Source organism: Mycobacterium sp. E1386 (genome assembly GCF_001672745.1).
Taxonomy (GTDB): Bacteria; Actinomycetota; Actinomycetes; order Mycobacteriales; family Mycobacteriaceae; genus Mycobacterium.
Genome location: NZ_LZKH01000027.1, coordinates 1 through 57,671 on the forward strand (window position 1 = coordinate 1; position 57,671 = coordinate 57,671).

A 57,671-nucleotide genomic window follows, 5' to 3' on the forward strand; every position below is an offset into this window, starting at 1 on the left:
GCCCTCCCGCCCACGTTCCGCGTAAGTGCAGTTCGTCCGGGCCCCCGACCAGGGCGACGTGCTCCGGTTGGCGGACTCCGTAGGCGCATCGGTGCGGCCGCTGCCGGAAACCATCGGCGGGGTATCGGTCGACTTGATCGACCCCAGTGGCATGCCGGTCCGCGTCGTCGCCGGATTGCATCAACTCCCGGAACTACCGGGCCAACGACCCCCCGCCTTCAATTTCGGAAACGACATGCGGCGCGTCAACACCGGCCAGCGTCCGCCCCGAGAGCCCGCGCGGGTGCAACGCCTGGGCCACCTGGTGGTGCAGTCGACCAAGTATCTCGAAACGCTGAACTGGTATCTGGACAACCTGGGCATGATCGTGAGCGATTTCCTGTACTTCCCCGGCCAACGCGACCGAGGCCCGACCATGAGTTTCATCCGGTGCGACCGTGGCTCGGCACCGGCCGACCATCACACCCTGGCCATGGCCCTGGGTCCGGCCAACCGCTACGTCCACTCGGCGTATCAGGTAAGCGACCTCGACGCGCTGGCCGCCGGCGGCGAATACCTTGGCGCGCGGGGTTACTCGCGGTCCTGGGGAATCGGCAGGCACATTCAGGGCAGCCAGATCTTCGACTACTGGCGGGATCCCGATGGTTATCTGTTCGAGCACTTCACCGATGGCGACGTGTTCGACAACACGCTGGACCCGGGCTGGGCGCCCTTCACCGCATCCGGGCTGGCCCAGTGGGGCCCACCGGCTACCAAGGACTTCCTCGGAACCGATGCGAAATCTGCTCGGCGAGAATTGGTTTCGTTTATCACAGCGCTCCGCGCGGACAACGAATTCGATGTCAGCCGCCTGGTTGGCCTACTGAAAGTTCCCACCTCATGACCCTTCCCGTCCTGCACACCGCCGACTCCTGGTGGCTTAAGACCGTCAACGGCGCGGTCAAAATCGACACCGCGGCCACCAGCACCGCAGCGCTGCTGGCCGACCGGGCCGCCATCGAAAGAGCGGCCAACCACACCGAGACCGTCGCCGTCGACACCCTCAGCTTGATCTCACCGGTGACCCGGCCGTGCCGAGTCATCGCCCAAATGACCAACTTCGAGTCGCATGTCAGGGACGCGGGCATGGATCCGGCCTCGGTCCCGCTCACGTTCTTCCGCAAGGCATCCGCGTCCATCAACGGGCCGTTCGATGACATCGTCAAACCGCAGCACGTCAGGCTGCTCGACTACGAGGTGGAGGTCGGCCTGGTCATCGGCCGCGCGATTGCGATCGGCACCACCATCACCGACGACAACCTGGGCGATTTCATCGCCGGGCTGGTCGTCACGAACGACGTCTCCGCGCGTGACATCCAACTTCCGCAAACCCAGTTCTACGAGGCCAAGTCGTATCCGACGTTCACACCGGTCGGCCCAGAGCTGGTGCTACTGAACGCCAATGAACTCAAGCGCTTCGGCGATCTGCGCCTGCGCCTGAGTGTCAATGGCCAGGAACGGCAAAACGCCCTCGTCGAGGGCGACATGTTGTATCGGCCACTGGAGGCGTTGCAGTCACTCACCCAGTTCCAGGAACTCGCCCCCGGGGACCTGGTGCTCACCGGTACCCCGGCCGGCACCGCGCTGAGTGCACCACCGAAGCCCGTGCAGCTCATCGGAAACCTGTTGCCGCCCGCCCTGAAATGGAAGATGTTCTTCTCGCGCCAGGCCGCCAACCAGAATTACCTGCATGACGGCGACGTCGTCGAGGCGTCGGTGACCACCGACGACGGGGCCATCGATCTCGGAACACAGCGCACCACAGTCCGATTCGCGTGACCACCCCGTCCACCCGCCGGCTCCCCGTCGTCATCGTCGGCGCCGGACCGACCGGTGTCACCACCGCCACGTTGTTGGCGCGGTACGGCGTGGACTGCCTGGTGCTCGACCGCTGGCCGGGCGTGTACGCTCAGCCGCGCGCCGTGCACCTGGACGATGAGATCTATCGCATCATCGCCCGCCTCGGCATCGCCGAACAATTCGCGGCGATATCGCGGCCGACGCTGGGCCTGCGGCTGGTAGACAACCGGTTTCGCACGCTGGCCGAGTTCAACCGCGATCCCGAACGCAGTGTGCACGGCTACCCACAGGCCAACATGTTCGACCAGCCGGAGTTGGAGGCCCTGCTGCGGGCCAATCTCGAACGCCACCCCAACGCCCAGCTGCGGGGGAACGCCGAAGTCACCGACATCGTGTCGGACGGAACACGCGTGCGGGTCACCTTCACCGACCGCTCCGATGGCCGCGTTCATCAGGTCGACGCCGACTACCTGCTGGGCTGCGACGGCGCCAACAGCATGGTGCGCAGCCGGATCGGCTCGGCCATGAGCGACTTGAACTTTCAACAGCGCTGGCTGGTGGTCGACATCGCCAGCGATGCGGATCTGCGCCAGTGGGATGGGGTCCACCAGGTGTGCGACCCGGGTCGCGCGGGGACCTACATGCGCATCGGGCCGTCCCGCTACCGGTGGGAATTCCAATTGCTGGCCGGCGAAACCGCCAACGACTTCGGCAGCCTGGACCGATTGCGGCCCCTGATCGAGCCATGGACGAGCACCGTACCCGTCGGCGAACTGACGCTGTTGCGGGTCGCCGAGTACACCTTTCGCGCGCAGATCGCCGACCGCTGGCGTCGAGGCAACGTCTTCATCCTCGGCGACGCGGCACACCTAACTCCCCCGTTCATCGGCCAGGGTATGGGAGCGGGACTGCGAGACGCGGCCAACCTCGCGTGGAAGATCGCCGGAGTCCACCACGGCGCCCTGGCGCCGAGTGTTCTGGAAACCTATGAGCGGGAACGCAAACCGCATACCCGATCCATGATTCGCCTGGCGCTGAGCGTCGGCTGGGCCATGACCGGCGGCGGCCGCCCGGGTGACGCGGCGCGCCGGGCGGTGTTGCCACGGCTGCGGCTCATCCCCGGCCTGCGGGAGAAGGTCGTCGATTCGAGAACGCCTGCGCTGCGGCGTTCCGCGTTGATACGCCGACCCCTCCGACGGCACCGGCTCGCCGGCACGCTCTGCCCGAATCCGGCGCTACGCGACGGTCAACGCCTGGACGACGTGCTCGGTGCCGGTTTCGCGTTGATCAGCACCGCCCGCCCCGGTGCGGCCGACGAGGCGGCGCTGCGGCAGCGCGACGTCGCCGTGCTGGTCACCGAAGCCGGCAGCCCGCTGGAGGCATGGCTAGAACGAGGCCGTGCCACCGCCGCACTGGTTCGCCCCGACCGCACGGTGGCGCACGCCGGACGCGACGTTGCCGCCCTCTGTGCCTGGACGGCAACAATCCTTTGCTCCGCCGCAGTTCAGGCGGAAGCCCCCGGGCGCGCGACGATCACCGGCGTCCGCACCGAATGCAGGACCGCGTTGCTGACCGATCCCAACAGCACGCCGGTCAGACCGCCGCGACCGTGACTACCCACGACCAGGAGCTGGGCGGTTTCGGACTTGTCGGCGAGCTGCCGGGCCGGCTCGTCACGTACGACCAATCGCTGCACCGTCACATCGGGGTAGCGTTCCTGCCAACCCGCTAGGTTCTCGGCCAAATTGCGGTGCGCCTCCGCTTCCAGCGACGACCAATCCGCTTCCGGGAGTTCGCTTATCGTGATGTCGCTCCATGCGTGCACGGCCGTCAGCTCGACACCGCGACGGGAGGCTTCGTCGAAGGCGATTTCGATCGCGAGCTCGGAAGCCGGCGAGCCGTCGACTCCCACGACGACGGGAGCGTTGCGCATGTCCGGCATCTCGTCACCATGGATGACCGCGACCGGGCAATGGGCATGCCGCACCACGGTCGCGCTGACCGAACCGAGCACGCTCCGGGCCAGCAATCCTCGTCCCGCCGTGCCCACAACGATCATGTCTGCCTCGCCGGACATGTTGATCAGGGCCAGTGCCGGGCTGGAATACACGAGTTCCCGCTGGATGGTGACCTGTCGGTTCGCCGGCAGCGCCTCTTCGGCGAGCTTGATCGCGTGCATGATGGCCTTCTTGCCCTCGTCTTCCAGCCGCACCGCTAGAGACTCGGGGTATGGGACCGGCGGCCAGGTGGCGGTCGGGGTCGTCACCGCGTGGACGACGGTCAGCGGAATTTTGCGCATCGCCGCTTCGTGGGCGGCCCAAATCGCAGCGGCGTTGGATGCCTGCGAGCCGTCCACCGCGACGACGACGCCGCGCAGTTGATCAGGTCCGGACATTTCGTTCTCCCTCCATCACCAGCGACGCTATAAACCCGAGGGGTCGTCGGTCGTGAGGCTTAAGTCCCTAACCAACGGGACGGAGGGCTTCCGCGGCACTCGTTAAGACCGCCGTAACGCCACGGCCACTCGCCGGCTAGGCGCGATGCCGTTGCAGCCGCGCGACGACCCAGAACGGTAACGCCACGAACAGCGTGCCGCCGATCAAATTACCCACGGTGGTGATGCCGAGGTTGGTGAGCAGGCCGTGTTGGCCGAATGCCCAACCGATCCCGCAGCGGGGCGCGGCCGGGTGAAACAAGTTGAGCAACAGGGGAAGACCGAGGAAGCCGACGTTGGCGATCACGTGCTGCGTGCCGCCGATGACGAATGCGAACGGTCCGTAGAACGCGAACGTCATGCGGGCGACGTCGCTGCGGGCCTTGAAGAACATGCACATCGACGTCTGCAGAAACCAGGTGCACACCACGGCGAGCAGCAGGGCGGTCCAGAACGGCTGGCCGGCCTTCTGCGCGCCGACGGCAGCCGCCCGCTCGGCGAAGGCGCCAAGGTATGGGCCTCCCGCGGCCCCGCACACCGTGACGAACACCAGCGCGCCCAAGACGTTGCCGATCAGGCCGACGGTAACCAGCAGCGCGTAGCCGCCGACGCTCATGGTGCGGTTGAGGACGGCTAGGAATCCCGCGGCCATGTCGGCGGTGATCAGCGACATGCCGGACACCAGGATGAGGACGAACGACATGCCGAATGCCAGGCCCATCAACAGGCTTGCGATGCCTGGGGTCCTGACTCCGGTGCTCACCATCAACGCCAGCAGCGCGCCGAACGCGACCATCACACCGCCGACCAGCGAGCGCATCAGAAACGCCCACGGGTGCGTTGCCTTTTCCACGGCCATGGCGGCCACCCGGTCCACCATGGCACCGACGCTGAGCGGCTCGAACGGGTCGTCGGCGACGGTGTTAGGCGTGACGCCGGCGGGGAAGTCGGCGAATGCGGGCGCCGCCGGCGCCGCGCCTCCCAATTGTGGCGCTTGCGCGTTGATCGTCATCGGTGTTCGCCTTTCCGTAAAGCGTTGATCGCGTTGATGACCCCGGTGACGTGCTCCTCGCTGAGCCTCTCCCCATCGAAGACGTGGTTGAGCAGAATCTTGAGGTCGAGCATCTGTTGCAGGTAGACCAGGCACGGGGGGCACTCGTCGAGGTGCTTGGCGACGATCGGTCCCCACCGCCGTGGATCGGAGTCGACGAGTTCGTCGACGAGGCGGACGAAGTCGACGCAGTCGATGGCGGGGACCGCGTTGTCGTGGATGGTCATCGGCGATACCGCTTTTCCAATTCGTTGCGAAGATTTCCCCGGGCGCGGTAGAGCAGCGCGCGCTGCCCCTCGGCGGTCAGTTCGAGGATTTCGGCCGCCTCTTCGGCCGTCGTACCGACGATGTCGCGCAGGATGACCAGCTGCCGTTGCCGCTCGGGCAGCGCGTCCAACGCCGCACGGACATACCCGATGAGCTCGTTCTCGACGGTGTGGTCCTCCGGCAGGAAGCGCTGCGACGGCGGGATACTCCAGTGCCCCGCATCGGGATGGCCGGCCGGATGCATGCGGCTCACCAGCGGGTCGAAGTCATCCGCGGACAGCACCTCGTGGTCGCGGATGCGGGATTCGCGGCGCCGGTGCCGCGACGCGGTGTTCTTCACGATCCCGAACAGCCAGGTGCCGACCGAGGAACGTCCCTCGAACGAATCCGCTGACTGCAGGACCTGGACCCACGCCTCTTGCACGGCCTCTTCGGCCACCGTCGCCGAATCCACCATGGTGCGGGCGAAATTGACCATCGGCCGATGAAAGTCGCGCACCAGATTCGCCAGCGGAATACCGCCGACCACGCGTTGCGATTCGGTGCCGCCCGGCGGCACCGCCACCGGGGTCACCATCGTCTCGAACTCAAGCGCATGCGGCCAATTCCCAGCGGAGCTGCCCTTCGGACGGCGATTGGACCGGGATGAACGCCGCCTCGCGGTAGCGACGGCTGGCCGATGTCCTGCTCGCGTAACCCTTGCCGCCAGCGGTGCGGATTTCGAGATCCGCACCGGCGCTGGACAGTTCGGCCGCGGCGAGCCGCAGCGACAACAGCTCCCTCTTGGTGGGCGACTCGTCACCGCCCACCGCCGTCGCAAGTTCCGCCAGCGTCGCTTCCGCACTGGCGAGCTTTTCCGCCACGTGCTCGACTTGAGCGCTGAACACCGAGTTCACCCCGCTGAGACCGGTTTTGGCCTGACTCACGGTAGTCGCGGTAAGTCCCAGGCACATCGCCGACTGCAAGACGAGGAACGTCGGGCGGACCGCCTGCAGGAAGTCGTCGAAGTCACGCGACAACACCTGCTCCGCGGAGACGTAGGCGCCCGTCAGGTTCAGGTACGACGAGGCGGTGCTACCCATTGCCAGCAGGTCGAAGTGATCGCCCAGCACAACGCCCGGGGTGTTCAGCGGCAAGGCCACGATCAGCCGCTCCCCCGCGTCGGTACGCACCGCGGTCACCATGGTCGAGTCGGGGTAGAGGTTGCTGGCCCACCTGATCGGTCCGGACACCTGGTAGCCCCCCTCGACCGGTGTGGCCGTCAACTCCAGGCTTCCGCAGCCTGCCGCCTCCTTGAATGCCGAGGCCATGCCGGTCACCCCCAGCGTGGTCCCGGCATAAAGCGACTGGGCCGCCGCCGTACCGTAAGGCGTTGCCGCCGTGAGCAAATACTCCACAGCCATGCGATGGGCCCACAACGAGAACCCGGTGCTCATGCATTCTCCGGAGATCAACCGGATCGCTTCTGCAATCTCGGGGAGCCTGCCGTCGGCGTTGGCGGGTGCACCGAGCCCGAGCAGACCGGCGGCACCCAGTGCGGTGAAACTGCGACGCGATGGATGCTCGCCGCGGTCCAGCGCCCCGGCATGGGCCCGGATGTCTTCCAACAGTTCGATACTCAAACGGCTGGCAGCCGAATTCATCGTCGCCGTCATCGCGATACCTCCTGGGCCGAGTGTGTCCACGCGTAGTCGAGGAACTTGCCGTCGAAAGTGACGACCACCCTGTCGCCTTCGGGGTGCGGCCGCCGTTGCACGCTCATCTGAAAGTTGATCGCGCTCATGATGCCGTCACCGAATTCTTCATGGATGAGTTCCTTGATCGCCGGACCGTAGACAGCCAGCGCCTCATGGAACCGGTAGATCGTCGGATCCGTCGCCGTGGCCGCATCCGAACCCCGGTACGGCACCGTTTGCAGGACCGTTGCCGCCTCGTCGTCGAGGTCGAGAAGCGATGCGACCGTTGCCGCATCGCCGGCCGCGAGGGGATGCTGCCCGAGTAGCGCGGCGACGGTCCACACCGGGTCCTTGCCGATCGATTCGGCGATCTCCGCCCAGCTCAATCCCCGCTTGACGCGGGCCAACCTGATCAGCTCGCCAAGATCGGTCTTGGTCAATGTTGTTGCCACCGAATGCTTCCCGTCCCGATGCCTATTCGGTGGACAGAGTCGAGTCGACGCTCACCGGGTTGCGGAACGTGTTCACCACGGGCGACCAGGCGATCGCGTTGTCGTGGATCTCCCTCAGAGTCGCGTCGTCGGCGTCTCCGGCCAGCGTCACCTTGCACCGGACCGCGCTGAAGCCCAGCCGTTTTCCCTCGGGCGTGTCACCCACTCCCCACACCGCGGAGATGTCGATGTCGCCCTCCATCTCGACCTCGATCTTGGTAAGTGTCACCCCGCGGTGGGTCGCGTTGGCCAGCAAGCCCACCGACACGCACGAACCGAGCGCCGCCAGCGCGGTCTCGGAGGGGTTGGGCGCGGAGTCGTCGCCGAGCAGCGCGGGCGGCTCGCCCACCAGCATCGGCGCCAGATCGCGCACGTAGGTCATGTTGCGGAACCCGGCCTCGCACACCGTCTTGGCTTTCAGAGTCTTCCTGCCGGTTTCCGGGTTGGCCCGGGCGTTACACGACAGCTTGTCGAGGCCTTCGGCGTCGATGACGAGCGCGTCGGTCATATGACTTCCTCCGTTTTCGCTGATTTTGCGGCTTCACGGAGTTAGTGCTCTGCGACGGCCGCTGCGTGACGGCGGGCTTGATTGATTTACGCCGGCGACACGAAACATCACACAGCCGAAACGCGGCACGGTCCAACGCCGGACGGCGCTCGGGGAGATTTGCTTAGCTGAAAAGGCTTTGCCCGATGTAGTGGCCTTCGGCGGGCGCGGGCGGCACCGCGAAGATTGCTGAACCGATGTGGCGGATGTATTCGTTGAGCAGGTCGTGTGCGCCCAACCGATTCTGCAGGCGAATAAAATCTTGCGGATCTTTTTGGTACGAGATGAACAGCAGGCCGGCGTTGAGTTGGCCGTTGGCGTCGAGACCGTCGGTGTAGTTGTAGGAGCGGCGCCGGATCATGATGCCGTCATTGTTCTCCCGGGCGGCCAGGCCGACGTGAGACATCGGGTCGATCAGCGGGTTGCCGTCGGGGCCCTTGGCGGTGAAGTCGGGGGTATCGAATTCGCCCTTGCCGCTCAGCGGTGCACCCTCCTCCTTGGTGCGGCCGAAGATCCGCTGCTGATTCCCGATGCGGTCGACGTCCCATGTCTCGAGCAGCATCCGGACCTTGCGCACGACTTGATAGGTCCCGCCATTCATCCACGGCTGGTCGCTGTCCTCGACCCAGACGAACCGGTCGTACTCCGCATCCGTGGCGATGTTGCGCGTCCCGTCCTTGAAGCCCAGGAGGTTTCGCGGCGTGTGCTGGCCGGGGCCGGCCGATGCGCGTCCGAATCCCAGCACCGCCCAGGACGGCGAGACGATGTTGCGGCCCAGGCGGGCCAGGTTTCGCACGGCGTGGTAGCAGACCTGGGGGTCGTCGGCGCAGGCTTGCACTGACAGATCACCCCCGCGCAGGCGGGGGTCCAGGTTGTCCCCGTTGAGCGGCGGCAGATCGATGAACAGGGCGGGGCGCCGTGGGGCCAGCCCGAAGCGATCGCCGAACAGCGACGGTCCCAACCCTACGGTGACGGTGAGACTAGCCGGGCTCAGTCCATAGGCCTCCCCGGTATCAACGGGCGGCTGCACCTCGACCTGGGGCTGCACGGTGCCGACGGGCTTTCCCTGCTGCAAAATCGCGGCCGCCGCGGACCAACGCGCCAGCAGGGTCTGCAGCTCGGTGCGACCTGCGCCGGCGGCCAGCGAGAAGGACATGAACATGGCGTAACGCTGTGGCGGCGTGGCGATTCCGCCTTGATGCAGCTCGCCGTAGAACGGATAGCTACGCCGCAGGTCGACGTTGTCGTTGTCGTCGTCGCCGTTGCGTTCGGCCGCCAGCGCGTAACCCGCGAAGCCTCCACCGGTGGCGCCGACGGCGGTGCCGGTTAGCCCGGCCAGCATGGCACCGCCAAGCATCCGGCGGCGTGAAACCGCTGCGGCTTCGTCGAGTTCGGTCGTGTCGTCGGTCACCGGGTCAGCCCGCCGAGACGACTTTTTGGGCGACCGTCGACAGGCTCTGGTGCAGCGGCTGGATGACCGCGGTGAGTTTTGACGCGTCGCTGGCCTTCAGCGCAGTGGTGTAAGTCCGGAAGCCGCCGAGAGCGGACGGGTCACGGTATCCGTCCAAAGTGGCCAGCACCGTGTGGAATTGCTGATCGATCTGGTTCACCAGATTTGCGTCGATCTTCTCCAGGCCCGGCCGCAGCGACGCGTACGCCTGCTGAGCGCCTTCCACGTTGCCCGAGAAGTCGACCAGATCGATGTGGCTGAAGGCCTCCTCTTCGCCGGTGATCTTGGTGTTCTGGATCTCTTCGATCAGGTCGCTGGCCCCGTTGGCCAAGTCCTCGGGCTTGTACTGCAGGTTGGCGACGATGCCGGTCAATTTGCCGACGTTGCCGACCAATTCGCTGCTGACAGCCTTGGTCGCGGGGGTGATCCCGCCACCCTGCCACAAGTCGCGCTCGATGGCGTGGAAGCCCTTCCAGCCGACCTTGGCGTCGACCGGCGTGGACTCGCGCATATCGATGAGGTAGTCCAGGTTGCCTGCATTGTCGCCGACCGCGAAGCCCGGCAACACGAAGCCCTCCACGGTGGACTCCGAACGCTCCCAGAACAGACGGGCTTTGGCGTAAGCGCTCTTCGCGGCGTCGACGTTGCCCGACTGCACGGCGGCGTCGAGTGCCTTCACGGCATCGTTGAGTTGACCGATCTGGCTGACGATGTATCCCGCATAGTCCTTGGTGCCCTGGCTGAGGATGCCGGCCACGGTGCCCGTCGGCGCCGCCGGCGCTTTGCCCGTGACCGTGAGGGTTTGGTATTCGGTGCTCGCGCCCGGACAGTAGAGCTGATAAGCGCCGCCGTCCAGGGTGACGGTGAACGAGACCGGGTCCAGGCCGGGCGCGAGGTTTTCCTTCTCGCCGACGATCCGCTGGTCCCTGAGCAATTCGACTTCGCTGATTCCGGGCGCATTCGTGTTGGCCACCGTGAAAGTCACCGGCCCGGCGGGCACGCTGGTGTTGTCCAGGGCGCAGCCGTCTTTGCCCGCGTTGTTGGCCATAGTGACCTTCACCGCGTTCGGGGCGCCGGGCCTTCCCGCTTCGGCGTGGCCCGAGTTGCCATCCGAGTGACCGCATGCGGTCGTGGAGAACACCGCAACCGCAGCCAAAGCCGTTGCGAACGACCATATCTCAAAGGACGCGTACCTTCGGGCGGTTCGATTCGGTGTCAACCGTCTTCCTTTCCTGTTCGGTCGGCGCGCCGCGCCGCGCGGCGGCTACGGCGCCAATAAGGCAGGCCAGAGCAAAACCACCCAGTGTCAGCGGAAGCCATACCTTCCACAGCTGCGCTTCCGCACGGTTGAGATGACTTGCCGCGATTTGCGCGGCGGCCGACCGGTCTTCGGTACCGGACGTGGACCAGTCCGTGGCCAGCCCGCCAAGACTGACGGTCTTGGCCCCGGTCAGACCACCGCCGGTCAGAACCGCCGTGCGGTTGCTCGTTGCCTGCGCATTCAGCACGGAATCGCCTTGCGCGAGGACGGTATACACGGTGGTTGTTGACCATTGGCCCTGGAACGGCCCCGGAGTGCGCCCAACCGCGAGACCGACCGGCAGCCGGCCCCCGGTCATGCGCAGCAACTGATCCAGGGTGACTTCCGAGCCGCCGTCGGCCCCGGCAGCCTCGGAAGCTTGCCATACCTGCACCGGCAGGCCGTCCACGATTTTGTCCTCCGCCGGGACGAGCCGGATGTTGCGGACGGTCGAGGCGCCCTGCGGGCCGACGGCCAGCTCGCGTCCGTGCGGCCCGTTCACCATCGACACCGTGGCGGTATGGCCGGAGCGGTCGGTGACCGTGCGGGTCCGTGCATCGCCGGACGAGCCACCGGCCGGCGCCAGCGCCACCAATCCGGCGGCGCTGAGGAGCAGCAGCATCGAGGCGGCCGCCAACAGGCGCCCCCGGGCGTGCGGGGCGGCGGCAAGGTGAGCGGGCCACAGGAAGATGACCAGCACGGGTACGGCGTAGAGCAGCCAGCCCACCACCTCGATGAGTCGGGGGTCGGCAGGTATTCCGAACATCCCGGCGATCACCGCGCCGAGCACCGAATTGCTGGGCAGCCAGACGGACAGGTCGAGCACCCGCTGCTGGCCGATGCTCACCCAGCCGGCCTCGTGGGCGGTGCGCAGCGCCCCCAGCACCAGCCCGGCCGCGATCAACACCAAGAACACCCCGGTGACCCGGAAGAACCGGGCGATGTTGAGTTTCAATCCGCCGAAGTACAGCGCGACACCCATCGCGATCGCGGCCGCGATCCCCAGCGCCCCACCCAGCACGGCGAACCAGCGGCTACCATGCGACGTCTGGGCGGCCGCCAACAAGAACACCGATGTCTCGAAGCCCTCCTTGAGTACGGCGAGGAAGGCCATCGCGGCCAGGGCGAGCGCACCGCCACGGTTGATCGCCTGTCGGGCATCGCGCTCGAGCTCGCCCTTGACCTGCGCGGCGTTGCCGTTCATCCAGATGATCATCGAGGTCACGAACACCACGGCGATGACATTGATGACGGTTTCCATCATCTCCTGCTGCGTCTGCGGCAGGCTCGTCGCGAACAGATTCAGGCCCACCCCGACCGCGACGCTGATCAGCACCGCCGAGGCGACGCCGGCAAACATCGCCCGAATCGGCTGGCCGTTTCGTTTCAGGAAGGCGCCGACGATGCTCACGATGAGCGCCGCCTCGAGGCCTTCGCGGAGGCCGATGAGGAAGGTGCCGATTAGTACGCCGAATACGCCCTGCATACGCCCGATTTCTGTCCCGCGGGTCGGGATCCGCGCTTAGCCTAGCCTAAGGCCGCTGCGTCACGAGGCCGGCTGCGTCACGAAGTCGATGAGTTCTTCGACCCGGCTGATCAGCGCCGGTTCGAGGTCATTCCAGTCGCGCACCCGGGACCGAATGTGCCGCCAGGCCCTGGCGATGTCCGCCTGGCCGGCGTGGGGCAGGCCGAGCGCCCGGCATGCGCCGTGCTTCCATTCGATGTGCCGGGGCACATCCGGCCACGCCGCCAGGCCGAGGCGCTGGGGTTTCACGGCCTGCCAGATGTCGACATAGGGATGGCCGACCACCAGCGTGTCGCTGCCGCCCGGCCCTCGCCGCACCGCGTCGGCGATCCTGGCCTCCTTCGAACCTGTGACCAGGTGATCGACGAGCACACCAAGCCGGCGCCCCGGACCGGGTGCGAACTCCGCCACGATCTCCACCAGGTCGTCCACGCCGCCGAGGTGCTCGACGACGACGCCCTCGATCCGCAGGTCCTCGCCCCACACCTGCGCGATGAGTTCGGCGTCGTGTCGCCCCTCGACGTAGATCCGGCTGGCGCGGGCGACCCGGGCCCGGGCCCCCGGCACGGCAACCGAACCGGACGCCGTCCTGGTGGCGGCTGCGGGCGCCGAACGACGCGGCGCGGTGAGGATCACCGGACGGCCGTCGAGCAAATAGCCAGGGCCCAAGGGGAAGCCGCGCACGTGCCCGCGCCGGTCTTCCAGGTCGACCCGCCCGTACTCGACCCTTACCACCGCACCGACGTAGCCGGTCTGCACGTCCTCGACCACGAGGCCCAGTTCGGCTGGATGCTCGGTCGAGCGGGGCTTGCGCCGGCCCGCGGCAAGGACGTCGGTTCCATAGCGATCAACCACGCGGCAATCCTAGAAAGCCTTGCGGCCAAACGTCGTTACGGCGCGCCCGCGCGGGAAGGATCGTGGCCAAGATCGCTCCGCCCGGGCGCACAACACCACCGGGTAAAAAATGCGTTTTAACTGTGTGGCGTTACACAGCTGATGGCGTTGCCGATGGTACGTTGCTAGTCGTAAGAACTGCCGTTCTTTTGCACCGCGGCGGTGAGCGAGGTGGGAATATGGACCTGGCCCTTTGGGTGTCGAGCATCGTGGCTTTCGTGCGGGCCGGCTACCCCGCCGGCATGCCGACGACCGGATATGCGCCGCTGGCGGCCCTGGCCCGCCGGCGGCTTTGCGACGACGAGATAACCGCCATTGCAAGCAAACTCATGAGGCGCCAATTCTGGCCGATCAGCCCCGTTGATATCGGTGTGGAAATCACCCGTGTCACCAACCAGTTGCCGTTGCCGGCTGACGTCGAGCGGGTGGGACATCGCCTCGATGAGATCCGCTGCGCACGCGGATAAGCCTCGAAGCGGGATCTGACTCTTACTCAGCTTCTTTCGCGGGTCCGCCGCACGCCGCCAGGTAGTCCGGGTAATTCCAGGTGCGCAGGAACTGTTGGCCTGCCTGCAATCCTCGTTGATACAGGCCGTCGCGTTGCTCGGGGGTGATGTTGAAGTCGATCGGACTGACCCCTTCGGCCGGGACGAAGATGGTGCGCCGGACGGTGCACGGATCGTCGATGTAGGCGTTGTCCTGATTGCTCACCAGCGTCTCTATCGCCGCGATTCCCAACGAAACTGGTCCGTGCACCGGATGGGTGGGCGGGATGCCGGGACGCGCGGAAAGCCGGATTCCGAATGTCGGCCATCGCGGCTCAGCATCGGGCCGGTCGAACAGCTCCACCGGAAAATCGGAGAGCAAGCCGCCGTCGACCCAGGTGGCGCCGTTGACCCGGACCGGTTCGAATACATACGGAATCGCCGACGAGGCGTGCACGGCGCGGGCGACCGAGAAGTCGTCGGGGTCGATGCCATAGGAAGCGAGGTCCCACGGGATGCGCACAAGCCGGCGCCGGGACAGGTCACTGGCCGTCACCACGAGCGACCACGCGAACTGGTCCGGCTCCTCGCCCGTGCGCAGGTCACCGAACGTCCGCACACCCAAGTCGCCGAGCAGACCGGCGAGCAGTCGTTCCAGGTAGGCCCCGCGATACACACCGTCCGACACCAACAGCGACAGCGCCCCACCGATCAGCGGCACACGCCCGATCAGGTTGCGATCCAGGAACTTCCGGTAGTCGATGGATCGCATGACTTCCGCGAGCCGGCTCAGCGGTTCGCCCGCGACCTGCAGCGCCGCGACCAGCGACGCAACGACCGCGCCCGCGCTGCTACCCGCGACGCGGGGAAACCGGTAACCGGCGCCGGACAGCGCGTCGACCGCACCGACCAGCCCGATCCCCCGCACGCCTCCGCCCTCACACACCAGATCGGCGCGGAAGGTGGTCACTGCCACCGCCATTGACCTACCCCCTCAACAGATTCGTTGGCCGTCGACACCGAAGAAGTGCAGGTGCCCCGGTTCCGGGTGCAGGCGCACCCGGCTGCCTTTTTCCGGGGGCCGGCGCCCATCGGCGCGCGCGACGACAGGCTGGTCAATGACCTTGCCGGAGCCGGTGATTCGGCCGTAGACGTAGGCGTCCGCCCCGAGCTCCTCGACCACGTCGACCTCCATCTCGACACCGAGGCTGCCCAGTTCGAAGTGTTCCGGCCGGACACCCACGACGACCTCGCTTGCGGCATCGGTCAGCTCTGGGGGTAGCGGGATATGCCAATCCCCCAGCGACACAGCGGAATCGATGATCGGCAGGGTGAACAGGTTCATGGCCGGCGACCCGATGAAACCCGCGACGAAGACGTTGACCGGGTTGCGGTACAGCTCGCGCGGCGCGGCGAACTGCTGCAGCACTCCGTCGCGCAGGACGGCGACGCGGTCACCCATGGTCATCGCCTCGACCTGGTCGTGGGTGACGTAGACGGTGGTGGTGCCGAGCCGCCGTTGCAGTGCCGCGATCTGGTTGCGGGTTTGCACGCGCAGTTTGGCATCAAGATTCGACAGCGGCTCGTCCATCAGGAAGACCTGCGGCCGGCGGACGATCGCGCGTCCCATCGCCACCCGCTGGCGTTGCCCGCCGGAGAGGTCCTTGGGCTTGCGGTCCAGATAGGGTTGCAGGTCAAGCAGTTTCGCCGCGTCCAGGACGCGGTCCCGAATTTCGGACTTCGGCGTCTTAGCGATCTTCAGGGCGAAGCCCATGTTCTGCGCGACCGTCATGTGCGGATAGAGCGCATAGTTCTGGAAGACCATCGCGACGTCGCGGTCCTTGGGATCGACGGTGGTGACGTCACGGTCGCCGATCCGGATGCGTCCGGAGTCCAGCGTTTCCAGCCCCGCCACCATCCGCAGCGAGGTGGTCTTGCCGCATCCTGAGGGACCGACCAGGACGACGAACTCGCCGTCGCCCACGTCCAGGTCCAGGCTGTCCAGGGCCGGGCGGTCGGCCCCGGCGTAGCACCGCGTCGCTTGCTCGAAAGTCACTGAGGCCATGGCTTATCCGTTCAGCCCCGAGACGGCGATTCCCCTGACGAAGGACCGTTGCGCAATCGCGTAGATGATGACCAACGGCAGCATGATCAGCATCGAAGCCGCCATGATGATCGGCCAGCGCGCGACATATTCGCCCCGCAGCCGCACCAGGCCGAGCGTCAGCGTGGCCAGGCTGTTGCGCTGAAGCATCAGCAGCGGCCACAGGAAGTCGTTCCACACGTTGACCCAGGTGAGCACGGCTAACACCATCACCGCGGGGCGGGCGTGGGGCAACAGAATTCGCCAGTAGATCTGCCACGGCGAACAACCGTCGAGTATCGCCGCCTCCTCGAGGTCGGTCGGAAGCGTCCGGAAGAACTGCCGCATCAAATAGGTGCCGAATGCGCTGCCGAACAAGCCCGGCACGATCATCGACCAGGGTGTGTCGACCCAGCCGACGGTCCGCATCAAGATGAACTGCGGGATCACGGTCACCGTCAGCGGCACCATCAACGTGCCGAGGTATAACACGAACAACGTGTCACGACCGCGAAATTGCAGCCGGGCGAACGCGTATCCGGCCAGCGAGCAGAAGAACACCTGTCCGGCGGTCACGCACCCGGCATACAGCACGGTGTTGAAGAACATCCGCGCGAACGGCATCAACGAGAAGATTTCGGTGTAATTGGACCACCGCGGGTGCGCCGGTAGCAGCCTCGGCTCGCTGATCTCGCCGCCGCGCTTCAATGAGCCGGACACGGCCCAGGCGATCGGAAACAGCCAGCACCATGCGATGGCGAGCAGCGCGGTGTAGACCACCAGGGTCCGAATGACATTGCGGGTGAACAACCGCTCAGCTGAGGCCACGAGAAGTCTCCCAAGAGCGTTGCCGAGTGATCCGCAGCTGCACCACGGTCAGCACCAGCAGGATGGCGAACATCACCCACGCCAGCGCGGACGCGTACCCGAATTCCAGGAAGGAGAACGCGTGCTGGAAGAGCATGATGCCCAGGACATACGTAGCGGTTTCGGGGCCGCCGTTCGCGCCGTTGAGGACGTAAACCAGGTCAAAAGCCTGGAACGCGTGGATGATCGATATGACGCCCACAAACGATATCGAGCCACGGATCAGCGGCACCGTGATGGACACGAACTGCCGTACCTCGCCGGCCCCGTCGATTCGGGCCGCCTCGTAGACGGTCTCGGGAACGCCTTGCATCGCCGCGAGCAGGATGACGGTGGCGAACGGCACGCTGCGCCACACGCTGACGACGCACAGCGAAGCCATCGCCCAGCGGGGTTCGACCAGCCACGGGACCGGGCCGATCCCGACCCAGCCCAGCATGATGTTGAGCAACCCGTTGTCGGTGTTGAAGACGAACTGCCAGACGACCGCCATGACGACCGACGAGATGGCAAGCGGCATAAAGACGATGGTGCGGAAAACGCCGATGCCCCTGACCTTTCGGTTCAGCACGCCGGCCACGACCAGGCTGACGACGATAGTCGGCACGACCGTTCCGAGGGTGAAGACAACGGTGTTGCGAATGGCGATGAGGAAGAGCGGGTCCGAGGTGAACAGCTCTTGGAAGTTCTTCAGGCCCACGAACTTAGGCGGCCGGAAGACGTCCCACCGCTGAAAGCTCATGTAGAGCGAGAATCCCAGCGGAAAGAGCATGAACACCGCGACCGCGGCCAGATTCGGCGCCACGAAAAGGCGGCCGGCGCGCGCCCGCCGTCGCCACGGACCGGCGCCCTTCGCGAGTGTGCGTGTGGTGGCATCGACCGATGTCATGGGGTGCGTAACACCTCGTCGATGGCGGGCGACAGACTGGCCAGCGATGTCGCGGGCCGTGATCCACGCAGCACGGGCCCGAAGCTACGGTCCATCAAGGCGACGATCTTCTCCCAGGACGGGGTGACGGGCAGCCCCTCTGAGTACGCGGGTCCTTGCGTGAGGACGGCGAGGTTGCCGACGTGCTGGTGAGCCTTGGCGAAGCCGGCCGAGTCGAGCGCGGATTGCAGCACCGGCACAAAGAGACTGGATTCACCGATCAACGCCTGCCCGACGGGCCCGGTCGCGAATTTCACGAATTCCCATGCCTGCTCCTTGCGTTGACTGCTCGCGGAGATGGCCAATCCGGTGGAACCGATGTCGGAGTGGGCGGGCTGACCCTGCCGGCGTGGCCCCACCGGCAACGAGGTGACATCGAAGTCCAGGCCCTCCGCCCGGATGAAGGTCTGGTAGCGCCAGTGGCCGCCCATCGCCATGGCCGCCCTGCCCGCCGCGAACAGGTCGGGCGTGGACATCGATTGCACCTCGGACGCATTGGGCGCGACCTTGTGCTTGTTGGCCAGGTCGGCATAGAACTGCACCGCCTCGATGAAGGCGTCGTTGTCGAAGTTGAAGTGGGTCGGGTTTTTCAGCGGGGTGGACCACGGCACCCCATTGTTCATGGCGAACAGCCCGGCCGAATAGTAGGAGAACCACATGTTCACGAAGCCCCACTGGGTCACCCGCCCGGAGCGATCCCGCTTGGTGAGTGCGGTGGCGGTGTTCAAGAAGTCGGTGAAACTCCACGGGTTCTGCCACGTCTTGGGCGGGGACGGCACCCCGGCCTCGGCGAAGAGCCGCTTGTTGTAGAACAGGTAGTTTCCGGACCATTGCTCCGGGAGTGCGTACTGGCCTCCGTTGAACGTGAAGGCGTCGTAGAGCGCCCCGATGCCGTCCGACTTCAGCTCAGCGGCGAAGGCCTGGTCCCGGGACAGCATGGTGTTGAGGTCGAGCAGCACGCCACGGGCGGCCAACTCGGCGTAGGTAAGGTCCCACGCCATCAACACGTCCGGGCATCTACCGCCGGCGCAGAACGTCGACAGCTGCTGCATCACACCCGGAGCCGAAAGCACCGGGCGGACCTTGATATCGGGATGGCGGCGCGCAAACTCGTCGACGATGCGGATCCTGGCATCGCGTTCGTCGGGGTTGGCCGCAAAGAAGAACGTCAACGCGTCTTCTTCGGGAGCGCAGCCGGCGGCCCACGGCGCCAGGGACGCCGCGGTGAGCGCGCCGGCCCCGCGCAGCAGCCCGCGCCGCCCGAACGGCTTATCGAGCATGTTGCTCCCGTTCTCGCCCCGTTGCCGGCCGGCCGACCGGCGGTTTCTCCTGTCCTTGGTACCCGAAGCGGCTGTGGTGTTGCTGGCGCGGCCAACTCGGAAGGGCCAGCACGGCTCGGCGAACGCGGCCGGCGTCCCCGATGATGTCGATCGCGCGGATGCGGTCGTCGGTGCCGACGGTGATCATCAGCAGTGCCTCAGCGCGCCCGCGTGGCGCGATCGCGATCCCCGGAGCCCCGTCGATGAGCACGACCACACCGGCGCGTGCCCGGAGAGCGAATCGACGGGTTTCCTCCGCGACCTGCCTGGCGCCGCGCAGCTCGGTCGGCACGTCGTCGGGGACCAGTGCCCGATCGACCCTGCGCACCACATCCGGGGCCAGCAGCGCGAGCAGGCCGGCGATATCACCGCCGCGGGAAGCCGCGAGGAACGCCTCGACGACCTCGAGGTGCTTCGCGATGCGCTCGGGCTCGGCGCCCGGGTGGGCCACCCGCGCACGCGCGCGGCTTGCCAGCTTCTTCGCGGCTTCCGGCGACCGGTCCAGCAGACCGGCGATTCTCTCGAACGGCACGGCGAACACGTCATGCAGGACGAACGCGACCCGCTGCGCCGGTGAGAGCCGGTCGAGGACCACGAGCAGCGCGTTGCTCACCGACTCCGTCAGGAGCGCTTCCTCGTCGGCTGACGCCGACGCGGTCGCGGCGATCCGGTCCAGTTCGTCGGGGGTGGCTAGCGGCTGTTCCGCACGTCGCTTGCGCGCCCGGAGCTGGTCGACGGCCTCGCGGGCGGTGATCGTGGTGAACCAGCCGGTGAGGTTGTCGACCGCGGCGAAATCCGCACGGCTGGCCTTCAGCCACGCCGACTGAACCGCGTCGTCGGCATCGGCCGCCGATCCCAGCAGCTGCAACGCCACCGACCTCAGGTGTCGCCGGTCCGCGTCGAAACGCTGGGCAAGATCCGACAGATTTTTCGGGGCGCTCATGGGTCACCTTTTCCGCACAGGAGTCGTCAAGAAGATGACCGCGTCCATCGAGCTCTCTGTTGCAAAGGAGGCCAGCACCATGACCTTATCGATTGTGCGCCGTAGTGCGTGCGGTGACCATCCGGCTCGCCGCCGCAAAAACGGCTGTCCGGCAAGGGTTTGCCGCAGATGAACACCGCATACGTTGCGGTCACGCTGGTTACCGCCGCCAGCACCGCCGGGATCGCCGTGGCCGATCTCATCCCGGCGGGTTTCGTCCTGGCGAATTCCGCCGAAGTCGGGGTGCCGCGTTCGTGGTTGCCCGCGCTGGGGGCGGTCAAGCTGGCCGGCGCGGCCGGGCTCATTGTGGGCCTGGTGGGCCTCCCCGTGTTGGGGATCGCCGCCGCCACCGGCCTGGTGCTGTTCTTCGTCGGCGCAGTCGTGACCCACCTGCGGGCCCGCGTCCTGTACAACATCGCGTTTCCCGGCGCGTACCTGTGCATGTCGGTGGCATCGCTGGCGTTGATGGTGCTGCGTTGACCCGGGTCGCGCTCAGCCGGGAAAATACCGGACCCGGTTGATGGCGTCGCCCCGCCAGGCCATGTCGGCGAACAGTATTCCCCGTCCACGACTGGAGTGGACCGACATCGTCACCGTTGGGCCCGCGCCGATCATCTTGGTGGCGCCGGCGCCGTCCAACTGCTCGACGAGTTCGGCGAGGTCGAGGGCGTCGTGGTCACCGAGAGTGATTGTGGCGACCGGTGATAACGCCCGCGCGGCCGCGACCCGATCTTGACGCGCGACAGCACCGAGGAATGCCTCGGCGAGCTTCTTGTGCCGCGCACCAACCCGCCGGAATCCCGTCACGAAGCCGGTCATGCCGCGTATCCGCTGATTGCTCAACAGACTGCGCGACAGTTGCAGGGCGGGTCCGACCGCACGTGATCCGGTTCGCAGGAATTGCAGCATCATCGCGGGAAGTTCCCAATAGGCCCGCAGTTCGCCAATGCGCCACTCGCCGTTGGTGTCTCGCAGGTCGTAGCGCAGGAACGCGGGAATGTACATCGTGATCGCCGAGCCCATCGCGACCTCGAGCTCGACGTCGCGCAGCACCACGGTGTCGACGACGACGTCGAGGTCGCGGTGGAACTTGATGTCGCGCGGACCGATGAAAGTGTCATAGAACCGGCCGATCTGCTCCTGCCCGACGTGCGGCCGCGACCCGACCGGGTCCTCCACGCGGCCGTCGTCGGTGAACAACGCCACCCACCCGGCGCGGTCGTGCGCGGCGGCCGCCTGCGGCGAGCGCTCGACGGCGGCCAGGAGATGCGCCCGATCCGGCGCCACCCCCATCACGGACCCCCGACCACTTCGACGCCCGCGGTCCGCATCGCCTGGAGCGCCTCGGCGGCCGAGTCCGGCGAGACGGCCGCGGTCAGGTTCACCAGCACCCTGGTGGACAGGCCCGCCCGCGCGGCATCCTCGGCTGTGCGCCGGACGCACTGGTCGGTGGCGATGCCGACCACATCGACCTCGTCGACCCCACGCTCCCGCAACCAGTCCAACAGCGGGGTCCCGTTCTGGTCGACGCCTTCGAAACCGCTGTACGCCGCGGCATCGGCGCCCTTGCGGAAGACTGCCTCGATCCGGCTGGTGTCGAGGTCGGGCCGCAGCTCCGCGCCGGCACTTCCGGCGATGCAGTGCGGTGGCCACGACGATGAATAGTCGGGTCGGTCGGAGAAATGGTCGCCCGGCTGGACGTGGAAATCCTGGGTTGCTACGACGTGTCCGTAGCCCGGCTCGCCGGCGAGATAGTCGTTGATGGCGGGCGCCACGGCGGCACCGCCGGTCACCGGCAGCGAGCCACCCTCGCAGAAATCGTTTTGCACGTCGACCACGATCAACGCCCTCACGCGTTTCACCCTATCGGTGTCGCCCACCATGGCGCTTCAGCTGGGCGTATGGGTGGGACGGTTTGTTCGCCAACCAGTCGGGTAATCCACCGGCCATGTTGATCCGGAGAATCGCGCGCCCGTTGCTTTCAGTGGCTTTCATCGGCCAAGGAGTCAATTCCCTGCTGAACCCCAAATCGGCGGCGGCGGCCGCCGCGCCCGCGGTGGATGGTTTGCAGGCGCTGCCGAATTCGGTGAGCGGCAACATTCCGAGTGACCCCGAGACGGTCGCCCAAATCACTGCGGCCGTTCAGATCGGCGGCGGTCTGCTGCTGGCCACCGGCAAACTGCCGCGCGTCGCCTCGGCTGCTCTCGCGTTCACGGTGCTACCGGCCAACCTCGGGGCGCACTCGTTCTGGAACGAGAGCGACCCGGAGGCCAAAGCTCAAAAACGCCAGCAGTTCCTCACCGACCTCAGCCTGGTTGGTGGTTTGCTGATCGCTTCCGCCGACACGGCGGGCAAGCCGTCACTCGGGTGGCGCGGCCGCCGGGCGGCCGAGCGGCTCTCCGAGCGAGTGTCGTCGGCGCTCCCCGGCTCCGACGACGCCCACTTCGATACCGACTTTTCGGAGTTGAGCGAGAAGATCGTGCACGGCCTGCAGATCGGCGCCGAACGCGGCCGTGAACTGGCCAGCACGGCGGCCGAACGAGGCGCGCCGTACGCGGAGGCCGCGCTGGAACGCGGTCGCGAATTCGCCAGCACGGCCGCCGAACGGAGCAAGCCGCTGGCCCAAAAGGCCCGCAAACGCGGCGAGGAGCTGGCGGACGAGGCGGCCGAGCGAGCCGCGCCGCTGGCGAAGAAGGCGCGCAAGCGCGGTGAAGAACTCGCCGACGAAGCCGCCGACTGGGCAGCGCCGCTGGCGAAGAAGGCCCGCAAGCGCAGCGAGAAATTGGCCAAGAAGGCGCGCAAGCGCGGTGAGGACCTGGCGAGCACGGCACTGGACCGCGGCGAGGACCTCGCCGACACCGCCCGCGCGCGCGGCATCTACCTCGCGGACACGGCCCGCGCTCGCGGTGGCTACCTGGCCGACACCGCGCGCGAACGACTCGGTGAGCAGGTCAAGACGGGTCGCCGCAAGCTTTCCTGAGGGCTCACGCGTCGCCGCGCAGATAGGTGTCGACGATCGCATCGACGCCCTGGCCGACATCAACCGTCGCGCCGGCCTCGCCGGGGCCGAGCGGCTCCAGCGCGTCGAATTGGGAGCGCAGCAGCGCGGCCGGCATGAAATGAGCCGTCCTGGCGGCCAGTCGGGCGCTGATGAGTGCCGGTGAACCGGCGAGATGCAGGAATTCGACCTGCGGGCAGTGTGCGCGCAACTGGTCGCGGTATTTGCGCTTGAGCGCCGAACAACTCACCACGCCTCCGTCGCGGTGGCCGGCCAACCACTGCCCGACCGTTTCCAGCCAGGGGTAGCGGTCGTCGTCGTCCAGCGGTTCACCGGACGCCATCTTGGCGATGTTGGCCGGCGGGTGCAGGGTGTCGGCATCGACGAAGGGGACCCGCAAGCGTCGCGCGAGCGCCATCCCCACGGTCGATTTCCCCGATCCCGAAACACCCATCACCACGACGGGAGTCCGTCCGCTCACTCGGACCGTTCGGCGAGGTTGCGGTTCCATTCCAGCCAGCCGACGCCGTTGCGTCCGTCGGCCGTCCGGACGGTCGCCCAGACCCTCGGGAACTGGCTGACCCGCCCCTCCGCGGCGGTCAGACGTACCGGCGCCTGGCCGCGCACCTCGACGTCCGCGGTGACCTCGCCGGGTTCGAGCGCCAAGGTGGCGCCCAGGGGTAACCCGTTGGCGCCGAAGGACTCTCGGGAATCCACCGTTTCCAGCTCGGTGACGGATCCCTGCGCGTCCTGGGAGTAGCCGATGCTGAAGGCCGGGGCGCCGGGAATGCGGATGTTGACGCCGTGCAGATGGGTCCCGTCGTCCAGATGCAGCGCGCTCCAAATCCAGTCCATGCTCCACCAGTCGCGCACCCCCCACGAGTGATCGCGCTGTCCGGGGACCGACTCGACGCGGTAGCCGGCGTCATCGATGGTGACCGTGCCCGAGACCCGGCACGGGATCTCGTAACGCGTCGTCAACCGGTACTTGTACGGGACCCCGTCGGTGGTCCACACCAAGCTCATCGTCATCTCGACGGGGGCGCCGGGCTCCCCGCGCAACAACGCCGACGGATCACGGTAAGCCTGAGCGCGCGCGTGCAGGTCGACGCGGTACGTCTGCAACGGTGTGGTCGCACAGTGGCCGAGCTCGAAGGAATCGCTGCGCACTTCCCACGGATCCGCCGGCAGCGGTACTTGCGCGTCGACGGCCACGGTGGGCATGTCGGGGCCGCACAGCAGCGCGTGCACCCACGCCTTCTGCTCGTTGGCGATCAGGCCGAGGCGGAACCAGCCGCCCAATCCCTGTGCCACATCGGCGAAGTCGGCGTACCAGCTCTCACTCCACAGCGGTTCGGCGGTCGGCGCGTGCGCGCCTTCGTCCTCCTCCGTGGGCCGCAGGGGTTCGGGCGTCTGCGCGGCGGGCAGCGTCGCCAGCGCGTCGGTGTCGAGCACGTGATCACCGTGCCGTTGCAGCATCGTCATGAACATCCGGTCGCCGCGCTCGGTGCGTTCCACCAGCATCGAGGAGACGATCGCCATCATCACACCGAAAAAGCTTTGCCTGCGAACACCTTCGGCGACGTCGGTGAGCGTGAGGGGCGCCGTAGGCCCCAGCGCCTCGTGGTAGGCCCGCAACAACGCGTCGTACTGCTCCCGGCGATCTGGGGTCGGCAGCGCGCAGCCGAGGAAGTACGACAGGTCGGTCATGGCCGGCCCCCAGGAAACCGTCTGCCAATCGACGACCGTCAGCGGGCGGTCGGCCCCGGCGGTGCCGAACAACAGGTTGTCCAGGCGGTAGTCGCCGTGCATCAGCCCACGGATCCGGTCCGGCGCCGACTCGGCGGCCAGGTAGCCGTCAAAGGACGCGACCAGGCGTTCGCACACCATGCGGTGTTCCGGCGCAATCTGGTCACCGTAGCGGTCGATGAACCCGGCATACAGCGGGGCGATCATCGCCTGGTTGAGCGGTGATTCGCGGTTCAGCCACGGGGCTTCGGCCAACGCGGCGTCGCCGAGCAGCGGCCCGTGCAGCCGCCCCAGCTCGACGACACAGAGGCGCGCCTGTTCGGCTGTCGCACCGGCGATTTCGTCCCCGACGACGGCCGGCCCGGCATCACCCAGCAACAGGTCGAACGCGCCCGTCGAGGTATCGACGGCGGCGTGGTAGCAGGGCGCTATGGGCCCGCCCAGGCGTGGCGCGATGTCGCCGTAGAAGCGCACCTCCCGCTCGTAGAGACCAAGGGCAAGCCCGGTTTGCCGGCTCACGGGGTCGGTGGCCGCCACCTTGAGCACCACCGACTCGGGCCTGCCGGGAGACGCCGCGGCCTCGGCGTAGCTGAGCCGGATGCGGTAGCACTCGCTCATCTGCCCGGTGCCGATGCGCTCGACGGAGAAATCGGCGATGGGTCCACGGCCGATCGCCGATTCCAGCCATGCGGCGGTGAGGTTGCCGGGTCGTTCGATGACTTCTGCGGTGTCGGCATGCATGAGGGTCAGCGTGCCAGGTCACTGCGCCAGGGAGAAGCCATCCCAGGCAATCCGGCGGTGCGGATGTGGATCGAACTCGACGCGGCTCTTGCGGTCGAAGACCATGACGGCGCGGTCGGCGGTCGTATAGGTGGGCCAGTCGTCGCCCGGGGCGCCGTGGCGGCTGAAGGATCGCCACCGACGCTGCACCTGATTACTGACCCGCAGCGCAGCGCGCCGATCGGCCGCGGCGGTCAACAGCGCGCCGAATCGGGTGCGATAGACGTCGAAGACGGCCAGCAACTCGGTGGCATGGGTGGCACCCAAGCCCGACCAGCGCAGCGTGCGGGGGGCGTAGTCGTACCGGTAGAGATAGGTGGGCGCGTGCGCGCTGTGGGCCTCCGCGATCTGCCAGGCCGCCGAACCGAACGCGAAGTCGCCGCCGAGCTGGATGCATGCCGACGGCGCGGGGTAATCCGGGTATGCGGACGTAATACGTTCGCGCGCAGCCGGTTCCGTGTCGGCCAGCAGTTCTTCGATCATCGTTTGATTGGTCGGCAGCATTTTGAGGAACCGGGTGAACAGGCGCCCTTCTTCGGCGTTGGTGCCCACGATGAGCGGCACCCGGTGCGCGTGCCCTCCGCGCATCGCCTCGACCGGATCGATGGGCACGACGTCGTCGCCGGCGACCGGGCCGATCGGAAAGGCGCCCAGCCTATCCTCCATGCCGTGGTCGATCAGCCGGTGCTGGGCGTCCACCAGTTGCGCCGCTGACGCCTGCATCAGCACTTCGGCGGCGTCCTGCGGGCGCGCGCCCAGCAGCGCGGCGAAGCGCGTCGCGAATTCCGCGGCGGTCTCTCGCGAGCGGACCATGCCGGCGGCCGGACTTTCCGAAATGGCCCGCGCGAACAGCCCTTCGGCGGCCGGCACCGCCAACAAGGTGGCGGTGATGTGCGCGCCCGCGCTCTCCCCGAAGATCGTGACGTTGTCGGGGTCGCCGCCGAACGCGGAGATGTTGTCTTTCACCCAGCGCAAAGCCATCACCAGGTCGCGCAGGAACAAGTTGCTGTCGATGGCGATGTCCGGCGTCGAAAGCGACGACAGGTCCAGGCATCCCAGCGCACCCAGTCGGTAGTTCACCGAGACGTATACGCAACCGCGGCGTGCCAGCGCCGCGCCGTCGTAGAGCGGCGTGGCCGAGCTGCCCAGGATGTAACCGCCGCCGTGAATGAAGACCATGACGGGCAACGGCTCTTCGGCGGCCGCCTCGGGGGCGACGACGTTGAGGGTGAGGCAGTCCTCCCCCATCGGCTGGTAGCGGCCGACCCCGAGCATTGTGTAGCGGCGCTGCTGCGGCGCGCAGTTGGCGAAGCCGTGGCAGTGTCGCACCCCCGACCAGGGTTGCGCCGGCCGGGGCGCCCGCAATCGCAGCGGCCCGACCGGCGGCCGGGCGTACGGGATGGATCGCCAGCGGTGGACGCCGTCGCGGGTGAAACCTTCCACGGTGCCGATGGTCGTGCGTGCGCGGACGGTGCGCTGATGCATAACCCGACGTTAGCCGACATGGCGGGCGTAACGCGCGCGCAGCGCCTTATTAAGACCGCACGGCGGTTAGCCTGACTGGATGCGGATCGCCGCGCTGTTGGCAGCGTCGTTACTGGTCGCCGGGTGCTCTCATACCGTCGGCGGCCAGTCCCAGCAAACTCATGCCTCCACGACCGCTGCCACCACACCATCGGGAGGCAAACCACCGGCCCCGAACGCCGCGCCCGCTCCCGGCGCCCCGATCTCCGACGTCATCGCCTGGATCGAGGCGGGCCGCCCCGCGGATCCGGGTCGCTATCACGACGCGATTCGCGACGGTGCGACCACGCCACTCGGCGACGACATCGCCTTCACCGCGGCGGTCGGCAAAGTTCCGTGCATGACCGACTCCAAGCACACCGGCGGCGCAATGGTCTGCCTGGTCAGCCTGACCAACCCACCACCCGCTCCCCCGACGTCGTACGGCAACTGGCAGGGCGGATGGGTGACCTTCGACGGGACGAGCCTGCAGGTGGGCGCGTCGCGCGCCGATCCCGGTCCGTTCATCAACGGCAACGGTTCCGAGCTGGCGAACGGTGACTCGCTGTCATTCGGTGACTATCGTTGCCGCGCCGATCAAACCGGGCTGTATTGCGTGAACTACGCCCGTCAGTCGGCCGCCCGATTGAGCCCCGCCGGCATCGAGGCGTACGGCTGCCTGAAGCCGGCGCCGGCACCAGACGGCGTCGGCGCGGCGTTCAGCTGTTCATGATGGTTGCAAAGAGCTCGGTCATCTCGTCGGCGGGCCCACGGGGAACCGTGTAGCCGGCTTCGTCGCGGATCTCATCGAGATGGTCGCGCACATCCTCGATCGACAGCCCGGGATCATAGAAACCTTTAGTCCGGCCGATGAAGAAGCGGGCGACATGTCCGGCGCCGACCGTGTAGATCTCGCCGGAGACCGGGCATTCCCGGTGCGTCAGGAAGGCCGCCACCGGCGCGACCTGCGCCGGGTCCAGCCGCTGAAGGTATTGGGCCACAAGGTCATCCAATACCGCCCGCGCCGCCGGGTCATCCTGCGGGCCGGCGCCGTCCAGCGAGTGCGTCAGCATCCGGGTGTAGGCGATCGGCGCAATGGCGTTGACCTTGATGCCGTGCGCGGCACCCTCGGCGGCCAGCACCCGGGTGAGGCCGACCAGCCCGGCTTTCGCCGCGCCGTAGTTGCTCATGCGCTCGGCGCCAAGGATTCCGGCGGCCGAGCAGGTGTTGAGGATGCGGCCGTAGCGCCGCTCCCGCATGGCCCGCCACGCAGGCCGGGTTACGTAAAAGGCACCGTTCAGGTGCACATCGACCAGGGGCGCGAGGCGATCGGCGGTCATGTCCTCGAACGGCGCGTCGCCGACGATGCCCGCGTTGTTGATCAGGATGTCCACGCGGCTCCAGGCGCGCAGGGCCGTGTCGATGATCGCCTCCGCACCTTCGTGACTCGTAACGCTGTGGTCGTCGGCGACGGCCTCGCCGCCCTGCCGGCGGATCTCGTCGACGACCACGTTCGCCACTGCGGCGTCGGAGCCGTTCCCGGTCACCGAGCCGCCGACGTCGTTGACCACGATGCGCGCGCCACGAGAGGCCAGCAGCAGCGCGTACTGTCTGCCCAATCCGCCGCCGGCACCGGTGATTACGGCTACCTGATCGTCGAATCGCATGGCGGCCCTCACCAGGTGACCGGAAGCTCTTTCATGCCGTAGATGTGAGCCTCTTTGAATCTCAGTTTCTCCGGCGGCACCGCCAGCTTCAGCCCGGGCAGTCGGCGCGCCAGCGTGGCGAACGCGACCTGCATCTCGACGCGCGCCAGGTTCGCTCCGATGCATTGATGCACGCCGTACCCGAAGCCCAAGTGTCCGCGGGTGTTTCGGTCGGCGTCGAAGGATTCGGGATTGTCGACGAATTCGGCGTCCCAGTTCCCCGCGAGCAGGCTCATCATGACGAACTCCCCCTCGCGAATCAGCTCACCGCCGATCATCAGATCTTCAGTCGCCACGCGATCGACCTGGCTGTGCACGATGGTGAGGTAGCGCATCAGTTCTTCGACGATATTCGCGATGACGGCAGGGTCGCCGGTTTGTCCGAGTCGCTCGAATACGTCCGGATGTTCCAGCAGCGCAACCGTTCCCAAGGAGATCATATTGGCGGTGGTTTCGTGGCCCGCCTGCATCATGATCACAGCGTTCATGGCCGTAGTGGCACGGTCGAGTTGGCCCGTCGCCACGTATTCGGTGACCAGGCGGCTGATCAGGTCGTCGCCGGGTTCGCGCTCTTTGCGTTCCACCAGCTCCTCGATATAGGCGTACATGGCCCCGAACGCCTGGCCCTTGTCCGCGTCGGAGGACTTCTGGTCGAGGCCGGTCGTGGTGTTGTGCTGGAAGAGTTCGAGGTCTTCGGGTGGCACTCCCAGCAACAGTGCGATCACCATTGACGGCACCGGCAAGGCGAATTCGTGCACCAGATCGGCCGGCGCACCGTTGGCGATCATCTGGCCGAGATAGTGGTCGACCATTTCCTGGATGTGCGGTCGCATCGATTCGCACCGCCGGAAAGTGAAGTTGCTGGTCATCATTCGCCGGATCCGATGGTGCTCGGGATCGTCGGTCCGAGCGAACATCACCGGGACGTTGTTGTCGGCGTCCGTCGGCATGATGGAGTCCGGGATGGTCTTCGCGGACAAGCGCGGATCGACCAGCGCCGCCCTGATATCCCGGTAGCGGCTGACCACCCAGACCGGATTGCCCTGGAACATCGCGCGTCGCAGCCCGGGTTGTTCGCGCCAGTCCGCGAACTCGGGTGGCGGCGCGAGCGGGCAGTGTCCAGGCCGGGGCACCGGTAGCACCGGGAGTTCGGCGTCAGGGCAGGCGCCTGCGGATCCGGAGGATCTGGAAGCTGTTGACATAACCCGCGTTTCCCGTTAAGTGTCAGTTGTCTGCCAGTTGTAGAGCGTAAAGCTCCGCTTGTTGGCAGTCAACTGTCAGTTAGGCTGTCACCATGACCGCGATTGAAGACCGGCCGTTGCGGGCGGACGCGGCACGCAACGTCGAGCGCATCCTGCGCGCGGCGCGCGAGGTCTATGGCGAATTGGGGCCCGATGCCCCGGTGGAAGCGGTCGCGCGCCGGGCGGGAGTGGGTGAGCGAACCCTGTACCGCAGGTTCCCGGCGAAGGCCGACCTGGTCCGGGCCGCCCTGGATCAAAGCATCGCCGAGGACCTCACCCCGGTGATCGACGCCGCCCGCCACGCGAAGGATCCACTGCGTGGTCTCACTCAGCTGATCGACGCGGCTATTTCATTGGGGGCCCGCGAACACAACCTGCTGACTGCCGCGCGCCGGGCCGGGGCGCTCACTTCAGACATCTCGGTTTCGCTTAACGAGGCGCTCGGCGAGCTTGCCCGAGAAGGTCAGCGGGTCGGCACCATCCGCGCCGACCTGGTCGCCGACGACCTACCCCGCCTGATCGCGATGCTCTTCAGCGTGCTGTCAACGATGGATGCGGGCAGTGACGGCTGGCGACGCTATGTCGCACTAGTCGTCGATGCGATTGCGGTCAACCAACGACAGCACTTGCCGCCGGCCGCTGCGCTGCGTTACGAGATTGGGCCGAGCAGCTGGCCGCTGTAAGCCCTATCGCTCGTTCCACATCAGGCCACGCATCGTCGCGGACAGCGGGATGTCCTCCACACCGATGAGCCCCTGCGGCGCGCGGCACACCCAGTCGATCGCATTCACGGCCCGGCCCGCCGTCGAGATACAGCCGGCATCAGTGGAATCCAAGAGAGGGTGCGAAACGTGGGTGTTGATCTCCACCCGCGGTTCGCCCTCCACGACCACACGGTGGACGCCGGTATGCCCGTCGGGCGGAAACTCCCAGTCGGGCGCTGCGGCCGAGGTAAGTCTGGTCACGTGTTCGAGGGTGATCACCGGCTTGCCGTCACGCACCCCCTCGGTGGCGAAGCGCACCGCGGCCATCTGTCCTGGCTCGACCGTCATCATTGTGCAGTCGATTCGTTCTGGCGTGTACCAAGGTTCGACGCGCTGACGCACGTCGTCGAGTTTGATGTCCAGGTTGTCGGCCAGGCTGCGGACCTGACCGCCCCACATCGACACGATCACCCCGGGCAGAAACATCATCGGCGAATCGTCGTCCGCCGTTGTTCCGAAACCCATTGCTGCTCCGGTGAACTCGGCGTCATCGTAGTTCCCATAGTCGAAGATCTCCTGCACGGTGATCGAATCGACCCGGGTGGTCAGGCTGGCCGCTGAGTGCACCAGCGTATCGCCGGAGAAGCCGGGGTCGATGCCGTTCACGTACAGCGAGGTGTTACCGGCAGCACAGGCACGCACCAAGGGCTCCCGCAGCCAGTCGTCGGCATGGCGGGGTGTGACCAGCCAGACCATCGACGTGCCGACCACGTTGGTGCCCGCAGCAAGGAACTTGGCCATCTGTTCGATGGCTTCCATCGGTCGGGTTTCGCCTTGGGATGTGTAAACCACGCAGTCGGCGCCGAGGGCCACCAGCGCGTCGATGTCGTCGGTGGCGATGATGCCGGTCGGTTGGTCCAGTCCGCACAGCCGCGCCGCGTCCTGGCCGATCTTTTCGGCGCCGGCGGCGTGCACACCGACCAGTTCGAGATCTGGTCTGCCGATGATGGCCCGCAACGAATGGCGGCCCACATTGCCGGTGGAGAATTGAATGACTCTGCGCACGGTTACCTTCGCCCTTCCAGCGGCCGGTGATGCACCATGATGACGCGTTTGATCGCCGCGCAGGGTCAGTAGTCGGGTATTGGCAGCGGCGAATTGTTGGAGTCGATGCCGCCGTCGACGTGAAAGGTCGCGTTGGTCGCGTAACAGTCCCTGGTGCACAGATACACTGCGAGCCGGCCGAGATCCTCGACGTCGCCCAGCCGATGCAGCGGCGTGGCTTCTTGCATCTTCTCCAGCGACCCGGGCATCAGATCCAGGCTGCCCTTCAGGCCATCGGTGGCGAATGATCCCAGGGCGATGGCGTTGACGCGAATCTTCGGGGCGAGTTCCTGTGCCATGGCACGTGTGAGCGCTTCGAGTCCGCCCTTCGCGACGCAATAGGCGGTCAGTGCCCGGATACCGAACCGCGCCGAGCCCGACGAGATGTTGATGATGGAACCGTGCCCGGCGGTGAGCATGTGCGGGGCCGCCAGCTGACTCATGATGAAGGCCGATGTCACACACCAGTCGAAGGTGTGCCGGAAGTCTTCGTCGGTGATGTCCAGAAACCGGGCGTACGTCGACCCGCCGACGTTGTTGACCAGGATATCGATGCGGCCGAAGCGCTCCATGGCCGTATTCACGACCCGTTCTCCGTCGGGACGGCTCATCGCATCGGCGACGAGCGCCAGCCCCTTGCCGCCCGCCGCTTCGATACCCTCAATTGTGCCAACGATATCCGCCTCGGTACGCGCGGTTCCCACAACCGTGGCGCCCGCCTCCGCCAACACCCGGGCGATGCCCGCCCCGACGCCCTTCCCGGCGCCCGTGACGATCGCAACCTGTCCATCCAGCCGGAACTGCTCCAGCGCCATGCCGGTCCCCTTCGATCGCGCGTGGTGTGCGCCGTTCAATTTAGGAATCCTGCTGACTAAAGTCAATCAATTTGCGGAGCCAGAATCTGTAGCGACCAGCGCCATCGAACAATGCGCAAGTTATACAAGCATTTTTGACGGGAACACGGCATAATGACGCAGTTACCCTCGAACGTCTTGCATGAGTCAGGTCAACCGTGAGGAACAAATGGCTGTGACGGACCGGCTGTCGACACGCGAGGCGAAGCGCCTGCAGACGAGGGAGCGATTGATGGGCGCCGCGATCGCCGAATTTGCCCGCGCCGGTATGGCCGAGGCCGACGTCAGTGCCATCGTGGCCGCGGCGGGAGTGGCCCACGGCACCTTCTTCTTCCACTTCCCCACCAAGGAGCACGTGCTGCTGGAGCTGGAACGCCGCGAAGAGGACCGGATAGCCAAGCAGTTCGCCCAATTCTTGAAGTCCAAGCACGACCTTGTTTCCGCATTGAACGAGGCGGTCCGCTTGGTGGTCGGTTTGGAGCGCCGGCTAGGCGACCGGCTCTTCAATGACTTTCTCGCACTGCACTTCTCCCAAACCCGTCCACAGACCGAGGATGGCACGGATCACCCATTGATCGTCTTGGTCGCCCAGGAGATCGCGCGGGCGCAAGAACGCGGTGAGACCGATCCGGACGTCAATCCCATGAACAGTGCGGTGTTCTTCCTACTCGGCCTTTACGCCCTGTTGATCACCACTAACCATTGGCCCACCGGCCACACCTTGCTCGAAGACTACGTCGCCAGGATGTTGCGAAGCTTGCAGCCCTAACGGAGCGTGCCGAGCAACGGCAACACTTCTCCGGACGGCACTGAGCACACCGCCGACCTCGAAAGAGCGGTTGTGCGTGAAATGACGGGGCGTGCGAACGATGCCTCAACGCATCTCAGCCTGACTGCTGTCAGCACCAACCTCTAAAAGCCCAGGCGTGGGGAGCGGTGCCGTTCGCTGACGCTCCGGTTATATCCCTACCCAGTTCATGAGAATTGGCCATCGGCATCGGATCGACGGCAGCACGCTGGGCGGCGCCAACACGCATTTTGCTGACTGAAGTCAGCCTGTTATAGTGCACACGCCGATCCAATCAGCGTTGATGACGGGAGGGTTCGTGAATCTGCCGAAGCTTCATCAGCGTGATACCGCCGTCGCCACAGCCGCCCGCTCAACCGGCCCGGCCTACGGTCTGACAATCGACGAGCACATGGAACGGTCGCAACTCGCACAGCGTCAGGCCGACAAATGGCTTATCTCCGGCAGTCTCCTGATCGGTACCGCGGCCCTGGGCGTCTTCGGGTTACCGTTGTTCCTCTGGGGAGTCCGGTTGCTGCGCCGGGCCCTACGCGATGGCCTCTCCGTTCGGCCGATGTTGGTCACGTTGCTCGGCTATCTCGTTATCATCGACGCCGCCATCAACACCGTCGGGTGGGCGCTTGACCTGGTGGCAAATCACACTCTGCTGGCCCGCGTGCTGCTCAACGGTTGGGGCAACATGTTCGATGCCGGTTATTTCTGGCATTACAACGAGCTGTGGGTCGGCGGCGCGGCGGGCCCGGGTGAAAAAGCCTGGGAAGTCGGACTCATCCTGACGGTGTTCACGATGCGCATCGCCGCTGCCATCGGCTTCCTACAGATGAAGCGCTGGGGCCATCAGTGGATGGTCGTCACCTGCTGGATGGGCGTGGTGATCTGGATCGGCTACGTCTTCAACATGACCATGTTCGCCGACGTGCGCTTCGCCGGCGTCGTGTTGCCGGTCGTCGGCTGGTGGCTCTACGACATCTTCTACATCACTCCATTCCTCGCCATCCCCTACCTGCACACCGTCAATCGCGAACTCTTCTCCGACTGAGATGCCGCACGTCTTGCTCGACGACCGGATTTGCCTGGCGAATCCAGGCGAATCCGGCGATCGCCGCGTAATTTCGGTGCGTCAGAAATTATGTTGCCGAACTATCGGGCGGCACAGACGGCAGATCCGATCCACGCATCACGTTGCTGAATCCCCGTCGTCAAGGAGGTCAAATCGTGGCTTATCTATGGGAGATCCTTCGGTATGTCGCCGCATGGGGCGGCACCGGACTGATCATCTGGTTCTGGTATTGGCTGTTCTCCAACATCGGCACGTTCTGAGCGGTGAACCGGGCGGCGGAAGCGCGGGGAATGCGGTCAATGGCTGAAGATTCTCCCGCAATCGCGCTGGAGCGGAGTTGCTCCGTGACGGCGGTCGCGCTCAGTGATCAACGTCGCGAGGGCGTCCGGCTTATCACCGGTGAACGGCGTGGCTTCGGCCTGAATGCAGCGCTCACGTTCGTGCATGTCCCCTACCCCGCGACCTCCGATTGGACACGCAGAACCCTGACATGCGGTGTGGCCCTGCAATGTTCGCCATCGAAGGAACGCGTCATCGAATATCGGCTGAACGAGTTGTCCGCTCGGGAGCTGCGTGCGCTCACCCTTGTCGAGGCCGGTGTCGCGCTCGGCTGGATAGCGTCGCGGTGGCCGGGCCTGCTATCCGAGCTGCACCGGGTACTTCCCGAAGTCCCTTCCGAGCCCGGCGATACGAGCGCGGAGCAGATGCTCAACCATGCAATTGCGCTGGCCGCCACGGAGCGGGCTTTGCCGATTCATCCGCTGCTAGGCGAGCTACCGTTGGCCTACACGATGCCGCAGGGCTTGACCGACAGATTGCGCCGCAGCTTCGGCCGGATGCCATGGACCACAACGCAAAAGCGCCGTCCGCGGCCGTACTCGGTTCCCGTCGGCGGCGACGGCGGCGTCCGCAATCCCAATTTGCCGCCACCGAGCCGGCCGCAGGACAACGATCTCGACGTCACGCCAGAACACCGGCCCGGGATCCCCTATCCCGAATGGAACATGTGGACAAAGCGTTTCATGCGCGACCACGTCGCCGTGATCGAGCATGCCGACGGCGGGCGCATCCGCCGTCCGGTGCCGGTTGCCGTCGACGTCCGCAAGTGGTTCGAAGAACACACCCACCGTGCGATGACGAACGGCCTCGAAGACGGCTCCGACCTCGACGTCGACCAGTATGTCAACCACTACATCGACATGACCACCGGCGAAGCCAAGGAGCCGAAGCTTTTCCGCGAGCTGCTGCCGAGCAGCCGCGACGTCACCACGGCTTTGCTGCTCGACGGCAGTTCGTCGTTGGGGGTACACGGCGGGCGAATCTTCCAACTGGAATTAGCTTGTGCCGATGCGCTTTCGCGGGCCATGACGCTGGCCCGCGAGCGTCATGGTGTCTTCGTGTTCACCGGCAATACCCGCCACCGAGTCGAAGTGCAGTGTCTGAAGGACTTCGAAGACCGCCAGCTGGTGGCTCCCAGCGGGCTGGGCCTGTCCACCCGTGGATACACGCGACTCGGCGCGCCACTGCGCCACTTGACGAGCCGACTCCTGGCGCAGCCCTCCGAGCGGCGCCTGCTGATCGTCATCGGCGACGGCCTCATCTCCGACGAAGGCTATGAAGGCCGCTACGCCTGGGCGGATGCCGCGCACGCCGTCGAGGAGGCCAACGATGCGGGGGTATCGATGTATTACGTCGGGGTGGGCCCGACCCGTGTCGATCCCCTTCCCGAGGTGTTCGGGCCCCGACGGTCGCAACGGATCCGACGGGTAGAGGAGCTCCCAAGGGTGTTGGCTCACGTCCACCGTGAACTGGTCGCCGCATGAACGCCGCCGCCACCGAACTTTATTTCGCAAACGGCAACGAAGTCCAGCTGTTCGAGCAGGCCTTTCGCCAGCACATGCCCGTGATGCTCACCGGCCCTACCGGATGTGGCAAGACCCGTTTCGTAGAACACATGGGCCAGCTGTTGCAACGACCGGTCGTCACCATCAGTTGCCACGACGACCTCACCAGCTCCGATCTCGTCGGCCGCTTCATGGTGACGGGCGGCGACGTGGTCTGGACCGATGGCCCGCTGACCCGCGCCGTCAAAGCCGGCGCGATCTGCTACCTCGACGAAGTCGTCGAAGCTCGCCACGACTCGCTGGCCATCCTGCATTCGCTCACCGATCACCGCCGGTCGCTCTATCTCGATCGAGCCGGCGAAGTCGTAACCGCGCCGGACACCTTCATGCTGGTGTGTTCCTACAACCCGGCGTACCGCAGCTCGCTCAAGGAGCTCAAACCATCCTTCCGCCAACGGTTCGTCACTCTCACGATGAGGTATCTGCCACCCGAGCGGGAGAGCGAAGTGATTGCCGCCGAAGCCGCGATTCCCATCGCGACGGCGCGGCGGTTGGTCGAATGCGCGGTTGCCATCCGCACCGCCGACGAAGCCTTCCACTTCGAGCCGCCGTCGACCAGGGTCTTGGTCACGGCCGCGCACCTGATCGCTGCCGGCGCAACCGAATTCGATGCCGCCGACGCGTGCATCCTCGCGCCACTGAGCACCGACGGCGCGGTCACCGACGGTCTACGCGAAGTCGCGGCAGCCAGCCTGGCCGCCACCGACGCCCCAAACGCAACCCCCTAAGAAAGGAGTCCGGCATGGACCAACAGGAACAAAAGCGCAAGAGGGCGCTCATCGTCTTCCAGATTTTCATTTACGGCTACCTGCTGGTGATGTTCGGCATCCAGCTGTACATGTCGTTCGCCCGCGGGTGGTGGGATCTGTGAATCCCGTTGCCGCACGGCCGGCGAGGGCGGTCGGCTTCGAGGATCACCACGACGAATCGCGCCAAGCGCAGCGTCGCGCCGACAAGTGGATGATCGTCGGCGCCGCCCTAATGGGCATGTGGGCGCCGGGCCTCATCGGGTTTCCGATCTTCATGCGTGGGGTGTGGCTGCAGCGCCAAGCGCTGCGCGCCGGCCTCTCGGTCCGGCCCATGATCGTGACGCTGATCGGCTATCTGGTCCTGATCGACGGAATGCTCAACAGTCTGGGCTGGGCCCTGGACTTGGTCGCCAACCACACGCTGATCAACCGGGTGCTGATGGTGGGCTGGGGCAACATGTTTGATGCGGGCTACTTCTGGCATTACAACGAGCTCTGGATCGGCGGTGCGGCGGGGCCGGGCGAAAAAGCCTACGTGGCAGGACTGATCCTCACGGTGTTCTCCATGCGGGTGGCCGCGGCGATCGGATTCCTGCAGATGAAGCGGTGGGGGCATCAGTGGATGGTCGTCACCTGCTGGATGGGCGTGGTGATCTGGTCGGCCTACGTGTTCAACATGACCATGTTCGCCGACGTGCGCTACGCCGGTGTCGTCTTCCCGGTCATCGGCTGGTGGCTCTACGACATCTTCTACATCACCCCCTTCCTCGCCATTCCCTATCTCCACACCGTCAACCGAGAAATCTTCACCGACTAGGTCGCAAGGAGCGATGCCATGACCGCACCGACCCCCACCGAAGAGCAAGAACCCACCGCTGGTCTCGAGCCGGGGACCACTCCGTACTACGCGCGAATGCACAAATGGATCAAACGGGCGGTGCTGGTATGTCTGGTCGCCTTGGTCATCGAAGGCGCGTTCACGCTGCCGTTCATGGCGGTCTATTACGGCTATCCCACGCTGAGCCTCACCCAAATCTGCAGCGAGCTGCTCAAGATTCGCTACTCCAACGACACCCTGGAGTGCAAGTACCCGTACCCGCCCTTCGGACCGCCCGAGGGCGCTGAGGGCAAGGCCACCGCGCAGGACGTGTGGGGCATCCAACCGATACCGAAGTACCACAGGCTCGGGTTCCGCGAACTCGTCAAGATCCACAACGATAGGCTCGCTCGTCAAGCCGCCCAACAGCATTCGGCAGCACACCCGTGACCTATCGCGTTGTCTAGTGCCTGTCGGCCTTGGAGCGCAGCGCTGGTCGCTTTCTGCTCGGCTCACTTCGGCGTCGAGATGCCGCACATCAGCGTGTCTATCAGCGCGTAGTAGCGTTCGGTCGTTTCCTCCGCCGAGGTCGTCACACTGAGCATGCGGTAGAGCGGGGCTCCGATCAATGCATCGGTGGCAGCTTCGACGTCGGCATCCCCCCGAATCTGGCCCTTCGAGATTCCGACGCGTAACCGGTCTGCAACTGCCTGGTGGAAACGGCCGGTGAGTTGCTGGTAGAGGGTGTCGCGGTCGCTCAGGTCTTCGGCAGCGGCGGCGGCGAGAGCGCGGATGAGGGCGACATTGGCAGCGGCCGAACCGATTTCGGCGTACGCGCGCATCCAGCTTCTCAAGTCCTCGACCGTGTCTCCCGTGTCGGGAAGCGTGAAGTCGGTTTGGTCGTAGGCCTGCATGACCGCCTCGGCGACCAGGGGACCTTTCGACGGCCACCGTCGGTACACCGTTTGGGTAGCCACGCCGGCGATCGCGGCGACCTTGTCCATCGAGACTCCGCTATAGCCGGCTTCCACGAGGAGCGACCGGGTGGCTTCCAGGATCGCCTCGTGCACTGCCGCGCTCCGCGGTCGTCCCCGGCGGGATTGGCTCACATACAGAACCTAGAGCAATGGCTCGACGTCGCGTCTAGGCAACGGCGCCGAAGTGTGTCACGATTAACGAGAAAATATTTCTCGTAATTGGCCCTGTGGACCGGCGCGCGACGCGCGAACGCGGAGCACGGCGTCTGGTGGTGAAGGTGGATACATGCGTGAGCTGTGCGTCATCACCGGAGGCGCGGGTGGAATGGGAATGGCCACGGCCAAGATCGTCGGGCAAGACCGGCTGGTCCTCGTCAGCGACGTCAGCCCGAGCCGGCTGGAGGTGGCGTCAGCCGAATTACAGCGCCTCGGCATCGACTGCGTGGCGGTCGAGTGCGACGTAACCAACCGCGCCTCGGTCGCAGAGCTGATCGCCACCTCGACGTCGTTGGGCTCGGTGACCTCGGTGATCCACACGGCGGGTGTCAGTCCCAGCATGGGCGACGCCGAGCGCATCCTGCGCATCAACGCGTTGGGCACGGTCCATGTCAACGAGGCGTTCCTCCCGCTGGCGCGTGAGGGGTTCGCGATCGTCAATGTCGCGTCCATGGCCGCGCACGTGTTCCCCCGGTTGTTCATCCCCAAGCGACGGTTCAAGGACGCGCTGCGCAACGAGGACCGCTTCATGGCGAAGGTGACCTCGGCCTGCAACATCGTGCCGACCGGAGTACGCCCCGGTTTGGCGTACTCCATCAGCAAGAACTTCGTGACGTGGTACTGCGCATCTCAAGCGGCCCGATTCGGCAGCCGCGGTGCCCGCATCGTCTCGGTGTCTCCAGGCAGCATCGACACCGAGATGGGCAGGTTGGAGGAGCAAGCCGGATCGGGCGCGATGGTGAAACTGGCCGCGTTGAAGCGCTTTGGAAAGCCCGAGGAAGTCGCCGAAGTGCTGGCTTTTTGCGCTTCGACCAAAGCCGGCTACCTCACCGGTGTGGACATCGCCTGCGACGGCGGCGTTCTGGCGGCGTTCACGCTCAAAAACATGCTGCCGCTGGCAGCACGCAACGCCTAGCCCCGCGTTCCCCGAAGGAGGACGACATCGCGATGACGGACAACGACACTCGCGGCGAACCCGCACGTCGAGCGCTCGGTCTACTGACCAGCTCAATCGGCGTGGCGCACTTCCTCGTTCCGCGGATCTTCGATCCCTTCAATCGCCTCGGTTTCCCCAACCACGCACGCACTTTCACCTACGTCAACGGCGCGATCGAAACGGCGCTTGGAGTCGTCCTGCTGCGCACCCACACGCGTCGACCAACGGCCGTCCTGTCCGCTTGCTACATCGCCCACCTGACGATCAGCATCCTTTACACCCAACTCCGCACGCGACGCGGCGACGGTCGCGCAGTTCAGAGGTCAGGGTAGGAACAACGGTGTCGCTCAGCCAGACCGCCCAGAAGGCGACCGAAACCCTAAGGCCAGTCGCCGACGTCGTGCGGATGAATGTCGCCGCCGCCGTCCGGACCCGCCGACGCGGCTACAACGGTTGGACCGGCGCGATCAACACCGATTACGACCCGCAGGACCCTGCCACCGCCGCGGACCCGTACGACGCGTACCGCGCCCTGCACCGAAGCGGCCGCGTGCACTACAACCCCAGGCGGGCCACCTTCGTCCTCAACTGCCTTGACGACGTGCGGGCGGCGTTGCGCGACACCGACAAGGTCACCAGCACCCAAGGGGTCACGCGCCTGCGGATGTCCGGCTCATTGGCGGTGCTCACCGACGGCGAGGAACACACCCGACTGCGTAAGCAAGTCCAGCCCGGATTCAGCACAGGCGCCATGAAGTCCTGGCAGGAGATGACCGAGAAGCTGGCCACCGAACTGGTCACCGACGTGCTGAACGACCCCGGATGCGATGTCGTGCAGCGCTTGGCCATACCGATGCCGATACGCTTGATCGCCCAGATCCTGGGCGTACCCGAGACCGACGTCGCCGACTTTCGTCGTTGGTCCGAACGCGCCGTGGGAGTCATGGAGCTCAAGCCCACGCTCTCCGGTGTCGTCGACGCGGCCAAGTCGATGTCAGCCATGGTGGCTTTACAGCGTTACTTCACAAGCCAATTCGCCGCCGGTGGACTCAAAGGGTCCAACACCGTGCTCGGCCGGCTCATCGAGCACAACACCGACGGCAGCCTCACCGATAATCAGCTTCTGCTCATCGCCATCCACCTGCTGATCGCAGGCAACGAGACCACCACCAACCTGCTGGGTGGCATGTTCGACACCCTGGCCCGCCGGCCCGAGCAGTACGACCTGATTCGCGCCAAACCCGACCTCATCCCCCTCGCCGTCGAAGAGCAGCTCCGCTTCACCACACCCATCCAGAACCTTTACCGCTACACCCGGGCCGACTACCGAATCGGCGACGTCACCATCCCCACCGGATCGCGTGTGCTGCTGTCCTTCGGCGCGGCCAATCGTGACCCGGCCGCGTTCGACGATCCCGATGAGTACCGCGCCGACCGCAATCCGCGGATGCACGTCGCCTTCGGGTACGGCCCGCACATGTGCCTCGGGGCACCGCTGGCCCGCATGGAAGCCCAAGCAATCCTGCGGCAACTCGTCACCCGCGTCGCCCGAATCACTCCCGCGGGTCCGACGCGGTGGTCGAGCCACAGCTCGCTACGCGGACCCACCCGCTTGCCGATCCGCCTCACCCCCGCCTGACGTAGACCATTGCTGGTGCGCCAGCAAGACCCAGCCTTCTAGGTGGTCACTTCGAGCACTTGTATTTCACCGGTCGTGCCGTCGACCTCGACAAGCGCGCCCGGCGGCAAAGTCTTGGTGGCGCCCGCAACGTCCACCACACACGGGAATCCGAACTCGCGGGCCACCACCGCCGCGTGCGACATTGGACCACCCAACTCGGTCACCACGGCCGCGGCATAACAGAATGCGGCGGTGTAGCCGACGTCGGTCACCTCGGCGACGAGGATCTCGCCGGGCTGTAGGTCGTCGATCGTTTCGGGCCGCACGATCCGAACACGGCCGCGCACCCTGCCGCCGCAGACACCAACCCCGTGCAGGGTCTCCCCGCTGGTGAGCGCCGCCGACGTTGTCGTAATCGGTTGCCAGCTACCGCTGAACACCGTCGGCGGAACCACGGCGGCCAGTCGGCGCTGTTCGGCACGGCGCCGGGCCACCAGCGCACCGACATCGGCCGGCAGCGCATCGAGCTCGTCGACGAGCAGATAGAAGACATCGTCGGCGGTATCGAAGGTTCCCGCCTCGACCAACCTGCGCCCGTACTCGCGCATGAGAGTGCGCAAAACCCAGTTGGCCCGCACAACTTTGTCGCGGCGGACCTCGCGGTCACGGAGCTGGCGCGCTGCCAGCTGCGCAATCGGTTTGGCGTGCAGGGGAATCCGGGGCGGCCGCGGCTGGGGCGGTGCAGCGACACTCATCGCTCTGGTCACCATTCGGACGAGCAGCTCGGGATCATCGGCATAGCTGATCGACAGCATCTCGAGTTCGGCCGGACCACGATGACCGATCAGCGCCAGCTCCGCCAATACGGCGGCGTGAAACTCCGGCGCCTCGACGGCCAACTTGCCGAGCCGCTCCCCCGGTTCGGCCAGCAGCGCCGTCACTTTCGGGTCGCGTTGCGCGGCAACCACCAACCGCTGCATTGCCTCGACCGAACGCGCACTGACTAATTCCGGTCCCGCTGGCGCGGCGGTGTCCCGCCCACACAGGCCGCGCAGCAGGACATTGAAAGCGGCGCACAGCATGAACGACGCCGAGGCCAGCACCCAGCCGTGCACCACATCATCGCGCGCCAACGAGATCAGGCTCAGCAGTCGACGGTCATCCAACCGGGCGACGTCGTCGGCCAACCGCTCCAGGCGATCGACATCGGCGACGAACTCGTAAGTGTCCCTGGACGAGCCGGCGGACAGGCCGACGAGGTTGACCCCGAACACCCCGATGTTGCGCAGGGTCCGCAACTGCTTTCGAACGCGGCCGGTCTCGTTGCGTGGACGTTCCGCACCGAAGATCGGCAGCGACGCCATGCTGGGTCCGAAGAACCCGCTGTTGCTCACGATCATCGCGGGCTTGGCAAACGGGACGGTCTCGGCCATGAAATGCGCGGAGGTGATGGCCCCGTAAAGCCGGTGGGCGAACACGGCGACGGTCCGCGTGGCGATTTCACGCTGGACGATGCCGCCGGGCCGCAGCCGCTCGGCGATGGCCACCCCGCCCGCGCGCAGCCCGCGCACGGTCGCCGACGCCGACGCCGGCGAGAACGGGCCGGGTAGCGCCTCGGACAGATTGGTGGCCAGAAAAGTCGGAAAGCGCGGGTCGATCGGGGTATCGAATTCCCCGTTATCGCCCGCTGGGCCAGCCCAATTGGGTTTCACCCCGTCATCGGTCGGCGTGTCAACGGAAGGAAGGTCAACGATGTTGGCCATCCGCCAGGGCAGCGACACCACCCGGCTGCCCAGCGTGACCCGGCCGCGCACCGCGACCGCCAAATCCTCGACACATTCACCGGAGTTCCACGCCGGGCGGAATCCCCACTGCTCGCGCAGCCGCGCGGTGTCCATGAACGCGGCGCTGTGCACCAGCTGCAGCTCGGCCAGTTCAGCTCCCAACCGCAGGACCGGGCGTCCAAGCACCGCGGCGAGGCGCCGGAAGGTCAGCTCGCCCGGGGCCGCGAGATTGACGGGACCACTTCCGATTTCGGTATCCACGATCGCCCGGTTGAACAGCCTAAGGGCATCCTCGAGGTGGACCACCTGCATGAGCCGGTCGGCCGACCCGTCGGGGAATACCGGCAATGCCAGCAGCCGGCGTACCCAGTTATCGACGTTTCGGCCGACGATCAGCGCCGAGCGGACCGCGACCCATTCCAGCCCCGACCCCTCGACCATCTGCTCGGCCCGCGCCTTGTATCGGCCTTCGGCGCTGTCCGGCCTTCTCGCATCGTGCTCGGTCCTCGGTGCATCTCCGCCGCCGTAAACATGCGGCGACGACGCGAAAACGATCCTCCTGGACCCGGTTTCGGCCATCGCCTGCAGAACGTTACCGGTTCCCCCGACGTTGACCTGGTGGGCGATCCGGGCGTCGGGACCCGGGCTGTTCGCCCACGCGCAGTGCGCAACGACGTCTGCGCCGGCGACCGCGCGGTTGACCGCATCGGCGTCCCGGATGTCGCCCGCGATGAATTCGGCCGCACTGGGCCAGCTTTCGGGCCGATGGCGGGCGATGCCGATGACGTCGTGGCCCTGGCTGAGTAAGCGGGAGGTCAAGCCGCGGCCCAGCGCACCGCTGGCCCCGGTGACGGCGATTCTCACTGACTGGCCCTGCGCAAGTTCATAGCTACTCGTCGTCGTCCATCAACGCCGCGTTGACCAGATCCTCGAGATCCATGTCCGCGATGTCCTTCTCCGAGGTCACCGGGACCGCCGGCGACTGTCCGTCGCCTCGACCGCCGTCGGCCTCATTCGCCAACGCCAGCAACAGCTCCAGCACGCCGGCCTGCCGCAGGCGCTTGACCGGGATCGATCCCACGGCGCGCTGGATTTCGGCTTCCCCGGGAGCGGCGGCAGGACTCTGTTGATCGGCCGCACCGACGAGTTCTCGATGCATGTAACCGGCCAGCGCGGCGGAGTTGGGATAGTCGAAGATCAGCGTGGGCGACAGGGCGAGCCCGGTAGCCGACTTGAGCCGGTTGCGCATCTCCACCGCGGTCAGCGAGTCGAAGCCCAGCTCCTGGAATGCGCGGTCCGGATCGATGGACTCGGGGCTGGAATTGCCGAGCACGGTGGCGATGTTGGCACGCACCAAGTCCAGCAGAACCGCTTGTTGCTCGTCCTCGGGCAGCCCTTCGAGGCGTTGCAGCAGAGCCGATTTCGACTTCGCCGCGGCCAGCGAATCGTCGACCTGCCGCCGGGTCGGCGCGTTGATCAGATCGACGAACATCGGCGGTAGCGTCCCGCCGTCGAACTTGACCCGCAGCGCGGCGAGATCGATGTGGGCGGGCAACAGGAACGGCTCGTCGACGATGAGCGCGGTGTCCATCAACTCCAGCGCCTCGTCCGAGGACATCGCGACGATTCCGTCGCGGCCGAAGCGGGCACGGTCGGCCGCACCGAGCGCGCCGGTCATGGCGCTGGCCTGATCCCACAGGCCCCACGCCAGCGACATGGCCGGCAAGCCGTGCATGCGCCGGTGCACGGCCAACCCATCCAGGAACGAGTTGGCCGCCGCGTAGTTGGCCTGACCCGACGCACCCGCCAAGCCCGCCATCGACGAGAACATCACGAACGCGGACACATCCAGATCGCGGGTCAGCTCGTGCAGGTTCCACGCGGCATCGACCTTGGCCCGCAACACCGCCTCCACCCGCTCGGGAGTGAGCGAAGAGATCACCGCGTCGTCGAGTACGCCGGCCGCGTGGATCACACCCGATAGCGGCCGTTGCACCGGTATATCGGCGATGACCTTGGCCAGCGCCTCACGGTCGGCGGCGTCACAGGCCACCACCTGCACCTGCGCACCGGCTGCGCTGAGTTCCGTGACCAGTTCGGCTGCCCCCGGCGCGTCCAGGCCACGACGGCTCACCAGCACCAGGTTCCGCGCGTCATGGCGCGTGACCACGTGACGGGCCAATGCCGAGCCGGCCATGCCCGTGGCCCCGGTGATCAACACGGTGCCCGCCGCCCAGGCGTCCGGCATGGTCATGACGACCTTGCCCACGTGGCGGGCCTGGCTCAAATACCGCAGCGCGGCCGGCGCACGCCGGACGTCGAACCTGGTCACCGGCAACGGCCGCAGCACGTCGTCGCCGAACAATGCGACAAGCTCGTCGAGTATTCGAGCGATGCGGTCCGGTCCCGCCTCGAACAGATCGAAGGCGCGGTAGCGCACACCGGGATGCTCCCGGGCCACCGCTTCGGGCTCGCGCATGTCGGTCTTGCCCATCTCCAGGAACACGCCACCGGGGGCGACGAGTCGCAGGGAGGCATCCACGAAGTCGCCGGACAGCGAGTCCAGCACCAGGTCCATGCCACGTCCGCCGGTGACCGTCCGGAACTTGTCCTCGAATTCCAGGCTGCGGGAATCCGAGATGTGGTCGTCGTCAAAACCCATGGCCCGCAGGGTGTCCCACTTGCCCCGGCTGGCGGTGGCGAAGACTTCCAGACCCAGGTGGCGGGCCAGCTGCACCGCGGCCATTCCCACCCCACCGGCGGCGGCGTGCACCAGCACCCGCTGACCCCGCTTGGCGCCGGCGAGGTCCACCAGCGCGTAGAACGCGGTGGCGAACACCACCGTGGTGGTCGCGGCCGCGGTGTGCGACCAACCGGCCGGCATCTTGGCGAGCAGGCGCTCGTCGGTCCTGCCGATCGTGCCGGTGCCATCGGGGAAGAGGCCCATCACCCGGTCGCCGACGGCGAAACGTCCAGTATCCGAGCCTGTTTCGATGACGACGCCGGATGCCTCGATGCCCATGACGGCGTCCGGATCCGGGTAGAGCCCCAGCGCGATCATCACGTCGCGGAAGTTGGCGGCCAGGGCGGACAGCGCAACCCGAACCTGCCCCGGTTCCAGCGGGGCGTCGGCGTCCGGGATGCGTTCCAACCGCAGATTCTCGAACGTGCCGTAACTGCTCATCCCGAGTCGCCACGGCCCGTCGGCCGGGGGCACCAGCAGACCGCCGACGGCGCGACTGCCATGCACCCGTGCGGTGTACACCGCCCCGTCGCGCAGTAACACCTGCGGCTCGCCCACCGACAACGCCGCTCCGACGGACTCCTCATTCAACCGGCCATCGGTGTCGACGAGCACGATGCGACCGGGGTGTTCGGTCTGCGCCGAGCGCACCAGTCCCCACACCGCCGCACCCGCAAGATCGGTGACGTCCTCCCCGGGCAACGCCATCGCGCCGCGGGTCGCCACGACCAGGGGGCCCGCGCCGTCGCGGGCCAGCCAGGACTGCAGCACCGGCAGCACCGCGCGCGTGGCCGCGTAGACGTCGGCCACGACGTCGTCGACCACCGGCGCCGACTCGAAGACCACCGCCGACGGCTGCGTCGTGCCGTCGTCTGATTCCGTTGCGCCCCAAACCGATACCGCGACAGGCTGCACCGACGTCGACCGCTGCGCCGACCAGATGACCTCGAAGAGCCGGTCGGGTCCCGAACTCGAGACCGCAGCCAGCAGCTGCTGGTCGGTCACCGGCCGGGCCACCATCGACGCCACCGAGAGCACCGGCAGCCCCAATCCGTCCGCAAGTTCTATCGAGACTGCCGAATCACTCACCGGGACGATCCGTGCCCGCACCGCCGTCGCGCCCGCGGCGTGCAGCGAGACCCGCTGCCAGGAGAACGGCACCAGCATCGAACCGTCGGGCAGTTCGTCGCCATCGGACGCCAAGATCACCGCGTGCAGTGCCGCATCGAGCATCACCGGGTGGACGCCGAACCCGGTCGGCGAAACCCCCGAGTCCGCGGGCAAAGTCACTTCCGCGAACACTTCGTCACCGCGACGCCACATCGAGGTCAGACCGCGGAACGCGGGCCCGTAGCCGTATCCACGCTCGGCCAGGCGCTCATAGCCGTCGCCGACGTCGACCGCGGTGGCACCCGTCGGTGGCCACACCGACAGGTCCGCGCTCGGCTGCACCTCGCCCGCACGCAGGACACCCTCGGCGTGCAACGACCATCCCGAACCGGCGTCGGCGCGCGAAAAGACCGACACGGCACGGGCACCCGATTCATCCGCGCCGCCGACGACGACCTGCACCGCGACCGACCCCGAGCCCGGCAACACCAGCGGCGCCGCCAGATTCAGCTCATCGACAACGCCGCAGCCCACTTCGTCGCCGGCGCGGATCGCCAGCTCCACGAATCCGGCGCCGGGGAACAGCACCACCCCGCCCACCGCGTGATCGGCCAACCAGCCCTGCGTACCGGGCGACAACCTGCCCGTCAGCACCACCCCGCCGGACGCCGGCAGGTCCACCACCGCACCGAGCAGGGCGTGCTCGCCGGGCGCGAGGCCCAGACCCGCGGCGTCGACCGTGGCACCGTCGCCGGAGAGCCAGAACCGCCGGCGCTCGAACGCATAGGTGGGCAGTTCCACGAAATTGGCCTTGCCGATGGCGCGGCGCCAGTCCACGTCCATCCCGGCAACGAATCCCTGCGCAACCGCGGTGGTCAGGGCCACCGGTTCCGGGCGGTCCTTGCGCAGCGCCGACATGGTGATCACCGGAGCGTCGGGAAGCGATTCCTCGATCGATGCCGTCAGCCCGCTGCTGGGACCGACCTCGAGGAAGCGGTTTGCGCCGGCCGAATGCACGAAGCGCACGCTGTCGGCGAACCGCACCGCTTCGCGAATGTGCCGTTTCCAATAGGCCGCCGAAGCGAAGTCATCGGCCGCGAGCTGTCCGGTCAGGTTCGACACGATCGGGATCGTCGGACTGCCGACGGCGAGTCCGGCTGCGACGGTGCCGAATTCGTCGACCATCGGATCCATCAGCGGCGAGTGGAACGCGTGGGACACCGCCAACTGGTGGACGCGGCGCCCGTCGGCGCGGAGTCGGTCGGCGATCGCCGACACCTGGTCCTCGACCCCCGAAATGACCACCGACATCGGCCCGTTGACCGCGGCGATGCCGACCCCGGGCACCAGCAGCGGGCGCACCTCGTCCTCGGTGGCCTGCACGGCGAACATCGCCCCACCCTCCGGGAGGGCCTGCATGAAGCGGCCGCGAGCGGCCACCAGTACCGCCGCGTTCTCCAGCGACAGGACGCCGGCGACCTGCGCGGCCGACAGCTCACCGATCGAGTGGCCCAGCACGAAGTCGGGATGGACGCCCCAGGATTCGAGCAACCGGAACAGGGCGACTTCCACGGCGAACAACGCCGGCTGGGCGAATTCGGTTGTGTTCAGGAGCTTTTCGTCGTGGCCCCAGATGACTTCGCGCAACGGCCGCAGCAGATGGCGGTCCAATTCGGCCACGACGGTATTGAACGCCTCGGCGAACACCGGGTAGGCGGTGTGCAAACCCATGCCCATGCCGAGCATTTGGGCGCCCTGGCCGGGGAAGACGAAGACGGTCTTGCCGCCGGGCGTGGCCGTGCCCTGGACGACGGATCCGAGTTCACCGGCGGCCAACTCGTCGAGGCCGGCCAGCAACCGCTCGCGATCTCCACCGACAACCACGGCACGATGCTCGAAGTTCGACCGGCCGGCCAACGACCACGCCACATCAACGGCGTCGAGGTCACCGCGCTGGCGTACGTGCTCGGCCAGCCGCTCAGCCTGGGAACCCAACGACGCCAACGACTTTGCGGACACCACGCACGGCACGACCGGCGGCGTGGCGCGTTCCACGACCGGCGCGGAGCCGACGGGTGCGGACTCGATGATCACGTGCGCGTTGGTGCCGCTGATGCCGAATGACGACACACCGGCGCGGCGCGGACCGTTCGCCTTCCAGGGCTGCGGCTCGGTCAGCAACGCCACCGATCCCATCGACCAGTCGACGTGCGGGCTGGGTTCGTCGACGTGCATCGTCGCCGGGACCAGGTCGTGGCGCATCGCCAGCACCATCTTGATCACACCGGCCACGCCGGCAGCCGCCTGCGTGTGTCCCATGTTCGACTTGATCGACCCCAACAGCAGGGGTTCGGCGCGGTCCTGCCCGTAGGTGGCCAAGAGCGCCTGGGCCTCAATGGGATCGCCTAATGTGGTTCCCGTGCCGTGGCCTTCGACCACGTCGACCTCGGCCGCGGCCAATCCGGCGTTGGCCAGCGCGGCGCGCACCACCCGCTGCTGGGACGGACCGTTGGGCGCGGTCAAGCCGTTGGAGGCGCCGTCCTGATTGATCGCCGAACCGCGCACCATCGCCAGCACGGGGTGACCCAGGCGCTCCGCGTCGGACAAGCGCTCCAGAACGAGCATGCCGCCGCCTTCGGAGAACCCGGTGCCGTCGGCGGCCCCCGCGTAGGCCTTGCACCGGCCATCGGCGGACAGCCCGCGCATGCGGCTGAACTCCACGAAGATGTCGGGTGTGGCGTTGACGGTGACGCCGCCGGCCAGCGCCAGGTCGCACTCGCCCGAGCGCAGCGACTGCGCCGCCATGTGCAAGGCCACCAACGAAGACGAACACGCCGTATCCACCGAAACCGCCGGCCCCTCCAAGCCCAGCACGTACGACACTCGGCCCGACGCGACACTCGACGACTGCCCGGTCAGCCGGAAGCCCTCCGCGGCCGGGGCGGCCCCCATGCCGTAGCCCTGCGTGTAGACCCCGGCGAACATGCCGGTCGCGCTGCCCCGCAACGCACCGGGCTCAATCCCCGCTCGCTCCAAGGCTTCCCACGACAATTCGAGGAACATCCGCTGCTGCGGATCCATGGCCAGCGCCTCGCTCGGCGCGATGCCGAAGAAGGCGGGGTCGAAATCCGCGACGCCGTCGACGAAGCCGCCGGTGCGGGTGTAGCAGGTGCCCGGAACGTCGGGGTCCGGGCTGTAGATGCCGGCCAGATCCCAGCCGCGGTCGGCGGGGAACTCCGAGAGCACGTCGCGGCGCTCGATGAGCATCTGCCAAAGATCGTCGGGCGAATTCACCCCGCCCGGATAGCGGCATGACATGCCGACGATCACGATCGGGTCGTCGCCGACTGAGCGGACGACCGGGCCGGGCGTGATTTCTTGTGGCACTCCGGCAAGTTCGCCGCGGATGTAGCCCGCCAGCCCGTTCGGGGTCGGGTAGTCGAAGATGAGGGTGGGTGAAAGCGCCAGCCCGGTGGCGGTTTTCAGCCGGTTACGCATTTCGACCGCGGTCAGCGAGTCGAAGCCCAAATCCTGGAACGCCTTGTCCGGGTCGATCGCCTCCGGCGTGGTGTTACCCAACACGGTGGCGATGTGCGAGCGGACCAGGTCCAGCAGCACGGCATGCTGTTCCGGTTCGGGCAGGCCGTGCAGACGGTGCGCCAGAGCGGATTTCGACTTCGCGGCCGCCAGCGAATCGTCGACCTGGCGGCGCGCCGGCGCGTTGACCAGGTCGGCGAACATCGGGGGCACCGCGGTTGCGTGGGCACGCAGCGCGTTCAGGTCGATGCGGGCGGGCGCGAGGAACGCCTCGTCGACAACCAGTGCGGTGTCGAACAATTCCATCGCTTCGTCCGAAGACAGGGCCAGGATCCCATCGCGACCGAGGCGGGCGAGGTCGGCGGCACCCAGCCCACCGGTCATGGCGCTCGCCTGATCCCACAGCCCCCAGCCCAGCGAGATCGCGGGCAACCCAAGGGCGCGCCGATGCGCGGCCAACCCGTCCAGGAAGGAGTTGGCCGCCGCATAGTTACCCTGCCCCGACGACCCGACCAGGCCGGCCATCGACGAAAACATGACGAACACCGACAGGTCGAGATCGCGGGTGAGCTCGTGCAGGTTCCATGCCGCATCCACCTTGGCGCGCAGCACCGCATCGACGCGTTCGGGCGTCAGCGACGTGACGACCGCGTCGTCGAGCACACCACCGGCGTGGATCACCCCGGTCAGTGGATGGCTCGCCGGAATGTCGGCGATCACCGCGGCCAGCGCCTCCCGGTCGGCGGCATCGCAGGCGACCGCGCGCACCCGCGCCCCGGCTTCCTCCAATTCTGCGATCAATTCGGCGGAGCCCGGCGCGTCCGGACCGCTGCGGCTCAGCAACACCACGTTCCGCACGCCGTGTTCCGTGACCAGGTGGCGGGCCAGCGTCGAACCCGCCATTCCGGTTCCACCGGTGATCAGCACGGTGCCGGACGCCCAGGCGTCCGGCATGGTCATGACGACTTTGCCGACGTGGCGGGCCTGGCTCAGGTACCGCAACGCCGCACGGGCGCGCCGGATGTCGAAGGTGGTCACCGGCAACGGCCGCAGCACACCGGCGTCGAACATGCCGGCCAACTCGATCATCCACTGGTGCATCCGCGGACGGCCGGGCTCGAAGAGATCGAAGGCGCGGTAGCGCACGCCCGGATATTCCTGGGCGATCACGCCGGGATCGCGAATGTCGGTCTTGCCCATCTCCAGGAACACGCCGCCGGGTGCGACCAGCCGCAGCGAGGCGTCGACGAAGTCGCCGGCCAGCGAATCCAGCACCACGTCGAAGCCGCGACCACCGGTCACCGCCCGGAACTTGTCCTCGAATTCCAGGCTGCGGGAATCCGAGATGTGGTCGTCGTCGAAGCCCATGGCCCGCAACGTGTCCCACTTACCCCGGCTGGCGGTCGCGAATATCTCGAGACCGAGATACCGGCCCAACTGGACCGCGGCCATGCCGACACCGCCGGCGGCCGCATGCACCAACACCCGCTGGCCGGGCTTGACGTCGGCGAGGTGGACGAAGGCCATGTAGGCGGTGGTGAAGACGGCGGAGATGGCGGCGGCTTCGGCGTAGGACCAGTCCGCCGGCATGGGTTGCAGCAGGCGGACGTCGCCGGGGACCAGCGTGCCGCTTCCGTCGGGGAAGAACCCGTAAACCGAGTCGCCGACGGCGAATTCGGTGACGCCGGGGCCGACTTCGACCACCACGCCGGCGCCCTCGCCGCCGAGCAGCGCGTCGTGGGTGAACATACCCAGCGTGATCATGATGTCGCGGAAGTTGGCGGCGATGGCGCGCAGCGCCACCCGAACCTGACCGGGCTCCAGCGGCGCGCCGGCGTTGGGAACGGGCTCGAGCCGCAGGTTTTCGAAGGTGCCTGCGCTGCTGATACCCAGGCGCCAGGGTCCGTCACCCGGGGGAACCAGGAGATCGTCGACTGCGCGGCTGGGCCGCACGCGGGCCGTATGGACCTGGCCGTTGCGCAGCAACACTTGCGGCTCCCCGGCCGCCAGCGCCGACGCGATCGCCTGATCATCCAGCGGCACATCGGAATCCACCAGGACAATCCGACCGGGATGCTCGGTTTGCGCCGAGCGCACCAGCCCCCATACCGCCGCGCCGGGCAGGTCGGTGACGTCCTCCCCCGCCAATCCCACGGCGCCGCGAGTCGACACGACCAGCACACCGGTGTCGCGCTCGGTCAACCACGACTGCACGGCGGTCAGCGCCTGGTGGGTGCGCTGGTAGGTGGCGCTGACCGGATCCTGTTCCGCGGGAACCGATTCCAGAATCTCGTAGGACGGGGCCGGGTCGACCGTGGCCGGCGCGGTCGCCGGCGACCACGCCAGTTCGAAGAGTCGCTCGGGGCCCGAGCTCGACACCGCCGCGCGCAGTTGCCGCTCGCTCACCGGGCGGGCCACCATCGCGCCCACGGACAACACCGGCAGGCCCAGCCCGTCGGCGAGCTCGATCGAGATGGAGGTGCCCCCGCCGCTCTGTGCGCCCCGGTTGGTCGGGGCAATGCGGGCGCGGACCGCGGTCGCGCCCGCGGCGTGCAGCGAGACATCCTGCCATGAGAACGGCAACATGACGTCGACGGGCCGGCCCGCCGCCTGCTGGGCCATGATGACGGCGTGCATCGCCGCGTCGAGCAGGGCCGGGTGCACGCCGAACCCGCCGACGCCTCCGGCCGCGTCCGGCAGTCGCACCTCGGCGAACACCTCGTCGCCGCGGATCCACGTCGCGGTCAATCCCCGGAACGCCGGGCCGTAGCCGTACCCGTGCGCGGCCAGCCGGTCGTAGCCGTCGGCCACGTCCACCGCGACCGCGCCCTCGGGCGGCCACACCGACAGGTCGGCGCCAGGCTCGATCGACCGGGAGCTCAAGACTCCGTCCGCATGACATATCCATCCCGAACCGGCGTCGGCGCGGGAAAACACCGAGACCGCCCGCCGTCCCGAATCGTCGGGACCGACAACCACCTGCAGGGCAACCGAACTGGAGGCAGGCAGCATCAAGGGCGCCTGCAGCGTCAACTCGTCGACCACCGAACAGCCGACTTCGTCACCGGCCCGGATCGCCAACTCGACAAACCCCGCCCCCGGGAAGACGGCCGCACCCGAGACCGCGTGATCGGCCAGCCACCCCTGCAGGCTGGGCGACAGGCGACCGGTCAGCAGCACCCCGTCGGAAGCGGGCAGCTCGACGACCGCGCTGAGCAACGCGTGCTCGCTCGTCCCGAGCCCCAAGCCCGCGGCGTCCGCTCCGACGCCCTCACCGGACAACCAAAACCTGCGCCGGTCAAAGGCGTACGTCGGCAACTCCACGAAGCCGGAACCCGACAACACACCACGCCACTTCACGTTCACACCGGCCACGAACGCGGCGGCGGCCGACGTGAGGAACCGCGCGAGGCCGCCGTCATCGCGGCCCAGGGTGGGAACCACTATGGCCTCGGGGTCGCCGCAGTCGTCGCAGGTGCCTTCGATGCCGGCGATGAGCGCGGGATGCGGGCTGGATTCGATGAATGTGCGGTACCCGTGTTCGCATGCGGCGCGCACCGCCTGGTCGAACTGCACGGTCTGCCGGATGTTGCGATACCAGTAGGCGGCGTCCAAACCGGCGGTGTCCAAACGGCTTCCGGTCACCGTGGAGAAGAAGGCAATGCGGGAGGAAGTGGGTTCGATGCCGGCCAGCGCCTCGGCCAGCTCATCCCGGATCGCCTCGACCTCGACCGAATGCGACGCGTAGTCCACGTCGATTCGGCGGGTGCGCAGCTCCAGGTCGGCGCAGAACCCGACGAGTTCGTCGAGCGCGGCCACTTCGCCCGATACCACCACCGCAGAGGGTCCGTTGACGGCCGCGATGCTGACGCGATTGCCGTAGGGCGCCAACAGTTCCCGTGCGCGTTCGGTGCTGCAAGCGATGGAGAGCATGCCGCCGGAGTGGGCCAGCGACCGCAGCAACTTGCTGCGCAGCGTGACCACTCGAGCGGCATCGCGCAGCGACAGCGCGCCCGCGACGTACGCCGCGGCGATCTCCCCCTGCGAATGGCCGATCACCGCGTCCGGGTTGACTCCGACCGATTTCCACAGCTCTGCCAGCGACACCATCACCGCGAACAGCACCGGCTGCACCACGTCCACGCGATCCATGCCCGGGGCGCCGGGGACGCCACGCAGGACATCGATGAGCGACCAGTCGACGAACTCCGCGAACGCCTCGGCGCACGCGTCGAGCTGCTGAGCGAATACCGGTGCGGTTTCCAGCAATTCGACGCCCATGCCCAGCCATTGGGACCCTTGGCCGGGAAACACGAAGACGTTCTTGCCGGTCGGCAGCGCGCTGCCCTGAATAACCGTGCCGGTCGGGTCGTCACCGGCCAACTCGTCGAGCCCGGCGAGCAACCGATCCCGGTCGCCACCGACCACGACGGCCCGATGCTCGAAGGTCGCGCGGCCGGCCAGCGTCCAGGCCACGTCGGCGAGGTCCAACTCGCCGTGGCCGCGCAGATGTCCGGCCAGCCGGGCCGCCTGAGACCTCAACGCCGGCAATGATTTTGCCGACACCACCCACGGCACCGCCGCGGGCCGCGGACGCTCCGCCGGCGGCTCGGGCGCCGGGACCGCCTCGATGACCACATGCGCGTTGGTGCCGCTGATCCCGAACGACGAGACACCTGCCCGTTGCACGTGTCGATTCGCCGGCCAGGGCTGCGCCTCGGTCAGCAACGAGACCGCTCCCGCCGACCAATCGACATGCGGGCTGGGCACGTCCACATGCAGTGTCGCCGGCAACATTTCGTGCCGCATGGCCTGCACCATCTTGATCACACCGGCCACGCCCGCGGCGGCCTGGGTGTGACCCATGTTCGACTTGATCGACCCCAGCCACAGGGGCTCCGACCTCTCTTGGCCGTACGTCGCCAGCAACGCCTGGGCCTCGATGGGGTCGCCCAACGTGGTGCCGGTTCCGTGGCCTTCCACCACGTCGACGTCGGCCGCCGACAAGCCGGCATTGGCCAGCGCCGCGCGCACCACCCGCTGCTGCGACGGACCATTCGGCGCGGTCAGCCCGTTCGATGCACCGTCCTGGTTGACCGCCGAGCCACGCACCAGCGCCAGCACCGGATGGCCCAACCGCCGGGCGTCCGAGAGCCGCTCGACGACGAGCATCGCGCCGCCCTCCGACCAGCCGACGCCGTCGGCCGCCCCGGCGTAAGCCTTGGACCGACCGTCGGGAGCCAGCCCCCGGTGGCGACTGAATTCGACGAAGACGGTCGGGGTGGCGTTGACGGTCGCGCCCCCGGCCAGCGCCAGGTCGCACTCCCCCGAGCGCAACGACTGCACCGCCATGTGCAACGCGACCAATGACGACGAACACGCCGTGTCCACCGACACCGCCGGGCCCTCGAGCCCCAGCACGTACGACACCCGGCCCGAGGCGACGCTGGAGGTCATGCCGGTCAGCCGGTAGCCCTCGATCTCCTCGGCGAGCATGCCGTAGCCCTGGACGATGAGGCCGGCGAACACACCGGTCGCGCTGCCCCGCAGCCCGCTGGGGTCGATGCCGCCGCGTTCCAACGCCTCCCACGACAGTTCCAGCAGCATTCGATGCTGCGGGTCCATCGCGAGCGCCTCGCTCGGAGCGATGCCGAAGAAGGCCGCATCGAAGTCGGCGACACCGTCAACGAAACCGCCGGTCCGCGCGTAGGTCTTGTGGCGGGCGTCGGGGTCCGGGTCGTACAGGGAAGCCAGGTCCCAGCCACGATCGTTCGGAAACTCGGTGATCACATCGCGGCCGTCGGCCACCATCTGCCAGAGGTCTTCCGGTGTCTCGACTCCGCCGGGGAAGCGGCAGGACATACCGACGATCGCGATCGGCTCGCTCGACCGCTCCAGCAGCGCACGGTTGGTGCGTTTCAGGCGCTCGACCTGGACCAGCGCTTTGCGCAGCGCTTCGGTCGCATGCTGGAGTTGATCCACCATCACTACCTCTCGCCTAACTTGGCCGTCAGCTGCCCCGATGCGACTCTCGCCGAGTCACGGAATTTGCTGCACGATGCGATGCCGTGCGGCTCTCCGGCCCAAGAATGTCGCTGGTGAGTATGGCCAACTCTGACGGTATTTCAAAACGTCCGATGCTCCCGGCTGCTACAGGAGAACCGGCTTCGGCGTGAGGCACGCCTTGTCCAAGGAGATCCGGAACGCGCCGTTGCGCCCGCGGGTGACGGGGCGTCCCGCGACCCCGGTACGCCGGGATACCACTGACGCGCCGTCCATGGCGCGACTGTACCCGGCTACGCATCGGCAGTGGTCAGGACGGCTCAGACGCCCACCCGGCGCCAGCCGTCGGCCGCCCGGGCGGCCCTGATCAGCTGGTCGCACAGTTCGCGCAGTTCGGTCGCCTGGGCTCCCTCGTCGAGCGCGGTGGCAACATCCTCCGCCGCGCACCGCACCTGGTAGACCCGGTCGGACAGGTCGGCGGCGTCGTCGGCCGACAGGACCACCGCGTCGGGAGGCAAGGCCAGCGAGACCCCGGCGCCGCCCCTGGTCAACGAGGCGCGTTGTTCGTATGCCCGCTGCCGGCACGACTGGCGACAGTACTGGCGGCGGCGTCCCATCCCGGCGTCGG

Annotated in this window: 47 protein-coding genes and 1 pseudogene (1 of these 48 running past the window's edge); 18 read left to right on the plus strand and 30 right to left on the minus strand. The window is 67.1% G+C overall.

The genetic code is table 11. The features are described from left to right. Positions 1-40 precede the first annotated feature (40 nt). From A5709_RS02935 to A5709_RS02945, 3 genes and pseudogenes are all read left to right on the plus strand, one after another. Positions 41-883, plus strand: a pseudogene (locus A5709_RS02935) (VOC family protein); the annotation flags it as partial. Then, positions 880-1,818, plus strand: coding sequence for a fumarylacetoacetate hydrolase family protein (locus tag A5709_RS02940; RefSeq protein ID WP_068117857.1), 939 nt, complete (start codon positions 880-882; stop codon positions 1,816-1,818). The pseudogene A5709_RS02935 and the gene A5709_RS02940, both read left to right, overlap by 4 nt. Next, a complete protein-coding gene (locus tag A5709_RS02945) occupies positions 1,815-3,452 on the plus strand; it encodes a bifunctional 3-(3-hydroxy-phenyl)propionate/3-hydroxycinnamic acid hydroxylase (RefSeq protein WP_068117860.1) in 1,638 nt (545 codons plus the stop codon). The genes A5709_RS02940 and A5709_RS02945 overlap by 4 nt, the downstream gene beginning before the upstream one ends. On the opposite strand, the gene A5709_RS27160 is transcribed toward A5709_RS02945, so the two are convergent. The 11 genes from A5709_RS27160 to A5709_RS03000 all read right to left on the minus strand — a co-directional run bounded on the left by A5709_RS27160 (position 3,344) and on the right by A5709_RS03000 (position 13,435). Next, a complete protein-coding gene (locus A5709_RS27160; RefSeq protein ID WP_082973756.1) occupies positions 3,344-4,234 on the minus strand; it encodes a universal stress protein in 891 nt (296 codons plus the stop codon). The two genes, A5709_RS02945 and A5709_RS27160, sit on opposite strands and share 109 nt — an antisense overlap. A 136-nt stretch (positions 4,235-4,370) precedes the next feature. Next, entirely contained in the window at positions 4,371-5,285 is a 915-nt protein-coding gene (locus tag A5709_RS02955; protein ID WP_068117867.1) for a formate/nitrite transporter family protein, read from the minus strand. Then, on the minus strand, positions 5,282-5,551 hold the full coding sequence (locus tag A5709_RS02960) for a hypothetical protein (protein ID WP_068117871.1): 270 nt from the start codon (positions 5,549-5,551) through the stop codon (positions 5,282-5,284). The genes A5709_RS02955 and A5709_RS02960 overlap by 4 nt, the downstream gene beginning before the upstream one ends. After that, complete coding sequence (locus A5709_RS02965) at positions 5,548-6,168, minus strand: RNA polymerase sigma factor (protein WP_068117874.1); 621 nt, start codon at positions 6,166-6,168, stop codon at positions 5,548-5,550. Before A5709_RS02965 ends, A5709_RS02960 begins: the two co-directional genes overlap by 4 nt. Before the next feature lie 10 nt (positions 6,169-6,178). Then, positions 6,179-7,246 carry an acyl-CoA dehydrogenase family protein gene (locus A5709_RS02970; RefSeq protein WP_068117877.1) on the minus strand — a complete coding sequence of 356 codons (1,068 nt, stop codon included), beginning with the start codon at positions 7,244-7,246 and terminating at the stop codon, positions 6,179-6,181. Further along, the gene (gene cynS, locus A5709_RS02975; protein ID WP_067948900.1) at positions 7,243-7,719 is read right to left on the minus strand and encodes a cyanase; all 477 of its coding nucleotides are present in this window, start codon (positions 7,717-7,719) and stop codon (positions 7,243-7,245) included. The genes A5709_RS02970 and cynS overlap by 4 nt, the downstream gene beginning before the upstream one ends. A gap of 22 nt (positions 7,720-7,741) precedes the next feature. Next, positions 7,742-8,266: an OsmC family protein gene (locus tag A5709_RS02980; RefSeq protein WP_068011990.1), complete on the minus strand. Its 525-nt coding sequence runs from the start codon at positions 8,264-8,266 to the stop codon at positions 7,742-7,744. Between the two features lie 163 nt (positions 8,267-8,429). Beyond that, on the minus strand, positions 8,430-9,716 hold the full coding sequence (efeB, locus tag A5709_RS02985) for an iron uptake transporter deferrochelatase/peroxidase subunit (RefSeq protein ID WP_068117879.1): 1,287 nt from the start codon (positions 9,714-9,716) through the stop codon (positions 8,430-8,432). A gap of 4 nt (positions 9,717-9,720) precedes the next feature. Beyond that, positions 9,721-10,896: an iron uptake system protein EfeO gene (efeO, locus tag A5709_RS02990; RefSeq protein ID WP_197520063.1), complete on the minus strand. Its 1,176-nt coding sequence runs from the start codon at positions 10,894-10,896 to the stop codon at positions 9,721-9,723. A 37-nt stretch (positions 10,897-10,933) separates the two neighbouring features. Continuing rightward, a complete protein-coding gene (gene efeU, locus A5709_RS02995) occupies positions 10,934-12,541 on the minus strand; it encodes an iron uptake transporter permease EfeU (protein ID WP_068117882.1) in 1,608 nt (535 codons plus the stop codon). A 60-nt stretch (positions 12,542-12,601) separates the two neighbouring features. Next, complete coding sequence (locus A5709_RS03000; RefSeq protein WP_068011988.1) at positions 12,602-13,435, minus strand: DUF3097 domain-containing protein; 834 nt, start codon at positions 13,433-13,435, stop codon at positions 12,602-12,604. A gap of 218 nt (positions 13,436-13,653) precedes the next feature. Between A5709_RS03000 and A5709_RS03005 the strand changes: the two genes are divergently transcribed. Further along, on the plus strand, positions 13,654-13,941 hold the full coding sequence (locus tag A5709_RS03005) for a DUF3349 domain-containing protein (RefSeq protein WP_067948890.1): 288 nt from the start codon (positions 13,654-13,656) through the stop codon (positions 13,939-13,941). Between the two features lie 22 nt (positions 13,942-13,963). Here the strand turns inward: A5709_RS03005 and A5709_RS03010 are convergent, their stop codons facing one another. The 6 genes from A5709_RS03010 to A5709_RS03035 are packed head-to-tail and all read right to left on the minus strand — an operon-like array spanning position 13,964 to position 20,099. After that, on the minus strand, positions 13,964-14,941 hold the full coding sequence (locus tag A5709_RS03010) for a patatin-like phospholipase family protein (RefSeq protein WP_068117885.1): 978 nt from the start codon (positions 14,939-14,941) through the stop codon (positions 13,964-13,966). 12 nt (positions 14,942-14,953) lie between these two features. Continuing rightward, the gene (locus A5709_RS03015; protein WP_068011985.1) at positions 14,954-16,024 is read right to left on the minus strand and encodes an ABC transporter ATP-binding protein; all 1,071 of its coding nucleotides are present in this window, start codon (positions 16,022-16,024) and stop codon (positions 14,954-14,956) included. Positions 16,025-16,027: 3 nt separating this feature from the next. Beyond that, positions 16,028-16,870, minus strand: a complete 843-nt coding sequence (locus A5709_RS03020) for a carbohydrate ABC transporter permease (RefSeq protein ID WP_067948884.1) — start codon at positions 16,868-16,870, stop codon at positions 16,028-16,030. Next, positions 16,857-17,798, minus strand: a complete 942-nt coding sequence (locus A5709_RS03025; RefSeq protein WP_067948882.1) for a carbohydrate ABC transporter permease — start codon at positions 17,796-17,798, stop codon at positions 16,857-16,859. Before A5709_RS03025 ends, A5709_RS03020 begins: the two co-directional genes overlap by 14 nt. Beyond that, positions 17,795-19,117, minus strand: a complete 1,323-nt coding sequence (locus A5709_RS03030) for a sugar ABC transporter substrate-binding protein (RefSeq protein WP_067948880.1) — start codon at positions 19,115-19,117, stop codon at positions 17,795-17,797. Before A5709_RS03030 ends, A5709_RS03025 begins: the two co-directional genes overlap by 4 nt. Then, entirely contained in the window at positions 19,107-20,099 is a 993-nt protein-coding gene (locus tag A5709_RS03035) for a sigma-70 family RNA polymerase sigma factor (RefSeq protein ID WP_068117888.1), read from the minus strand. The genes A5709_RS03030 and A5709_RS03035 overlap by 11 nt, the downstream gene beginning before the upstream one ends. A 168-nt stretch (positions 20,100-20,267) precedes the next feature. Here A5709_RS03035 and A5709_RS03040 point away from each other — a divergent pair, with 168 nt between their 5' ends. Beyond that, on the plus strand, positions 20,268-20,618 hold the full coding sequence (locus tag A5709_RS03040; RefSeq protein ID WP_068011982.1) for a DoxX family protein: 351 nt from the start codon (positions 20,268-20,270) through the stop codon (positions 20,616-20,618). A 12-nt stretch (positions 20,619-20,630) separates the two neighbouring features. Here the strand turns inward: A5709_RS03040 and A5709_RS03045 are convergent, their stop codons facing one another. Both A5709_RS03045 and pncA read right to left on the minus strand, forming a co-directional pair. Continuing rightward, positions 20,631-21,431 (minus strand): ketosteroid isomerase family protein, encoded by an 801-nt coding sequence (locus A5709_RS03045; RefSeq protein ID WP_068117891.1) that lies wholly within the window; start codon positions 21,429-21,431, stop codon positions 20,631-20,633. Next, a complete protein-coding gene (pncA, locus tag A5709_RS03050) occupies positions 21,431-21,991 on the minus strand; it encodes a pyrazinamidase PncA (RefSeq protein ID WP_156673397.1) in 561 nt (186 codons plus the stop codon). The genes A5709_RS03045 and pncA overlap by 1 nt, the downstream gene beginning before the upstream one ends. Before the next feature lie 95 nt (positions 21,992-22,086). Here pncA and A5709_RS03055 point away from each other — a divergent pair, with 95 nt between their 5' ends. Beyond that, positions 22,087-23,118: a DoxX family protein gene (locus tag A5709_RS03055; protein ID WP_067948870.1), complete on the plus strand. Its 1,032-nt coding sequence runs from the start codon at positions 22,087-22,089 to the stop codon at positions 23,116-23,118. A gap of 4 nt (positions 23,119-23,122) precedes the next feature. On the opposite strand, the gene A5709_RS03060 is transcribed toward A5709_RS03055, so the two are convergent. From A5709_RS03060 to A5709_RS03070, 3 genes are read right to left on the minus strand one after another with little or no spacing between them, the layout of a single operon-like run. After that, positions 23,123-23,617, minus strand: a complete 495-nt coding sequence (locus A5709_RS03060; RefSeq protein WP_082973757.1) for a gluconokinase — start codon at positions 23,615-23,617, stop codon at positions 23,123-23,125. Continuing rightward, the gene (locus A5709_RS03065; RefSeq protein WP_068117898.1) at positions 23,614-25,626 is read right to left on the minus strand and encodes a phosphotransferase; all 2,013 of its coding nucleotides are present in this window, start codon (positions 25,624-25,626) and stop codon (positions 23,614-23,616) included. The genes A5709_RS03060 and A5709_RS03065 overlap by 4 nt, the downstream gene beginning before the upstream one ends. 18 nt (positions 25,627-25,644) lie before the next feature. Further along, positions 25,645-27,150: a carboxylesterase/lipase family protein gene (locus A5709_RS03070; RefSeq protein WP_067948864.1), complete on the minus strand. Its 1,506-nt coding sequence runs from the start codon at positions 27,148-27,150 to the stop codon at positions 25,645-25,647. 79 nt (positions 27,151-27,229) lie between these two features. Between A5709_RS03070 and A5709_RS03075 the strand changes: the two genes are divergently transcribed. Next, the gene (locus A5709_RS03075) at positions 27,230-27,901 is read left to right on the plus strand and encodes a hypothetical protein (protein ID WP_068117901.1); all 672 of its coding nucleotides are present in this window, start codon (positions 27,230-27,232) and stop codon (positions 27,899-27,901) included. Here A5709_RS03075 and A5709_RS03080 read toward each other — a convergent pair. Together A5709_RS03080 and A5709_RS03085 are read right to left on the minus strand one after the other, a co-directional pair. Then, positions 27,888-28,835 (minus strand): SDR family NAD(P)-dependent oxidoreductase, encoded by a 948-nt coding sequence (locus A5709_RS03080; protein ID WP_067948860.1) that lies wholly within the window; start codon positions 28,833-28,835, stop codon positions 27,888-27,890. The genes A5709_RS03075 and A5709_RS03080 overlap by 14 nt on opposite strands. Before the next feature lie 8 nt (positions 28,836-28,843). Next, positions 28,844-30,076, minus strand: a complete 1,233-nt coding sequence (locus A5709_RS03085; protein WP_068117904.1) for a cytochrome P450 — start codon at positions 30,074-30,076, stop codon at positions 28,844-28,846. A 92-nt stretch (positions 30,077-30,168) separates the two neighbouring features. On the opposite strand from A5709_RS03085, the gene A5709_RS03090 reads away from it, so the two are divergent. Further along, positions 30,169-30,798 carry a TetR/AcrR family transcriptional regulator gene (locus A5709_RS03090; protein ID WP_068011976.1) on the plus strand — a complete coding sequence of 210 codons (630 nt, stop codon included), beginning with the start codon at positions 30,169-30,171 and terminating at the stop codon, positions 30,796-30,798. A gap of 3 nt (positions 30,799-30,801) precedes the next feature. Here the strand turns inward: A5709_RS03090 and A5709_RS03095 are convergent, their stop codons facing one another. Beyond that, on the minus strand, positions 30,802-31,884 hold the full coding sequence (locus A5709_RS03095; protein ID WP_068117907.1) for a dihydrodipicolinate reductase: 1,083 nt from the start codon (positions 31,882-31,884) through the stop codon (positions 30,802-30,804). Positions 31,885-31,949: 65 nt separating this feature from the next. Next, a complete protein-coding gene (locus tag A5709_RS03100; protein WP_067942948.1) occupies positions 31,950-32,738 on the minus strand; it encodes an SDR family NAD(P)-dependent oxidoreductase in 789 nt (262 codons plus the stop codon). A 208-nt stretch (positions 32,739-32,946) separates the two neighbouring features. On the opposite strand from A5709_RS03100, the gene A5709_RS03105 reads away from it, so the two are divergent. From A5709_RS03105 to A5709_RS03130, 7 genes are all read left to right on the plus strand, one after another. Next, a complete protein-coding gene (locus A5709_RS03105; protein ID WP_067942988.1) occupies positions 32,947-33,546 on the plus strand; it encodes a TetR/AcrR family transcriptional regulator in 600 nt (199 codons plus the stop codon). Between the two features lie 322 nt (positions 33,547-33,868). Further along, the gene (locus A5709_RS03110; RefSeq protein WP_369806141.1) at positions 33,869-34,624 is read left to right on the plus strand and encodes a hypothetical protein; all 756 of its coding nucleotides are present in this window, start codon (positions 33,869-33,871) and stop codon (positions 34,622-34,624) included. 320 nt (positions 34,625-34,944) lie between these two features. Then, complete coding sequence (locus A5709_RS03115) at positions 34,945-36,468, plus strand: nitric oxide reductase activation protein NorD (RefSeq protein WP_068117937.1); 1,524 nt, start codon at positions 34,945-34,947, stop codon at positions 36,466-36,468. After that, entirely contained in the window at positions 36,465-37,277 is an 813-nt protein-coding gene (locus A5709_RS03120; RefSeq protein WP_067942951.1) for a CbbQ/NirQ/NorQ/GpvN family protein, read from the plus strand. The genes A5709_RS03115 and A5709_RS03120 overlap by 4 nt, the downstream gene beginning before the upstream one ends. 14 nt (positions 37,278-37,291) lie before the next feature. After that, positions 37,292-37,420, plus strand: coding sequence for a hypothetical protein (locus tag A5709_RS29065; RefSeq protein ID WP_046182590.1), 129 nt, complete (start codon positions 37,292-37,294; stop codon positions 37,418-37,420). 89 nt (positions 37,421-37,509) lie between these two features. Further along, entirely contained in the window at positions 37,510-38,115 is a 606-nt protein-coding gene (locus A5709_RS03125; protein ID WP_231986866.1) for a hypothetical protein, read from the plus strand. A gap of 18 nt (positions 38,116-38,133) precedes the next feature. Continuing rightward, entirely contained in the window at positions 38,134-38,565 is a 432-nt protein-coding gene (locus A5709_RS03130) for a hypothetical protein (RefSeq protein WP_067942957.1), read from the plus strand. Positions 38,566-38,627: 62 nt separating this feature from the next. Here the strand turns inward: A5709_RS03130 and A5709_RS03135 are convergent, their stop codons facing one another. Next, on the minus strand, positions 38,628-39,185 hold the full coding sequence (locus A5709_RS03135; RefSeq protein WP_231972131.1) for a TetR/AcrR family transcriptional regulator: 558 nt from the start codon (positions 39,183-39,185) through the stop codon (positions 38,628-38,630). 193 nt (positions 39,186-39,378) lie between these two features. On the opposite strand from A5709_RS03135, the gene A5709_RS03140 reads away from it, so the two are divergent. The 3 genes from A5709_RS03140 to A5709_RS03150 all read left to right on the plus strand — a co-directional run bounded on the left by A5709_RS03140 (position 39,379) and on the right by A5709_RS03150 (position 41,884). Continuing rightward, the gene (locus tag A5709_RS03140) at positions 39,379-40,224 is read left to right on the plus strand and encodes an SDR family oxidoreductase (RefSeq protein ID WP_068117912.1); all 846 of its coding nucleotides are present in this window, start codon (positions 39,379-39,381) and stop codon (positions 40,222-40,224) included. 32 nt (positions 40,225-40,256) lie between these two features. Then, complete coding sequence (locus tag A5709_RS03145; protein ID WP_068117914.1) at positions 40,257-40,577, plus strand: hypothetical protein; 321 nt, start codon at positions 40,257-40,259, stop codon at positions 40,575-40,577. Positions 40,578-40,651: 74 nt separating this feature from the next. Next, positions 40,652-41,884, plus strand: a complete 1,233-nt coding sequence (locus A5709_RS03150; protein WP_082973758.1) for a cytochrome P450 — start codon at positions 40,652-40,654, stop codon at positions 41,882-41,884. Positions 41,885-41,922: 38 nt separating this feature from the next. Here A5709_RS03150 and A5709_RS03155 read toward each other — a convergent pair whose 3' ends face one another. From A5709_RS03155 to A5709_RS03165, 3 genes are all read right to left on the minus strand, one after another. Continuing rightward, positions 41,923-44,514, minus strand: coding sequence for a sugar epimerase family protein (locus A5709_RS03155; protein ID WP_068117921.1), 2,592 nt, complete (start codon positions 44,512-44,514; stop codon positions 41,923-41,925). A gap of 25 nt (positions 44,515-44,539) precedes the next feature. Next, positions 44,540-57,025, minus strand: a complete 12,486-nt coding sequence (locus A5709_RS03160; RefSeq protein ID WP_068117924.1) for a type I polyketide synthase — start codon at positions 57,023-57,025, stop codon at positions 44,540-44,542. Positions 57,026-57,363: 338 nt separating this feature from the next. Then, positions 57,364-57,671, minus strand: the 3' portion of a protein-coding gene (locus A5709_RS03165) for a hypothetical protein (RefSeq protein ID WP_082953529.1). The gene runs 52 nt beyond the window's last position; only the last 308 of its 360 coding nucleotides appear in the window; its start codon lies off the right edge, out of view; it ends in the stop codon at positions 57,364-57,366.

What these genes read in the sequence shown, in the direction of transcription:
- A5709_RS02940 (WP_068117857.1), top strand. Translation starts at nt 880, where the DNA reads ATGACCCTTCCCGTCCTGCACACCGCCGACTCCTGGTGGCTTAAGACC.
- A5709_RS27160 (WP_082973756.1), bottom strand. Translation starts at nt 4,234, where the DNA reads ATGTCCGGACCTGATCAACTGCGCGGCGTCGTCGTCGCGGTGGACGGC.
- A5709_RS02955 (WP_068117867.1), bottom strand. Translation starts at nt 5,285, where the DNA reads ATGACGATCAACGCGCAAGCGCCACAATTGGGAGGCGCGGCGCCGGCG.
- A5709_RS02960 (WP_068117871.1), bottom strand. Translation starts at nt 5,551, where the DNA reads ATGACCATCCACGACAACGCGGTCCCCGCCATCGACTGCGTCGACTTC.
- A5709_RS02965 (WP_068117874.1), bottom strand. Translation starts at nt 6,168, where the DNA reads ATGGTGACCCCGGTGGCGGTGCCGCCGGGCGGCACCGAATCGCAACGC.
- A5709_RS02970 (WP_068117877.1), bottom strand. Translation starts at nt 7,246, where the DNA reads ATGACGGCGACGATGAATTCGGCTGCCAGCCGTTTGAGTATCGAACTG.
- A5709_RS02980 (WP_068011990.1), bottom strand. Translation starts at nt 8,266, where the DNA reads ATGACCGACGCGCTCGTCATCGACGCCGAAGGCCTCGACAAGCTGTCG.
- efeU (WP_068117882.1), bottom strand. Translation starts at nt 12,541, where the DNA reads ATGCAGGGCGTATTCGGCGTACTAATCGGCACCTTCCTCATCGGCCTC.
- A5709_RS03005 (WP_067948890.1), top strand. Translation starts at nt 13,654, where the DNA reads ATGGACCTGGCCCTTTGGGTGTCGAGCATCGTGGCTTTCGTGCGGGCC.
- A5709_RS03010 (WP_068117885.1), bottom strand. Translation starts at nt 14,941, where the DNA reads ATGGCGGTGGCAGTGACCACCTTCCGCGCCGATCTGGTGTGTGAGGGC.
- A5709_RS03015 (WP_068011985.1), bottom strand. Translation starts at nt 16,024, where the DNA reads ATGGCCTCAGTGACTTTCGAGCAAGCGACGCGGTGCTACGCCGGGGCC.
- A5709_RS03025 (WP_067948882.1), bottom strand. Translation starts at nt 17,798, where the DNA reads ATGACATCGGTCGATGCCACCACACGCACACTCGCGAAGGGCGCCGGT.
- A5709_RS03030 (WP_067948880.1), bottom strand. Translation starts at nt 19,117, where the DNA reads ATGCTCGATAAGCCGTTCGGGCGGCGCGGGCTGCTGCGCGGGGCCGGC.
- A5709_RS03035 (WP_068117888.1), bottom strand. Translation starts at nt 20,099, where the DNA reads ATGAGCGCCCCGAAAAATCTGTCGGATCTTGCCCAGCGTTTCGACGCG.
- A5709_RS03040 (WP_068011982.1), top strand. Translation starts at nt 20,268, where the DNA reads ATGAACACCGCATACGTTGCGGTCACGCTGGTTACCGCCGCCAGCACC.
- A5709_RS03045 (WP_068117891.1), bottom strand. Translation starts at nt 21,431, where the DNA reads ATGGGGGTGGCGCCGGATCGGGCGCATCTCCTGGCCGCCGTCGAGCGC.
- A5709_RS03055 (WP_067948870.1), top strand. Translation starts at nt 22,087, where the DNA reads ATGTTGATCCGGAGAATCGCGCGCCCGTTGCTTTCAGTGGCTTTCATC.
- A5709_RS03065 (WP_068117898.1), bottom strand. Translation starts at nt 25,626, where the DNA reads ATGCATGCCGACACCGCAGAAGTCATCGAACGACCCGGCAACCTCACC.
- A5709_RS03070 (WP_067948864.1), bottom strand. Translation starts at nt 27,150, where the DNA reads ATGCATCAGCGCACCGTCCGCGCACGCACGACCATCGGCACCGTGGAA.
- A5709_RS03075 (WP_068117901.1), top strand. Translation starts at nt 27,230, where the DNA reads ATGCGGATCGCCGCGCTGTTGGCAGCGTCGTTACTGGTCGCCGGGTGC.
- A5709_RS03080 (WP_067948860.1), bottom strand. Translation starts at nt 28,835, where the DNA reads ATGCGATTCGACGATCAGGTAGCCGTAATCACCGGTGCCGGCGGCGGA.
- A5709_RS03085 (WP_068117904.1), bottom strand. Translation starts at nt 30,076, where the DNA reads ATGTCAACAGCTTCCAGATCCTCCGGATCCGCAGGCGCCTGCCCTGAC.
- A5709_RS03090 (WP_068011976.1), top strand. Translation starts at nt 30,169, where the DNA reads ATGACCGCGATTGAAGACCGGCCGTTGCGGGCGGACGCGGCACGCAAC.
- A5709_RS03100 (WP_067942948.1), bottom strand. Translation starts at nt 32,738, where the DNA reads ATGGCGCTGGAGCAGTTCCGGCTGGATGGACAGGTTGCGATCGTCACG.
- A5709_RS03105 (WP_067942988.1), top strand. Translation starts at nt 32,947, where the DNA reads ATGGCTGTGACGGACCGGCTGTCGACACGCGAGGCGAAGCGCCTGCAG.
- A5709_RS03110 (WP_369806141.1), top strand. Translation starts at nt 33,869, where the DNA reads ATGACGGGAGGGTTCGTGAATCTGCCGAAGCTTCATCAGCGTGATACC.
- A5709_RS03115 (WP_068117937.1), top strand. Translation starts at nt 34,945, where the DNA reads ATGGCTGAAGATTCTCCCGCAATCGCGCTGGAGCGGAGTTGCTCCGTG.
- A5709_RS03120 (WP_067942951.1), top strand. Translation starts at nt 36,465, where the DNA reads ATGAACGCCGCCGCCACCGAACTTTATTTCGCAAACGGCAACGAAGTC.
- A5709_RS29065 (WP_046182590.1), top strand. Translation starts at nt 37,292, where the DNA reads ATGGACCAACAGGAACAAAAGCGCAAGAGGGCGCTCATCGTCTTCCAG.
- A5709_RS03125 (WP_231986866.1), top strand. Translation starts at nt 37,510, where the DNA reads ATGATCGTCGGCGCCGCCCTAATGGGCATGTGGGCGCCGGGCCTCATC.
- A5709_RS03130 (WP_067942957.1), top strand. Translation starts at nt 38,134, where the DNA reads ATGACCGCACCGACCCCCACCGAAGAGCAAGAACCCACCGCTGGTCTC.
- A5709_RS03140 (WP_068117912.1), top strand. Translation starts at nt 39,379, where the DNA reads ATGCGTGAGCTGTGCGTCATCACCGGAGGCGCGGGTGGAATGGGAATG.
- A5709_RS03145 (WP_068117914.1), top strand. Translation starts at nt 40,257, where the DNA reads ATGACGGACAACGACACTCGCGGCGAACCCGCACGTCGAGCGCTCGGT.
- A5709_RS03150 (WP_082973758.1), top strand. Translation starts at nt 40,652, where the DNA reads ATGAATGTCGCCGCCGCCGTCCGGACCCGCCGACGCGGCTACAACGGT.
- A5709_RS03160 (WP_068117924.1), bottom strand. Translation starts at nt 57,025, where the DNA reads ATGGTGGATCAACTCCAGCATGCGACCGAAGCGCTGCGCAAAGCGCTG.